The organism is Colwellia sp. BRX10-9, from assembly GCF_014077405.1.
In the GTDB taxonomy this organism is placed as follows: Bacteria; Pseudomonadota; Gammaproteobacteria; order Enterobacterales; family Alteromonadaceae; genus Colwellia_A.
In genome coordinates this window covers 1-54,398 of the sequence record NZ_JACGVV010000029.1, presented here as the reverse complement: position 1 = coordinate 54,398, position 54,398 = coordinate 1, and the positions used below count along the sequence as shown (strand labels likewise).

Sequence of the window (54,398 nt, the reverse complement as noted above, 5' to 3'; positions counted from 1 at the left end):
GCATTGAGCATTGAGGCTAAGGTAACAGTCGAGCAGACACGGTAGACATTTAATTATCCAAAAAATCCTTAGTAAGTTTATCGCGACAGTGTCAGAATATCACTCATAACACAGTGATTAAATAAAGTATCACTTTTCCATCGTCATCCTGAATGAATTTCAGTATCAATATGACGGCTTTAAGATCTCGGATCTATTTAAACAAGGACTAAAAATGAGTTTATTAATCACCGGCGGTACTGGATATATCGGTAGTCATACCGTGGTAGAGTTACTTAAATTAGATAAAGATATTGTTATCGTTGATAACTTATCAAATTCATCTACCTTAGTCCTTGATCGCGTTAAAGCGATTACCGGGAAAACAGTAACCTTTATTAAAGCTGATATTTGCGATGAAGCAGCGCTCGATGCTGTTTTTGAGCAATATAATATCGAAGCAGTTGTGCACTTTGCTGGCTTAAAAGCGGTTGGTGAATCAAACGAAATTCCACTGAGTTATTATCAAAATAATGTCTCAGGCTCTGTTACTTTATTTCAGGTGATGGCTAAACATGGCGTTAAAAATTTAGTTTTTAGCTCATCTGCAACTGTCTACGGTGAGAATAACCCATCACCATTAGATGAAACTATGCCAACTTCTGCGACTAACCCATATGGGCAAACTAAATTAATGGTTGAGCATGTGCTGTTTGATTTAGCGAAAAGTGATAGCGAATGGTCAATCGCATGTCTGCGTTATTTTAACCCGATTGGCGCACATGAATCAGGGACTATTGGTGAAAATCCTAATGGTATTCCTAATAATTTATTACCTTATGTTGCCCAAGTAGCTGTAGGACGTTTACCTCAACTACAAGTCTTTGGAGATGATTACGACACGCCAGACGGCACCGGTGTTCGTGATTACATTCATGTGGTAGATTTAGCGATTGGTCATGTTAAAGCGTTAGAGAGTTTAACAAAAATACAAGGCTGTAAAGCCATTAATATCGGTACGGGAAATGGTACATCGGTATTAGAAATAGTGAATACTTTTGAACAAATTAGTGGTCAAAACATCGCTTATAAAGTTGTACCGCGCCGCGCGGGTGATATTGGCACTGTTTACGCTAATGCATCATTAGCAAACAGCCTATTAGGCTGGCAAGCAACACGTAATTTAAATACTATGATTGTTGATACTTGGCGCTGGCAGTCACAAAACCCTAATGGGTTTGAGTAAGTTAATTTATTCAGTAAACCGCAATTTTAAGCATTGCACATTAAACTAAAAATCACTAAAGTAGCGGCCTTAATTGCCGCTATTTTTTTATGTTGGAATTGGTCTTAATTACACTTATGCACGCTGTACATAAACTTCATCATTATCGTATGAGTCTGAGCACGACGACTTACAAGTCTCGTGGGCAACGTGTTGTACGTTGTGACTTATGTCGTCTAGCAAAACCTCATTGTATTTGTTCATATTCGCCAAAATCTACCAGTAATGCCGGTTTTTTATTATTGATGTATGACACAGAAGTACTAAAACCAAGTAATACAGGCAAGTTAATTGCTGATGTCGTGCCAGATACCTTTGCATTTCTTTGGTCAAGAACTAAAGAAAATAAAGAAATGTTAGCCATTTTAAACGACGAGCAATGGCAACCTTATGTTGTTTTTCCTCAACAGTATGCACAGGCTGAACGTGAGGTTTTTTGTAATGAAATGACCATACCTTCAGGTAAAAGACCACTCTTTGTTATGTTGGATGGTTGCTGGCGTGAAGCGAAAAAAATGTTTCGTAAAAGTCCTTACTTGAACCAATTTCCCATTGCTGCTTTTGACCCACATTTACTTGACGAAGCGGCTAATACCTCTCGCTATCAAATACGCATTGCCGAAGAAAACTATCAATTTGCTACCGCAGAAGTCGCGGCAAAAATGTTAACAATGGCAAAAGAACCGGTCAATGGACAATTATTGGATCAATGGTTTGATATGTTTAGTTATCAATATCAAAAAAGTGTTTGCCAGAAAAATAAAGGTAACCCCAAAGCCTTAGAAGATTATCTTGATTTTACTAAGCAAAAGGGGATTAAATTAAAAGCAACACTATAGGGTAATACAACTAATGTCATTAACTGTTTCGGTATTCACTGTTTCGGTATATAATGCGACCGCGAATTTAATGAGGGTAAGTTATGAGAATATGTGGTGTTGAATTAAAAGGTAACGATGCAATTATTTGTATTATGTCACGTGAAAACGGTTTGTATGATATTCCGCAAACACGCGTGCAAAAAATATCTTTAGTAGATGCAGGTGATTCCGAAGCAGTACAACACTTCCAATTTACCTTTGCTAAATTGATGGAAGACTATCACGTTGATAAAGTTGTTATCCGTGGTCGTGCTTTAAAAGGTAAATTTTCTGGTGGACCGATCGGCTTTAAATTAGAAGCGTGTATTCAACTTATAAAAGAACTACAAGTAGAAATTATTGCGGGTAGTTTTGTTAAGAAAACCCTGGTAAGAAGTCAAATAGATATTGATTTTCGTGATACCGGCTTGAAGCAATATCAAGAACCTGCCTTTGATACCGTCTTTGCTTTTTTTGAAAGTGATCCTTACATGAAGTAAGTATTTCTTTTAGTTGAAGCTGATAAAAACCCCAGTAAGTTTGCACTTACTGGGGTTTTTACGTTTACGACGAACAGTAGGATGTGGTGCTAACCGCCTGATTAATATGCTTCAAATGTGCTAACAGATAAAATGATGAGAAACGTTATCAGTCACTTTTGTTAATAACCGTTAATAACGCCGCAATAAGCTCATGGGTGCTAGATTTAATATCGGCAGAATTTTTTTTCTTAATATTGGACTCTAAGCTCATTGCGACTCGTGTTATGTTGTTATAACCAAACATTTGTGCGGCTCCAGCTAGTTTATGTGCTTGCTTAGCAAGTGCATCATTATCATTCGTTTGGTTCAACAATATGAAGTTTTTATGTTCTGCAATTAAACCCACTTCAAATTTAGCAACCAAATCAGATATATCAATGTTGCTATTAGTTAGCGAGCTATTGTCTTCGTAGTTGGTTTTGATAGGCTGTTCAAAATACTTAGCGATGGTATTGATAAAGTTTTGTCGCTCAAAAGGCTTAGCTTGAAATCCATTAAACCCTAGCGCTAAATATTGTTCTAGATCTTTGGCTAAGGTATTTGCCGTTAATGCAATAATCGGTACTTCACAAGATCTAGCTCTTAGAATTTTTATCGCTTCTATACCATCCATTTTTGGCATCTGAATATCAAGTAAGATTAAATCAGGTTTATTTTTAAAGTAAGACGCTATTACTTCGTAGCCGTTTGTCGCAGTATAAACCTCAAAACCTAGTCCTGTCAGTAGCCTGCTCATTAAATGCCTATTATCATCATGGTCTTCAGCCAATAAAATAGCGCCACTGAAGGTCTTCTTTGTTACTTCGAATTCTTTTACAATCTCAGTTGAACTGGTGGGAGTGAACGGTAATATCAAGGTAAAAATACTGCCTTGACCTATCTCACTTTCAACATCGATTATTCCCCCCATGAAGTCTGCTAATTTTTCAGATAAATTTAACCCTAAACCTGAGCCACCAAAGCGCCGACTAATGCTGGTATCTGCTTGTGTAAAGGCGTCAAACACTCTTCTTAATTGTTCATCACTGATACCTATGCCTGTATCACGTATTTTGAAGGTTAATTCGTTGATATGATTATAATGTTGCGCGTATATTTCAATAGCAACATCCCCTTTTTCAGTAAACTTAATGGCATTTGAACAAAGGTTAATAAGAATTTGCTTTAAACGAAAGCCATCAATATTGATCATAAAAGGGGAGGGCAAAGTATGGTATATGGTAAAATTTAAGCCCTTAGATTTAGCTTGTTCTGAGAAAATATTTTTAATGTCGACAAGTATTTGTATCAGATCTAAGGCCGTTATTTCTAATTCAAATTTATTTGCCTCTATTTTGCTTAAATCTAGGGTGTCATTCAATAAGCTCAGTAAGTGCAAGCTATTATTATATATAACTTTTATGCTGTCAGCACTGTTATCAATATCACCATGTAATATCGCTTCAGTTTGGCCAATAATAGAGGTTAAAGGTGTTCTTATCTCATGGCTCATATTCGCTAAGAATTGAGATTTAACTTCATTCGCTTTAATTACCTTTTTCGATTCTTGTTTGATTGAAGCCGTTTGTGTGGAAACTTGATGCTCTAATTGCTTAATAAGGTCACGTTCAAAAATTGCTTTTTTTTGATGAGCCCTAATAAAAAAGACTAATATGAGCAAAGATGAGATGAAATATAAGGTATATGCCCACCAAGAGTTCCAGAACGGTGGTTGCACGGTTATTTTAAGTGAAACACCTTCTTCATTCCAAATACCATCAGGGTTGCTTGCTTTTACTCTTAGTAAGTATTCACCACCAGATAGATTTGTGTACGTTGCTCGGCGATTTTTATAATCGGTCATTATCCAATGGTCATCAAAACCTTCAAGCTTGTATGCATATTGATTTTTTTTGGGGGCAGAAAAATGTAAAGCACTAAACTCAAACGCCACTAAATTTTCTTTGTGGGTTAAAATGATTGCTGATGTTGCATGGATCCCTTGCTCCAAAAAAAATGTACCATCTTCAGGTTTTGCCTTATTTTTATCGTGTTCTTTATTGGCATCGATAGCGACTGATTGATTCAACAATAGCATTTCGGTGAAAACGACCACAGGTTTATTGTTATCCTGAATTAGCTTATTAGGAAAAAATCGATTAAAACCATTAATACCGCCAAAAAACAATTCGCCACTGTCACTCTTATAAGAAGCGCCAGCATTAAATTCATTACTTTGTAAGCCATCGGCAACATCATAATTTTTAAACGTTTTAGACTTGGGGTTAAATTGAGATAAGCCTTGATTGGTACTTATCCATAAATAACCTTGATCATCAATCTCTATTGCATAAATGGTGCTATCAGGTAATCCATCCTCTTCGGTAAAACGTACAAACTCCCCCGACTTCATATCCATAAGGTTTAAGCCATTCATGGTGCCTACCCAAAGGTTACCCTCGTCATCTAAAGCTATTGAGCTAATATAATTATGACTTAAACTGTTTGGTTGAGTCATATCATGACGATAATGAGTAAATACTTCAGTCTTAGGATTGAAATAATTAAGGCCCTCAACAGTAGCCACCCAAAGATTTTTTTGGTTATCTTCAGTTATTGCTAAAACATGGTTATGGCTCAAACTGTTTAAATTAACTTCACTATGCTGATAGGTCCTGAATTTTGCAGTTTTAGGGAGAAAATAATCTAGGCCATTAGCAGTACCTACCCAAAGGTTATTTTGGCTGTCTTCAGTTATCGCTTGGATACCTCTGCTACCTAAACTGTCTGAATCATCCAAGTTATGCCGATAAGTACTGAATACTTCCGTTTTGAGGGTGAATTTATTTAATGCACTCCTAGTGCTAAACCAAATGTTGCCTTGGTGATCTTTAGTTATTGCGTTAACCCAGTTATTACTTATATTTTCTGGGTTAGTTTTATTTATACTATAATGCTCAAACTGCTGAGTTTTTTTATTAAAGCGATTAATACCTTCTGAATCAACCCCCACCCAAAGATCGCCTTGCTGGTCTTCAACGATCGCAGCAACCCAGTTACTACTTAAGCTCCCGGGGGTAAAGGCATCTCGTCGGTAATGACCAAACTGCTCTATTTTTGGATTGAAGCGGCTAAGACCCGCTTTGTTAGTCCCTGACCAAATATTACCTTCTCTGTCCTCTAAAATAGCCATAACATTACCTGAGCCTAGGCTGTTTATATTAGCCTCTTCATGACGGTAATAGGTGAAAGCCTCAGTTTCAAGGTTCAGTCTATTCAATCCCATATTTGTCCCAATCCAAAGGTTGCCGTTTTTATCAGCTGCTAACGTTAAAACTACTCCATCACTTAAACTATTAGCATTATTAGCCTCATGGCGGTAATGAGTAAATTGCTCAGTCTGCAGACTAAATCGATTTAAGCCGTCTTCAGTAATCATCCAAAGATTATCTTGCTTATCGGTAATTATTGACCAAACTGTTCCTTGAGTTACGCTATTGGGGTCGTTAGCATTGTGAAAGTAATGAGTAAATTGCTCGGTTTTTGTATTAAAGCGACTAAGACCAGCATGAGTGCCAACCCAAATTTCGCCGTTATTATCCTCTAATATTGCCCAGACATTATTATGGCTTAAACTCTTTGGATTATTTATATTATGTTTATAATGAGTAAACTGCCCTGTTTTTGGATCAAAACGATTAAGTCCGCCCCGAGTACCAATCCAAATATTGCCTGAGCGGTCTTGAGTTATTGCATTGACAACATCATGGCTTAAGCTATTTGGATTATTAGCATTGTGACGAAAGTGACTAAACTGTTCAGTTCTCGGATTAAAGTGATTAAGTCCAACTTCTGTACCTATCCAGAGGTTAGCACTTTTATCTTCAAATATAGTTCGAATCACATTGCCTGTTAGTGAGTTCTGATTTTTACCACTATGTTTAAATACTTTAAACGTATAGCCGTCATAACGCGCTAACCCGTTGGAAGTCCCTACCCATATAAAGCCTTGTCTGTCTTGTAGTATTTGAGTTACATCACTTTGTGGTAGGCCATCTTCAATAGATAGACGCTCAAACCGAGTCGATTGCACTGCAGCGAATGAAACGGAGGAAGGGAAAAGTATCAGCAAAAATAAAAACAGCGAAGGCTTTATTTTACGGTTGTTGAAAATAATACTCATTTTTATAAAACCTTTCAATATGAGTAATACAGCAGATTTTAACTTCATAATTGGGGGTTAACTTTAGTGAGCTATATGGCGATGAAAGAATATTATTATTACATTATTAGGTTATAAACAATACAAATAAACTTTTATTAAAAATTTTTAAAGCTGGACGTTATTCCGCTGAAAAGGACTTTATTGGATATAAAATCAGCATGTAAATATAAGCACTTAGCTTTTTTAGCAACCATAAAGCGCTATGTCAGTTAATATCTTTTTCAGCTCTAAATCGTCATGCTGAGACTCATATAAATCTAGTATCAGCATGACGGAGTCTTAAATAACGGATATTAATAATATTAGGGTTAACGTTATTTAGTTGTCGTTAAACCACGACGGTCAAGCAAAGGTTGAACTTTAGGGTCTTGACCTCTAAAGCGACGGTACATTATAGTGGGATCTTCACTACCACCGGGCTCTAAGATATGCTTACGGTATAAATCTGCAGTTTTCTCATCGAATATGCCATTTTCTTTAAACGCTAACCAAGTATCTGCATCATAGATATTTGACCAAATGTAGCCGTAATAACCTGATGAATAACCGCCAGAGAATATATGAGAAAAGTAACCTGTTCTATAACGAGGTGATATCTCTTTGATTAAGCCAATTTCTGATAAGACCTTTTTCTCAAATACGGCAGCATCTTGCAGCTCTGCTGTTTCTAAAGAATGCCAACTCATGTCAAGTAAAGCTGCACCAAGGTATTCAGTGGTACCAAAACCTTGATTAAATTTACCTGAAGCTTGAATTTTATCAACTAATGCCATTGGAATAACTTCACCGGTTTTATAGTGCTTAGCAAAGTTTGCTAATACTTCTGGTTCAGTCATCCAATTTTCCATGACTTGTGAAGGATATTCAACATAGTCACGTGGTAAAGCAGTACCTGTTTGTGAGCGGTAATAACCGTTAGACAACAAGCCCTGAATTGCATGACCGAATTCATGAAATAAAGTTGACGCTTGATCAAAAGTTAATAATGTTGGCGTATCACCGACCGGGCGTGGATAATTTAATACGTTGTAGATAATAGGGGTAACTTCTTCACCATACATACGATGTTGTTTACGGAAGCTGCTCATCCAAGCACCACCACGTTTACTTTCGCGCACGTAATGGTCAGTCATATAAATACCAACATAGCTGCCGTCTTTATCAAAGACTTCAAAGGTACGTACATCTTCATGGTATTTAGGTAAGTCGTTGCGTTCTTTGAAGGTTACGCCCCATAATTTCTCTGCGGTGAAAAATATTCCCTGTAAAGTACCTTCTAGCGAGAAATATGGCTTAGTTTCTGCTGCATCTATATCGTAGCGAGCTTTACGAATTTTCTCAGCGTAGTACCACCAATCCCAGGCTTCTATTTCAATTTTAGTGCCTTGTGAGTTAGCCAGCTTTTGCATATCAGCTGACTCTTCTTTTGCTCTCGCTAAAGCAGCTGGCCATACTTGATTTAATAAACCAAATACGTTTTCAGGTGTTTTAGCCGTCGCATTTTCAAGGACAAAATGTGCGTGAGTTTTATAACCTAATAATTGTGCCTTTTGGTAACGTAAGCTGGCTGTTTCTGCAGCAATACTCTTGTTATCAAACTCATCATCATTGTTACCGCGCATGGTGTAACCTTTATATAAGGTTTCCCGTAATTTACGATTAGTTGCATAGGTTAGAAAGGGGTTTTTGCTAGGACGATGAGTGGTGAATACCCATTTACCCTCATGGCCTCTATCGCTTGCCGTAACAGCGGCGGCGGCAATAATATCATCAGGTAAACCGTTTAGATCAGCCTTGTTATCAATAACCATTTCAAAGCTGTTCGTTTCGTGTAATAAATTTTCGCCAAATTTTAAGCTTAATTCACTCAATTGCGTATTAAATTGGCGTAATTTTACTTTGTCAGCATCTGATAAATTAGCACCACCACGGACAAAACCTTTGTAGGTTTTCTCAAGTAAGGTTAATTCGTTTACTTGTAAATTCAGTTGATCTTTTTTGTCATAAACCGTTTTTACCCGAGCAAATAATTTTGCATTAAGATTAATGTCGTCATTTAGCGCTGATAATTGTGGTGATACTGCTTTGGCAATATTACGCATTTCTTCGTCAGACATTGAACCGGTTAAACCGTAAAATACATTACTGACGCGGTTAAGAAAGTCACCTGACTTTTCCATCGCTTCAATGGTATTTGCAAATGTTGCTGTGTTAGTGGCATTGGCAATAGTGGAAATTTCTATTTTATTTTCACTAATAGCTTGCTCAAATGCGGGTAAGTAATCACTTTTTTTAATTTGATCAAAAGGGGGGATGCCGTGTGGCGTAGTAAATGCACTGAACAATGGATTTATATGTTCAGCTTTTTTAATTTTTTGCTGACTTTCTTTGGTTTGATTCTTGTTATCGTCGTACGACTGACAACCGGCTAATGCGATAGCAATAGCAAGCGGGGCGAGTAAGCGCTTTTTCATAAATGACCTTTATTAAATGTTAGACAATTAAATGACTTTGTTAATATCGTATAGACAAAGCTAATGAATTTATTCTATGTTGCACTCGGCCAAGCTACAAGATGCAGCACGTTTAAAAACGGTGAGTAACCGGTTAAAAAAGCTGAATTGTTAAGTTGTCAGCTTTTACCTTGATTATTTTTGTAAAATACAGAATAAGATAAATAAGTAGGCTTTAGTGGAAATAAAAATCCCGTGCGAGCACGGGATTATATAAGTGCAATATGTAGCTGAGCTTAATCAGGAATATAATCAAGTACTAAGCTATTTGCAGTTGAATTGTAGTGAATAATTCGCTGGTAGTTTGGCGATATATAACTGTCAACAGAACCAGCTGTATATCCGACGGTAAATAAAGCTTGTTGGTTTTCATCATATTTACTAAGAATAAAAACGCCACTACTATCGAAACGATAGAAATAACTATTATTAGCCGAGTCAATGGCTACGTTAACCGTTCGTATACTCGCTCGTAAAACGCCTTGGTCAGTAAAACTTGTACCATCAAAAGTTGTCCACTCTGAAGTGGTGCTCGCTGTATAAAGGTCTGCACCACGACTACTGGTGACTATATTTGATAAAACGCCACTATAAGCGCTGTTAATATTTTCATCACTGGCAATTTGTTGAACACTTTCAGCAGTAAAGGCATTGTACGCTAAGGTATATTGTAGCAATGCTGAGGTGTTAGCGTTATAAGCAATAACATGATTGCTTGCAGGTACGTCATAGATAATGGGTGAGTTGAAAGTATTTTCTCTATCCCAGAACTGCACCGCTAAGGCTAAGTTTGCATATTCTAACGCTTGGCTGATAACAATGGCTTTACCGGCGACCATCGCGATAGTTTTAGGCCTAAATTGTAGATCTATGTCAGCAGCTGGCAGTAAGTTAATACTGAAATCGTTAAGGTTTATTTGATAATGATTAATACGCGTTTGTGGCTGCCCATTTTCATCGTTGTAGTTTTCACTATTTGAAGCTAACAAGAGTGAGCCATCTGGGTGAATAACCAAGTCGGTTAAATCAGCACCGCCAAGTGGTGAATTAATCGTTGTTATTGCAGCGCCAGTAATAATATTAAACACTTTTATCACATCACCTTGGCCGATATAAATATTAGGACGCAGTGGGTCTAATACGACAGCTGAGGTATTAGGTGTAATATCAGTGATAACAATTTCACTGATGCTTGTTGTGTCAAAATCGCCTTTTTCAAAGCTGACTTTTATTGTACCCTTGACGCTTTCAGAACTATTGACCGGTGCTAAGGTGATTTCGCCATAGTACAAACCATTAGTCGTTATTTTACTTGGATCGGCGTCGATCGCTAGGGTATTATTAACGGTATCAGCCGTTAACGTTAACCAATTAACATTACTTTGTGCTTGCCAAGCTACCGCACTGGATTTATTGGTGACAATATCTACCGTATGACTGAGCGTTGACTTGTCCGCTTGTGAAGTAAAGGTTAGTGCTGAAGCGTTACTGAATAACCTTATTTCATCAACCGCTAACTCAACCACTACTTGTACATTGATGCCCGTCTCTGGGTCGGTAAGAGTAATGATACCGGTAAATAACCCCCAACCGATGATCTCATTTGAATCAATGGAAATAACAAGCGTTTTACTCTCTTGCGTTGTTGTTTGAGTCAAAGATAACCATGAAACATCTGTTGTTGCTTGCCATGAATCACTCACGCCTGAAATAGTCAATTCCTGGCTAGCAACGCTGGCATTGCCTAAGGTAGTATTAAAGGACAACTGAGATGCCGACACATCAAACTGCGCTAAAGTTACCATTTCTATTTGAGTACTATTTACCGCGTTCACTAACAAGCGTTTATTATCAGATGAAATATCAATGCTGGTGGGCTGTTGTCCCTGAGTTTCAATGGTAGCAGTCAGTGCTGATGCTTGGTTGTAAACATTCACAACGAAGCCGCTAGCGGGAACAAAACGAAGATAATGGGCAAAATTGTTATTCGACTTTTCAACAAATAACGTCGTTGCACCGTCTGCTTGGTTGAGTAATCCCATATCGGTAAAAGCGTTGCCATCAAAGCTAATGTGTTCACTTGTTGGGCTAATAAGATAAAGCGCCGTTTCGTTATCATTAACGACAAAGCTTGAAATACTATCGGCTTCAGCTAACCGTTCTGGTTTATATTCATGGGTTAAGCTCGTAATGATTTTATCTTGACTGAAGTCATTAATTTTTGCGTTATAGCGATTTAAGGTTGCTGTTTGAAAGTCTAATGCATATAAAGCTTCTGTTTCACTGGCTTGGTCAATGGTTTCCGTGAAAAAGATATTTTCACGATCCCAAAATAAGCGTTGTAACTCTTCATTTGCGTATTCAAGTGTTTGCGTGACAAGAAAGTATCGGCCAGAAAATTGTACGTAACGGCTAGGTTCAAACTCTATGGTTGGTGATGAAATTTCAGTAAAACTATAATCGCTTAAATTGATATTATAACGATGAACAACTTCAGTGGTGGTCTCGTCTTCATTGATAACAACTTCAAGCGCTTTTGCTAGTAATTTACTACCGTCAGGATGAACAATAAATTGCTCAAGTAGGGTGTTATCAGGAGCGATAGCGATGGTTGCAATTAATTCACCACTATATTGTTGATAAACAAGTAAGTTGTTTTCTGAGCCAACATAAAAGTAGGGCATGTTAGGTGCTGCTATCACGGTATCGATATTTGCGGCTATGTCCGTGATGACTTTAGTTTCTGTTTGCTCAGTACTTTGAAATAATGATACCGGTAGAACATGCCCAATAACAACTTCATTTTCAATGGCATTGAGGGTTATTTCAGTTTGACTTATCGCCGCTACCGGCATGGCATTAACATCAACAGCAACTTTAAGAAAATCATTGTCGAGTTTTGTTAAGGTTAACCAGGTTGAGGCGGAACTTGCTTGCCAATTTATTTCAGCGCTGCTGTTGGTACTGACTTTGATGGTTTGCTCAAGCACTGAAATATTCGCGGTTGACGTAAAAGCCAAGCTGGCTTGGTTGGCATACAAATATTGATTATCTAAACCAACTTCTACAGGGATAAGCTTAGTATCACCCGTTGTTGTTTCGGTGAGTATAATATTTCCGCTTGCTAACTGCGCGGCAGTAAAACTGCTAATATTCGGGGTAACGGTGACCGTTGCATCACCTGAGCCCGAAGATATGTCAAAAGTTATCCAGTCAATATCACTGCTTAACTGCCAGTTATTACTCTCACTGGTGATAGCGATTGTTTGGCTAGGAATGCTGACATCACCAAAGGTGCCACGAAAACTGACCAGCTCAGTATCTATATTTGCTTGCCAAATAAGTAATGAAACGTTGATGTCATGATGCACTAAGGTTGCGCCATTATCAGAGAGTTCGCCCGTTGAAAAACGCAGCTTTGTGACGTATTCACCTAAATTAATTTGGTCTGCTTGGGTTAAATCAATATGAACAGTAGCAGAATTACTGGTTAGGTTTTCAGTTCTAAAGGCTAGCCAGCCCACGGGTTGGGAGTCAGGGGCATAACCCACTAATAAACCGTCGCCAGCAAAAGTAACATTAACGGTTATTGAATCGTCAAACTCAGTAATTATCTCATTGCTAAAGCTAATCGTTGAAACATCAGCGTTGATGGCGTAATTTTTTGATTTATCATTAGAACCACCACAGGCAGAAAGCAATAATGTTATACAAAAAATGGTGAACATTTGACTGAGGTTCTTAAAACATACCTTCATACAGATCCCTGTTTTATTTTGCTGTTTATCTGCAAACTTTACGCTTACTTTTATAACAACTTATTCTGCGTGATTATTCACTCAAAGTAAAAACTTATTATTTATCTAAAATTTAAATAATTGAACACTATAATTATCCGTTAATTTAAAGGTAAAATAAGCGGTAAAACGTCTTTAAAGGTGATGAATCATTGAACAAAGCTATCTTACATTGTTCGGTAGGTATCCTCTCTCGTCGCGAGCATTCTTATGAAGAGTTAATGCAAAAGCTCAAATTTCGTCAACACAGTGAAGATGAAATTACGCCAGTCCTTGAATTTCTAATTAAAAAAAACTATTTGAGTGACCAACGTTTTGCCGAATCTTTGTTTGGTAGCCGCCTTAATAAAGGTTATGGTTGGCTTTATATTAGCAATGAATTGGAACAAAAAGGTGTTTGCGATACTATTATAGTTGAACTGAGTAAAAATCAGCAAATTGATTGGTATCTTCAAGCCGAGCTTGCGTATAATAAACGCTTTGGCGAAAGTACAATTAAAGACCAAAAAGATAAATTAAAACGCATTCGATTTATGCAGTCTCGAGGTTTCTCTTCGGATGAAATCATGATATTGATTAAATATACTCATAGCGATTAAACGAATAAATTCAAGAATTAACTTTTCAGAGAGTGAACATTCCCATGATTAAAACTAGTGCACAATTACGACAGACTTTTTTAGACTTTTATGCTTCGAAGCAACATCAAATTGTTCCAAGTAGTTCATTAGTTCCAGGTAATGACGCGACGTTATTATTTACCAATGCTGGTATGGTTCCTTTTAAGGACGTTTTTTTAGGGGCAGAGAGCAGAAGTTATACCCGTGCAACCTCGTCGCAACGTTGTGTTCGTGCGGGTGGTAAACATAACGATCTAGAGAACGTTGGCTACACGGCGCGCCATCATACTTTCTTTGAAATGTTAGGTAACTTTAGTTTTGGTGATTACTTTAAAGAAGACGCTATACGTTTTGCCTGGGAATTTTTAACTGTCAAATTAGCCTTACCTAAAGAAAAGCTATTAGTGACTGTTTATGACAGTGACGAAGAAGCCTTCGCTTTTTGGCGTGACGAAATAGGTATTCCGGTAGATAAAATTATTCGTATCGGTGATAAGTCACCCAGTAAAAAGTACGAGTCAGACAACTTTTGGTCAATGGGTGATACGGGGCCATGTGGACCTTGTTCTGAAATATTCTATGATCATGGTGAAAATATTTTTGGTGGACCTCCAGGCTCACCAGATGAAGATGGTGATCGTTTTATTGAAATTTGGAACTTAGTCTTCATGCAGTACAACCGTCATGCTGACGGTACTATGGAAAACTTGCCAAAGCCTTCTGTTGATACAGGTATGGGCTTAGAACGTATTTCAGCGATAATGCAAGGCGTGCATAGCAATTATGAAATTGATATTTTTCAAGGATTAATTAAAGATACTGCTGAGTTATTACAGTGCAATGATTTAGAACATAAGTCTTTGCGTGTAATTGCCGATCATATTCGCTCATGTAGCTTCTTAATAGCAGATGGTGTTATGCCTTCAAACGAAGGTCGTGGCTATGTATTACGTCGTATTATTCGACGTGCCGTACGCCACGGTCATAAATTAGAAGCAAAATCACACTTCTTTCATCGACTAGTTGTTTCATTAGGTAAGCAAATGGGTGAAGCCTACCCTGAGCTTATTAGCCAACAAGCGGTTATTGAAAAAATATTACGTATCGAAGAAGAGCAATTTGGCCGCACCCTAGATCGTGGCATGATCTTACTTGAAGATATTTTAGCGAATCTTAAAGGCGACACTATTTCAGGTGACGATACCTTTAAACTTTATGACACCTATGGTTTTCCTGCCGATTTAACGGCAGATATTGCCCGAGAACGTCAATTAAAAGTCGACCACAATGGTTTTGACATTGCTATGGGACTTCAACGCGAACGTGCTCAGCAAGCAAGTCAGTTTGGTTCTAACTATAACGACCAGCTTAAATCTGATCACAACACGCAGTTTAAAGGTTATACCCGTAATGAATTCTCCGCAACTATTGTTGAATTATTCAATAACGAAGCGTCGGTTGCTGAATTAAAAGCAGGCGAGCAGGGCATTGTTATTTTGGACAAAACACCTTTTTATGCGGAGTCGGGTGGCCAAGCAGGAGACCAAGGCCTTCTTCATATTGATGACGGTATATTTGAAGTACATGACACCACTAAAATGGGTAACGCCTTTGCTCATAAAGGAATTGCTCGCGTAAATATTGGCTTAAATCGCCTAGTAAAAGCAGAAATAAATACTGAGCGACGCGCAGCTATCGTTAAAAACCACACGGCTACTCACCTTCTTCATGCCGCTTTACGTAGCGTCTTGGGTGAACATGTTACGCAAAAAGGTTCGTTATGTGATGCTGAAAAGTTACGCTTTGACTTCTCTCACTTTGAAGGGGTTACCGCGCAAGAGTTGCAAACTGTTGAACGTCTAGTTAACCAAGAAATACGTAATAACTTGTCTCGTGAAACCAACTTAATGCAGATAGACGAAGCTAAAGAAAAAGGCGCTATGGCTTTATTTGGTGAGAAATACGACGATGAAGTACGAGTGGTTACTTTAGGTGGTTTTTCTACCGAGCTTTGTGGTGGTGTTCATGTTGAGCGTACTGGCGATATTGGCTTTGTTAAAATAGTGTCAGAATCAGGTATAGCTGCAGGTGTTCGTCGTATAGAAGCTGTTTCCGGTGAGTGTGCACTTGCTTTTACTGAGCAGCAAGGTTCAAATCTAAGCTTAGTTGCCTCAATGGTTAAATCTGATGTGGCGAGTATGCCAGGAAAAGTTGAGCAATTAATTAGTCGTGGTAAGCAACTCGAAAAAGAAATTCAAATCCTAAAACAGCAAGTGGCGGCTCAAGCCGGTTCTGATTTAATCAGTGAGGCTGTAGATGTTAATGGTGTGAAAGTACTTATTGCAGATTTAGCAGGTACCGAGTCTAAAGCGCTTCGTGGCATGATGGATGAACTCAAGAATAAAATAGGCTCAGGGATCATTTTATTAGGCACAGCATCAGACGGAAAAGTAGGTTTGATCGCTGGTGTAACTAAAGATCTCACTGGACAGGTAAAAGCCGGTGATTTAGTTAATGCCGCAGCACAGCATGTCGGTGGCAAAGGAGGTGGGCGTCCAGATATGGCACAAGCTGGTGGCAACAAGCCAGAGAATTTACCTATGGCATTAGACACAGCGAAAGCATGGCTAATTGACCAGTTATCGTAATATTATAGTAAGCTAATATATTTCATTAAGGAGCGTTTTAGCTCCTTTTTTGTGGGTAAATCTTTTAAATAGTAAGTTAGGTTACTTAGCGGTTAATGCAGAGTTAACATACGTCAACTACAATATTAATAATAACAAATAGTTATAATTATTTCCAAAAAATAACTTTATTGCTTGAATAAGCTTGCTAGAATGCCAATATTGGTTATAAGTGCAAAGTTAATAACTGATTATCACTCGTGGTAATAAAATCTTTGTAAATAGTGGTAAAACTGGGTCTTAGTGAACTTAAGTAACTATTTTTTACAAAGTTTTTAATTTTTATTATGTACTTTTACCAAAATTAAACTAAATTTATTACTAGCTTATAATTTTTTAGTGGACTGGCTTTTAAACATAAAGGATATTTAGGATGTTAATTTTAACTCGTAGGGTTGGTGAAACGTTAATGATTGGTGACGAAGTTACCGTCACAGTTTTAGGTGTAAAGGGTAATCAGGTTCGTATTGGCGTAAATGCGCCAAAAGAAATATCTGTTCACCGTGAAGAAATTTACATGCGCATACAAGCAGAAAAAACAGGAAGTGACAGTAGCGAAGCCGAAACAGGTAATAAATTTTAGCTTTGTTGAACACCTTCATTAAAAAAAGTCGGCAATTGCCGACTTTTTTAATGACTAATATTAATTTTTTTCAGCATTAATTTAGTGACAATAATCTTTTTGAGCTTGAAAAATAGCCTTGTTGGTTGAAATCTCGGCAAACAGATTTAAAAGTACAGAAAAATAGAAAATATTGTTGACTTATTTTCTCGATCCATTAGTATTCGCACCCACTGGAGATGTGACCGATTGGTTGAAGACGCTCACCTGTTAAAGGAGTATCTGGCTACTAGCCTGATAGAGAGTTTTTTCTAAGATGTATTTCAAAGTACGTATTAGAACTCAACAGTAAAGAAGTAAAAATGGAGAGCTGTCCGAGTGGCCGAAGGAGCTCCCCTGCTAAGGGAGTAACGGCTTTAAATCCGTTCGAGAGTTCGAATCTCTCGCTCTCCGCCATTACTTTTATTAAAGGTAACTGCGGTAAAAGTAATAAATGCAAAGCAATTTGCTATCTTTAGACTAAGATATAAAAAATAGTTCATGTGAGGGCGCGTAGCTCAGCTGGATAGAGTACCTGGCTACGAACCAGGCGGTCGCAGGTTCGACTCCTGCCGCGCCCACCACTTTTCTTTATTGAAATGTGGACTAAGCAAATATCATCGCTTATAAAATTAATAGATATTATCTTCAAACGAGATATTAAATAAGGTTTAATGTGGGCGCGTAGCTCAGCTGGATAGAGTACCTGGCTACGAACCAGGCGGTCGCAGGTTCGACTCCTGCCGCGCCCACCACATTTGCTGTAAAGCTGGAATAAACCAATCTTCGGATTGGTTTTTTTTCTTCTGTAATATAGCAGTTAAAAACTCAAGTATCATCCTTAGGAGGTATTTTGAGTTGTTAAGCAAATACCAAGGCTTATAAAAATAATGGGTGTTATCTTTGAACAAGATAGTAAATAAAGTTTAATGTGGGCGCGTAGCTCAGCTGGATAGAGTACCTGGCTACGAACCAGGCGGTCGCAGGTTCGACTCCTGCCGCGCCCACCACATTTGCTGAAAAGCAGAAATAAACCAATCTTCGGATTGGTTTTTTTTCGTCTAAAGTAAAGTGATAGTGTATCGAACCTGCTGGAGAGACCGAGCATATAATAGCAGCTACGAAACTAACCGCTTCCGATCGCAGGTTCGATTCCTGCCGCGCCCACCACATTTGCTGAAAAGCAGAAATAAACCAACTTCGAGTTGGTTTTTTTTCGTCTAGATTTTACCTAGAATAAATATTATATAGAAGAGTCGCTACGAAACTAACCGCTTCCGATCGCAGGTTCGATTCCTGCCGCGCCCACCACATTTGCTGAAAAGCAGAAATAAACCAACTTTCGAGTTGGTTTTTTTTCGTCTAGATTTTGCCTAGAATAAATATTATATAGAAGAGTCGCTACGAAACTAACCGCTTCCGATCGCAGGTTCCACTCCTGCCGCGCCCACCACATTTGCTGAAAAGCAGAAATAAACCAACTTTCGAGTTGGTTTTATTTGCCTGGAATTTGGTTTGTTCCGTCTGTAAAAAGTTAAAGTCGCTTTGGAGGAAAGCTTGCTAGATAAACAGGGTTTTTTAATATAGCTATTTTAAACGGATCTATTTCTGCCTTGCTTTTTGGCTAAGTATAAATTTTCATCGGCTTGGCCAATAAGCTTTGTTATGAACGTTATACGTTCAGACCTATTTTTCAGGGGCTCTACAAGTGAATTTACTACGCCTACGCTAATGGTAATATTTGATGATACCGCAGAGTGTTCATGGTTTATGCCTAATGTATTAATGGATTTTATGCAAAGGTCGGCAAAATTTTTAGCTTGTTGTTGGTCAATTTCTGGTAATGCAATAATAAATTCTTCCCCGCCGTATCTAGCCAAAACGTCACCGCTACGGTGCAAGCAAGATAAAAGATTTTGTGCAACCAGCTTTAAGCATAAATCACCAGCTAAGTGACCATAATTATCGTTATACTGCTTAAAATAATCTATATCTATCATTAGAATACTAAAGTGATACTTATTTCGGCTGGCTCTTTTTATTTCTTCATCCACGAAATTTTGAAAGGCTCTACGGTTATTTATTCCAGTTAATTGATCTTTGTTTGACAGTAGCTCTAATGATAGATTCATCTCCTGCAGTTTTTGATTGGCAATTGACAAATCTGCCGTTCTTTTTTCGACAATCCTCTCTAGTTCTAAATGACTTTCATATAGTTTCCAAAAATTTTTGCGCTGTTTAATTTTTATGATACTGGTTGCTATGGCTTTTTTTATCCATGTTAAAAGCTTAAAAATAGTCCCTTTCCTGATCACTTTTATTAAAAGTAGTTTGATCTTTTGATTTGACTGGGCTAAACCGCACTTAACCTGAACTTCTAGTAAATATTCTCCAGAAGGAAGGGCTGAGTACATTATTGGTTCGTGTTTGGTTTTTCGCCAATTATCGTGAAATCCAACCAGTCGATAGTGATAACTAATGCTTTTTTCTTTCCACAACCAATAAGAACAAAGCATAATGTCGAGGTTCCAACTACCTTCTTCTATGGTTAATATATTGCCATCAAGCAGGAATTGGCTACTGCTCGAAACAGATTTTATCTCAGGTATTGGTGCTTGTACGGTATCAATTAATCTGGGTATTTCAATGACGTTTAAGCTTTCATTGAGACCACACCAGTAACTATCTTCACCTTTCCTCAATAGGCTACGGCTGGTTGTAAACTCCCAAAACTGACGTTCGGGAACATTATTAATAACGTACTTTGGTTGCCGACAATTGATGTTAAACAACTGCAGACCTTGCGAAGTACCAATGAGTATTTCATCTTTATTGTGCCATCGGCAGGTCCAGGCTGCGATAGAATCGCTAGACTCGAAAATTTCGGTGACTTGTGAGTCAATCATCAATAATAGTTTATTGTCAGCTGCTATCGCGTATGCACCCTCTTTATTAACGTTGATATCGTAGATGTTAAGGTATTTATTCTTTAATTCGACAGAAATGAGCGTGTTGTCATCGGTGTTATAGATCCACAGTCCTCGACCAAGTGTTGTAACAAAATAGTTATTTGTATCTTTCGGGACTATTGTGTAGATATAACTTAAGGTTTTTCCTAATGAATCATTGATAGGTTCAAACTTTTTACTGCTTGGATAAAATATGAATAAACCGTAAACACTGCCATATAGATAATTTTCTCCAATATTCTGAATACAACGTCCAGCACCAATGTTTTTGTCAGTAAAAAGTTGTACAGAAGAATTATCTGTCATTTCACAGATGGCTAGCCCTTCATTACAGGCAGCAAAGATTTTTAGCTGTTTGTCTTGATAAATATCCCAACAAGTTAAGTTTTTTAAGCTGCTTATTTCACTCTGTATCGCATCATTTTGCGATGAAAGTGAATAACTATGGCCTGTGCCTCCAATAAGAATGTCTTGTCCATTTTGAGCCAGTCGAAGCGTTAGTATTGATGTAGCTTTTTTAGGTACAAACGTTCGAATATAGTCATTCAAAGCTGGATACTTAATTAATCCACTGAAGTCGGTAGTAGCCCAAAGATTGTTGAATGAATCGTAACAAAGATCGGTGATTTTTGCGGTGGTAAATAGCGTCTTTCCTTTTTTCCAAATGTAATCGTGCTTTATTAGTTCGTATACACAGGTTTTCTCTGCAATGATCATATGATTTGAATGAGGAAACAATATACGGACAATCATTGACTCTATATCAGGGAGTTGGATATGCTCTTTAAGTTTTAAATCAAAATCTAAAATGATGATGCTCTTGTTATTAGCAATGAGAAAGCCTTGCGTCGATGCACTAATATGGTTCGCCGAGTTAAAGCTCTTGGTGTATTGATTAATAAGAGGTCGAATCATTTCATTTTGGTACACCCAAATGCCTGACTGTGACATTTGAATAAGAATAGTTTGATCTTTGCTTTTAACAATACTGAGTACGCCTTCGCCGGAAACGTCAAGGCTTACTTTGTTCAATTCATCTGACTTGCTATTCCATCGATATAGCCCTTTGGCGCATCCTAATAAATAGTCGTTGTTATCAATAGATATCGCGCATTGGCACCAACCAAGGCCAAGGTCAACTGTATTAAGATCAACGATGGATTGATGGGTTTCAGCGTTTATAATTGAAATGCCTAAATCTGAGCAGGCTAAAATAGTATCTCTATTTGAAGTAACTGAACGTTGACCGTGAGTTAAAAGTCCTGAATGTTGATTAAGAATTTCAACGTGTTCACCATCATATATAGCTAATCCATTAGGTGTGCTTAGCCAAAATTTTCGGTGAGAATAACACAGACTATGTATTTGTTGTGATGGCAGTCCTTCAAGGCGGGAGATATTCTCGATTATTAAAGAAGGCTTAAGGGGGTGACTATTCATAGAATGACCATAGTATATTTCAGATAAGCCTTATAACGTATTCTTTCAAAACCAGTAACAACGAAGTGAATCAACGAGTAATAAGATCAGTACCTGTAACAATAGTTTAAATTTTACTTTTTAGCATAGATAAGTTCATAAATTCAGTAGTTAAAGTAAATCAGTCAATTAATAATTACCTGATGGTTTGTGTATTTAAGATAAGTTTCAATTGAAATATGAATACCGCAGATATCGTTAATCAATACGCAAATGATTACGTAATAACATGTGTGTAAAAGATGTTTTTAAATAAAAGCCACGAGGCAGTGTTCGAAAGGGCTCGCCGTGTTTATTAAAGGCTTGTGTTTTAGCTTGGCTATTGGCCGCTTTGGGGCGAAGTTGTAACACTTGGCCATGTTTTCCTGAGATGTTTTCTACTTCACCTAATACAATCATATCGGTAAGCTCTTGCCAGTCTAGGGCGAGTAATTGTTCTTCTTCATAAGACGGGGACCAAATAAAAGGGGTGCCAACTATACGCTCGCCTATTGGTATATGTCGTTCAGAAATTACCGGTACCCATAAAACACGCGCCATTTTGTTGCGTATATGGCTGGTTTTCCAACTAGCCCCTACTAAGCCAGTCAAAGGTGCAACACATACAAATGTTGTCTCTAAAGGTTTGCCTTGCATGCTAATGGGTAACGATTTTAATTCAATACCTAAATGTGGAAAGTCAGGTTCAGGTTTTGACCCCGCACTAGCGCCAAGAACCTGCTCAAGTAAAAGACCTATCCAACCTTTTTCTCTCGTTAAATTCTCAGGGACTACTACGCCTGCTTGTTCAGCTATTTCAGCTAAATTAAGTCCAGCAAGCGCTTGCGCTCTTTTGAGTAAATCATCTTCGTTAGTAGGGATATTAATTTTAATGAGTAAACTCTTTAGTCGTGACTTTTCTTTACTCAGTATAAAGATTCATAACTTTTGACGCTATGGTCTAGATAAAATAAAAAATTAATTAATTGCCCGCAAGCCCATATTATGGAAGAATCAAGATATATTTTATGAAAGTTATTGGGAATTCCTTTGATAGATGCCGAAGGCTATAGAGCTAATGTCGGCATAGTCATAATCAATGATAGAGGACAAGTATTTTGGGCTAGGCGTTATGGTCAACACTCGTGGCAATATCCACAAGGGGGGGTTGATGAGGGAGAAACAGCAGAAGAAACCATGTACCGAGAATTACACGAAGAAGTGGGATTAAAACCGGAACATGTCAGTATTGTTGCTTCGACTAAACACTGGTTGAGATATAAATTACCAAAACGTTTAATTAGGCATGAAAGTAAACCTGTTTGTATTGGGCAAAAACAGAAATGGTTTTTACTTAAGCTAACTTCAGAAGAGTCTGCGGTTGATTTACTTCACTCTGATCATCCAGAGTTTGATGATTGGCGTTGGGTAAGTTACTGGTACCCAGTGCGTCAGGTAGTGTCTTTTAAACGTGAAGTTTACCGTAAAGTGATGAAGGAATTTGCTCAGGCGTCTATGCCTTCTTATCGCCATCAAAACCGTAAACGTCGTAGTTGATTATTATTATGTAGCAGTTTTATACGACAAAACAAAAATGTATAATATACCCGTATCACTTAAAGATGACCCTATATCTTAAAGTGAACGGGCATTTTTATTTAAGGAGCCGTATGTTAACTATCCTACGGAGAATTGTTCTAGAATTTAGCCAAAACGCTGAACTCGACAGTGCATTACATCGTATGGTGGAACAAATAAAAGAAACGATGAATACTGACTGTTGTTCAATTTATCTTGCTGACCACCTCAAACAACATTTTTTATTGGTTGCCTCTGACGGTTTGGCAGAAGGTTCATTAGGTCAAACAACCATCGGTTTTACTGAAGGCTTAGTCGGTTTAGTTGGCCAGCGAGAAGAACCACTTAACATTGCTAATGCGCAAAACCATCCTCAATTTATTCATGCCCCTGAAGTTGAGGAAGACGAATTAAATGCCTTTCTGGGGACCCCCATCATTCATCGACGAAAAGTGCTGGGCATACTGGCGATTCAACAAAAAGAGGCTAGGAATTTTACCGAAAATGAAGAAGCATTCTTAGTTACCTTATCAGCCCAATTAGCTACTTCATTGGCCAATGCTGAAGCTAATGTGTTAATCACAGAGCAAGATGCTAATAGTCATTGGACTAAAGCATTACAGGGTGTTGCTGGCTCCTCAGGGGTAATGATTGGTGAAATGTTTGTTGTGTATCCAGCGGTAAGTTTAGCTTCTGTTTCTTTACAACGAACTAAAACCCCAACGCTAGAGTTACAATTTTTTGAAGAAGCCGTGGCGAAAACACGCATAGATTTTGATTTCATGGCCAGTAAGTTACAAGGGATTATTGCGGAGAGTACTTTAGATATTTTCGATATGTATAAGCAATTATTAAATAATGCAAATATTACTAAAGAAGTTACCCAGAAAATAATATCAGGTTGGACTGCTGAAAGTGCTTTAAAACAAATCATTGATAGCTATATTATTCAGTTTGAAGCCTTAGATGACTGTTATTTGCGTGAAAGGGCCAGTGATATACGCGATTTAGGTAATCGATTATTACTTAACTTAAAAAAACTAAATATAAAAGAGCAACAACTTCCACGAGAATTTATACTAGTTGCTGAAGAAGTAACGGCAGCTATGCTTGCACAATACCAGCACCAAGGCTTAAAAGGTGTAGTCTCGCTTCAGGGCTCCAATAATTCTCATGCTGCTATTTTAGCAAGAGCACTAGGTGTGCCAGCGGTAATGGGTATTGAGAAAATTTCGCTTAGTCGATTACACCAGAAGAACTGTATTGTAGATGGCTTTAGTGGTGAGCTTTTTGTTCAGCCTAATGAAGCCTTACAACGTGAATATCAACACTTAATCACTCAAGAGATATTACTCGCCGATAAGGTTAAAAAAGTAGCGCAATTGCCTGCTATTACCAAAGATGGTCAAACCATTGAGTTGCAACTTAATGCTGGGCTTTCATCAGGGTTTGAATATTCAAAAAATTCAGGTGCTGTAGGGATCGGTTTGTATCGTACTGAAATTCCTTTTATGAACCGCAGCTGCTTTCCCTCTGAGTCAGAGCAAACTGAACTTTATCGTCAAGTATTAAGTGCTTTTCCTGATCAACCTGTAACTATGCGTACCTTAGATGTTGGTGGTGACAAGTCGTTACCCTATTTTCCGATAAATGAAGATAATCCATTTCTTGGTTGGCGTGGTATTCGCATTACACTTGACCATCCTGAAATTTTTCTCTTACAAGTACGAGCAATGTTGCGAGCGAATGTTGGCTTAAATAATTTAGAAATTATGTTGCCGATGATTTCAAGTACTTTAGAGGTAGACGAAGCAACTCGCTTAATCAATCAAGCTTATTATGAACTGTCTGGTGAACTTGATTTTATCGGTGAAGAAAAGCTCACTCGTCCAAAAGTTGGTATAATGATCGAGGTGCCAGGTATTATTTATCAATTGCCTGAATTAGCCAGTAAAGTTGATTTCTTTTCGGTGGGCAGTAATGATTTAACTCAATATTTATTAGCAGTTGACCGAAATAATGCCCGCGTATCAGCGTTATATAATTCATATCATCCAGCTGTTTTAAGAGCGCTTAACCATATTGCAGAACAATCAGCTCGCTCATTGGTACCCTTGAGCCTATGTGGCGAGCTAGCCAGTGAACCAGCAGGCGCTTTATTATTATTAGCGATGGGATATGACAAATTGAGTATGAACGCGCATAATATCGCAAAAATTAAATGGGTGATCCGCCATGTTGATTTTCATCAAGTAAAAATGATGTTGGCACATGTGTTAACCCTTTCAACATCCAAACAAGTACACAGTTATTTAAATGAACAACTTGAACAATTCGGTTTAAGTAGTTTCGTACGTGCCGGTAGGTAATGTATCCGGTTAATTTAACTTAAAAAGCAGTAAACAATGTTATTAAGTATATTTTTAATTTGCGTGTTACTCGGCTCAGTGGTCGGTTTCTCTGCTGGTCTTTTAGGCATAGGTGGCGGGTTGATAATTGTACCCGCTTTGGTGTATTTATTACCGCAGCTAGGGATTGAACCGAACTTAGTTATGCCAATGGCGCTTGCGACCTCGTTAGCCACTATTGTTGTTACTTCACTTTCCGCGGCATTAGCTCATCACCGTAATAGCAATATACCTTGGCCACTTGCTAAGCAACTCATGATGGCGATTGCATTAGGATCGTTACTTGGCGGATTTATTGCTGATATGCTTTCTGTTGTTGCACTAAAAAATACTTTTGCTATTGCTGTTTTTTTACTTTCGTCTTATATGTTTATTGCTATAAACCGAGCGAAGAAAAATAAATTAATTAATCACAACGATGATGAAAAACTACCCAAAAATATCATTGTTAAAGGTATTGGCTTTTTTACTGGTATTTTAGCAAGTCTAATGGGCATTGCTGGTGGTGCTATTCTAGTCCCGATATTAAGTTACTTTAAAGTTCCTTTACGCCAATGTATTGGTGTTGCCACGGTCAGTGGTATGGTTGTGGCCATATTCGGTGTTAGCGGCTATGTGATTGCTGGTTGGGGAGAAGAGAACTTACCCAAATATAGCTTAGGCTATGTTTATTTACCTGCCTTGCTTGGTATCATTATTACGTCTTCTCTTTTTGCTCCAATAGGTGTTAAAGCGGCGAGTAAGTTACCGGTCGGTACTATCAAGAAAGCATTTGCGATATTTTTGATGCTAGTAGCAGTTAAAATGATATTAAGTTAGTACAATAGCGTTTGTTTAAAATTAAAATTTTTTAGAGAAGGAAAGACAGTGAAAGAATATTTAGATCTCATGCGACATGTTCGTGATAACGGCGTACAAAAATCAGACCGCACAGGTACAGGCACCAAAAGTATTTTTGGTTATCAAATGCGTTTTGACTTAGCAAAAGGCTTTCCACTGGTCACCACTAAAAAATGTCATCTAAAATCAATTATTCATGAATTATTATGGTTTATTAAAGGTGAGTCTAATATTGCTTACTTAAGTGAGAATGGCGTTAAAATTTGGGATGCTTGGGCAACAGAGTCGGGCGAACTAGGGCCTGTATATGGAGTACAGTGGCGTAATTGGCCATCAGCCAATGGCGAAACAATTGATCAACTTACACAATTGATTGATGATTTAAAAAATAACCCAGATTCACGACGTCATATTATTACCGCTTGGAATCCTGCATTATTACCTGATACATCTATAAGCCCTGCAGAGAATGCTGCACAGGGCAAGCAAGCATTACCCCCGTGCCATACGCTTTTTCAATTCTATGTACTCAATGGCAAGCTGTCGTGTCAATTATATCAACGCAGTGCCGACATCTTTCTAGGTGTACCCTTTAATATTGCAAGTTATGCACTATTTACCATGATGATCGCCCAAGTCTGTGATTTAGAGCTAGGTGATTTTGTTCATACTTTCGGAGATGCTCATTTATACTCAAACCATATGGAACAAGTTGATGAACAACTAAGTCGCACTCCGCTACCTTTGCCAACTATGAAAATTAATCCTGAGATAAAAAGTATTTTTGATTTTACTTTTGAAGACTTTGAATTAGTGAATTATCAATGCCACGCTCATATAAAAGCCGCTATATCTGTCTAAATACAAACTTAATCGACTGAGCAATTGCACGTTATTGTTTCAGTCGTAGTAGGTGCTGTTAACCATGCATAGCGATAAATTTAGCTAATAACGTTTGCTCATTTTCATTATGCTTTGGATCTTTTTTGATACAATCAATAGGACAAACGCTAATACAAGTTGGCTTGTCATAATGGCCAACACATTCAGTACATTTATCCACGTCAATTTCATAAATCATGCTACCCAATGCAATGGCCTCATTAGGACATTCTAGATCACACATATCACAGTTAATACATGCATCTTCTATAATCAGTGCCATGGCCCTATTACGCTACTTGATTTTGTGTAAACGGTTGGCGTGTTGTGCCACCTTCATTAAGGTAGCGCATAATAATACCAAAAGTTAAATCGTGCTCAGTTACTAACGAAATTGATACTTTATGACCGGACCCTTTTGCGTCAATAATAACTTCACCTTTGGCGTTCTCCATATGAGATAAAACAAAAGATGTATTACCTAGCGGTGTCATTAACTCTAAACGGTCACCGACTAGAAATTTATTTTTTACTTCTATTTCTACTAAACCTGTTATTTCGTTGCGGCCTAATATTTCACCAACAAATTGCTGAGTATCACTTTTTGAATAACCGTAATCAGAATTTTGTGTGTCACTATGGCGGTGACGTTTTAAGAAACCTTGGGTATAACCTCGGTGAGCAAGATGTTCTAAATCGGTATTTAAATTTTGATTAAAAGGTTTATTACTTAAAGCATCAGAAATAGCTTGGCCATAAATTTGTGCTGTTCGAGCACAGTAATAAAATGATTTAGTTCGACCTTCAATTTTTAATGAATGCACGCCTATTTTTATTAAACGTTCTACATGTTCAACGGCACGTAAATCCTTTGAATTCATTATATAAGTACCGTGCTCATCTTCAAATGCTGGCATATATTCACCGGGTCGACCTTGCTCTTGCAATAAAATAATATCCTCAATTGGTTGTTGCTCTGGAATAATGATTTTAGCTGAATCAGGGATAAATAGTTCTGGTTTTACTTTAGTGTCTGGCTGTACCGCTATTATATCACCGGTTTCGTTTTCTTTTGCTTGGTGGCTATCATATTTCCAACGACAAGCATTTGTACATGTTCCTTGATTTGGGTCGCGTTTATTAATGTAACCAGACAACAAGCAACGACCAGAATATGCCATGCATAAAGCACCATGAACAAAAACTTCTAATTCCATTTCAGGGCATCGAAAACGAATCTCTTCAATTTCATCAAGCGATAATTCACGTGATAAAATAACGCGCTCAACACCTTGTTGATACCAAAACTTTACGGTTGCCCAATTAACCGCATTAGCTTGCACAGATAGATGAATTGGCATATCAGGGAATTTTTCCCGTACCATCATGATAAGGCCGGGATCAGACATGATCAGGGCATCGGGCTGCATTGCTATAACGGGCGTAATATCTTTAATAAACGTTGTTAATTTACTGTTATGTGCAGCAATATTATTGACTAAGTAAAACTTTTTACCTAGGGAATGAGCTTCATTAATACCAATTTTAAGATTCTCTAAATTGAATTCATTATTTCTCACCCGTAAAGAGTAACGGGGTTGCCCTGCGTACACAGCATCAGCTCCGTAAGCAAAAGCATAACGCATATTTTTTAAGGTTCCAGCAGGCGATAATAATTCAGGTTTTAGCATAATGAACAACATAGATGATTTATATTAGCTGTATTATAAAAACATCGTTTGTCATAGGTAAACAGCTTATCAGGCGGTTCTTTGATGAAAATCATATTAAGTGATTAAAAACTAGAATTTTAAATATTTGAGCATTTGTCTAATAAAGATACAGTATTGAAAAATTTACTAATATTTGACCTAAAATAATAATATAAGCAAAAAACTGTGCTACTTTTTAATGTAATACAATTGATAATTGACAAATGATAATAATAATTAAGGTGAGACTATGGGAACTGAAAATGCCCTTTATACAATTTTAGTAGAAAAAATTAAACAAGATGCGCTTGTACTTCCAACCTTGCCAGAAGTAGCACTGAAAGTGCGCCAAGCGGCGGATGATCCAAACATTAACTTAAAACAAATGAGTGATATTATCGGTCATGACCCTGCTTTATCTTTGGGTATGTTGAAAGTAGCGAATAGCGTTATTTTAGGACGTTCTGTTAAAGTTGAAACAGTCAACCAGGCTGTAACTCGCATTGGTTTGCGCCAAATCAAAAGTATCGCAACAGCGATGGCGTTAGAGCAAGTATTTGTTTCAAAAAATGAAATAGTTTCAATGTATTTGAAAAAGTCATGGAAAAAAACCGTCGATGTAGCCGCAGTTGCCATCAGTTTAATGACTTTTTATATCCAAGACCATAAACACACATCATTAACGTTAGACACCTTAACATTGGCGGCACTGGTTCATAATATAGGTGTTTTACCCATTTTAACTGAAGCTGAAAATCATCCTGATGTTTTCGCTAACCCGACTTTTTTACAGCAAGCTATTGCTAAGTTAGCTGCGGATATTGGTGGAGAAGTGACTAAAGCGTGGGGATTCTCAGATGAATTTGTCACCTTAGTAACCAGTTGGAGTGATTTAACGGTATTACCTTCTGAAACCCATTATTTGGACTTCATTCGTGCAGGTGCTATTCACAACGGTATTTTCAAGAATGTATCAACCTGTGAAGTGTTATTAAAAAGCTATGTGAATAAAGGTATTTTACCTGACGTGGACTTTATGAAAAGTGAAAAATTTCAACAGATGGTTACTGATGTAAAAACTATGTTTAGTTAATAACAATAAAGTTGTAGACAATAAAAAACCCTGAAATATCAGGGTTTTTTATATCTATAACTTTTAAACCTACAATTAATACTTCACAAAGGAAGTTTAATAAGCTTACTTAGCGGCACTTAACCCTTGATTGATGTTGATTAAGTCTTGCTCACTGATTGTACCTGCCGCACGTTTTAACGATAAAATTGATTGTACATAATTATAGCGCGTTGATGATAAGTTACGTTTTGCGTTATATAAATTACGCGTGCTATCTAACACATCAACAATAGTACGAGTTCCTACTTCAAAACCAGCTTCCGTTGCTTTTAATGCACTATCAGCACTAACAACAGATTGCTCAAGGGCTTTGATTGCCGAAACAGCAGCAATAACGGTGTTGTAAGCATTACGTGTATTACGAACAACATTACGATAAGTTAACTCTAAATCTTGGCTGGCAGCAACATAGTTGCTCTGTGCTTCGCGAACAGCACTTGACGTAGCGCCACCAGAATAAATAGGTACGTTTAACGTTATGCCGATAGACTGACTATCTAAAGCAGGGTTTTCAAAAGTGGCATTGTTTACTTCGTTATCTTGATCTCTAGCACCATAACTGCCCGATAAACTTAATGTTGGATAATGACCAGATCTTGCGATATTAATATTTTCTTTAGCAACATCAACCGCTATTTTTTGGCTAATTAAATCTAAATTTTTTGCTTCTGCTGTTTGTTGCCATTCATTTGCACTGTCAGGTATAGGGCGTGAGGTACTGAAACGTTCAGTGTTTAAAACACTTAAGTCTCTTGGATACACATTGGTAATTACCCTTAACGCTTCTTCTGCAGTGTAAACACTGTTTTCAGCGCGAATTTCAGAAGTAACGGCATTATCGTATTGCGACTGTGCTTCATGCACGTCTGTTACTGCTTTTAGACCAACAGAGTAACGTTGTTTTGTCTGTTCTAATTGACGCTCAATAGCCGCTTTCTCAGCTTTAGCAAAATCTAAATCGTCTTTAGCACTTAAAACATCAAAATAAGCGGTCGTTACTCTAACAATCAATTCTTGTTTTGCTGCTTGATAAGAAACATCACTGCGGTGCGCGGCTTTTTTGGCATTATCTAATCTTAACCATGTACTATGATTGTATAATGACATACTTAAACTTAAGCCATAGCGCAAAGTATCAGATTTATTGGTCAATGTTCTATTTGATGATTGCCCATCATCCGATGTTGGAATAAATTGATCTTTACTCATTGTGTAGCTAGCTGAAGCACTGATCTCTGGTAATAAAACAGCTCTGGCTTGATCTATGCCTTCTTTTGATGCGTTAAATAAAGCCTTTGATCTCAATACGGTAGGATCATTTTTTTGTGCTTGTTGATAAACGCCCAATAAATCTTCAGCGTTAACTAACGTAGTATTAGTTACACAAACCAAACCAATGATCAGTGCCGTAATTGTTTTTTTCATGAGTGAGCTATTCCTTTGAGTGTGCCATGTACGCTATATTATTATGATACTATCGTATCTTGATTTTTGAATTAGCTAAATAAAATAAGTGTTTGCGAATGCATTCTAGTGTAACAAAATGTTTTATGCTAGTGCTCGCTTTATTATAGTATCTTCATTTATTTTAAATTTTTATATGGGAAATAAAGCCACTCAATGCCTAACAAAAATACAAAACCATCAAAGTTTTCAAATAAAGACGTCACCATTTATCAACAAAAAACCTGCTACCAAGGTGTGTTTAAAATGGATGAGTATCAACTTAGTCATCGATTATTTGATGGTGGCGAAAGTAAAGTATTAACGCGCGAAGTTTTTGAACGTGGTCATGCGGTAGTCGTTATTCCTTACGATGCGACCTATGATCGTGTTGTGTTAATCGAACAATTTCGAGTTGGCGCTATTGGTCAAGGAGACACGCCATGGCTATTAGAGTTTGTCGCCGGTATGTTTGGTCAAGATGAATCGCCTATTGATGTTGCTATTCGAGAAGCTAAAGAAGAAGCCGACTTAACGTTAAATGCTAATCAACTCGATAAAGTGCTGGAGTATTTTTCAAGTCCTGGTGGTATGAGCGAAGTTATACATTTATATGTTGCTAATATAGATAGCAAAAATGTCTCAGGGGTGCACGGTTTAGAAACTGAAAGTGAAGATATTTTGTTGCATGTCATGTCAAGAGAACAAGCCATGTCGTTGTTAGAAAATGGAAAAATCACCAATGCAGCAACAATAATTGGGTTACAATGGCTACAGAATAACTTTCATCAACTACAGCAGAAATGGTCTTCGTAAATGATACAGCAAAGTAAAAAATATCAGCCAAGATTATCAACCTTAATGAATCTTTGTGAAGTTAACTATATGTTTTTAGTTCGCTTATTGGCCAGTCATAACGATGAAGAAGCGGTTGGTGATGAGCGGTGTTTTTTTATTTCTGATTTTTTATCTTACAAGATAACAATACTCGAAATTACTCGCTACACCAGCTTGGTGAGTATTCGCCAAGAACTGCCTAAGACAAAAGCAGTCGTTACTGGAGAAGATAACAATAATAAAACGGTGTTTGACCACATTTTACGTCCCAAAATGATTATCCGTTTATATCATGATGCTCGAATGGCTGAGGTGATCAGTAATCAAGACATTAAACAAGTTCAACCTCGTTACGATTACCCCAATAGTAAAATGCATTTACCTGATGAAAAAGAGCAAATTAATCAGTTTCTTAAAGAATGGCTGCAACTTTGTTTAAAGTTAGGCCAAGTCAACTTATCACTTTTTGAGTAATCCTTTTGTCTTCTATTTTTAAAATTGCGCAAATAAGCGACTGCCATTTGTTTTCTCAAACAGATGGTTTGCATCATGGTGCTAATGTTTACCATAATTTAGTCAGTGTTTTAGACGACATTAAAAATCAGCATTTAGTCGATGCTATTGTATTCACCGGTGATATAACTCAAGACCATAGTGAAAAGTCTTATCAACTTTTTGTGCAAGCTGTTGTTGAAAGTGACATAGCGATACCTTTTTATTATTTGGCGGGGAATCATGATGAACTCGAGTTATTGGATAAATATTTATCTGTTCCTCCTTTCAATCGTGAAAAAGTCTTTAATGATAAATATTGGCAAATTGTTTTACTTAACAGTAAAAGTGAAACACCGAAAGGTCTGGTAACACCAAGCGATTTATCTGCATTTGAGTCAATCGTTGATGATAAAAAACATCAATTAGTGATGATGCATCATCACCCATTAGATGTTGGTTATTTTATTGATCAACACGGTTTAGAAAATCAAGCAGAGTTTTGGCAAACGATTAATAAGTTTTCGAGTATCAAAGCTATTACCTGTGGTCATGTGCATCAAGCATTAACCTTGTATTCAGACCAATCACCAGCCATTCCCTTATTTACTTGTCCCGCTACATCGATTCAATTTGACACCAATAAAAGCGCTGGTGCTTCAAATGGACAAGGGCCAGGCTATCGTGTTTTTTCGCTATTTACTGATGGAAAAATAAAGTCAGACAGCTACTTTTTAACAAAGGAATAAAATGTCTAAACAGGTTAATATTTTATATCTACATGGTTTTAATTCATCACCACAATCGATGAAAGCACAACTGACAAAGCATTACTTTAATGAACATTTTCCCGAAGTCTCATTTTTTAGCCCTCAGTTAGCTTCGTCACCAACGGCTGTTATCGAACAATTAACGACACTAATAGACTCAAAAAGCGATAAAGAAAACATTTGGTATTTTATTGGTTCATCACTAGGTGGCTATTTTTCAACGTATTTATCAGAGAAATATCAAGGCAAAGCCGTATTAATTAATCCGGCAGTAAAGCCCTTTGAATTATTAGTTGATTATTTAGGTGAACAAACTAATCCTTACACACAGGAAGTTTATTACATTGAAAAGCATTTTATTGAGTCATTAAAAAGCCTTGAACAACAATTTATTTCGAAAAATAATTACTTGGTCATGGTACAAACAGGCGATGAAGTGTTAGATTATCAAAAAGCTGTCGATAAATATTGTGACTGCCAAATAATTGTCCAGCAAGGCGGGGATCACAGCTTTATTGATTACTCGAAAGTGTTACCTAAAATTGCGATGTTTTTTAATTTATACCCAACGAGTCAATAAAGTAGACCGATAGGTATTAAAACATTTTTTAATCATAATCATTATTAGAATAGTTAAATGAGCGAACAATATAATTCAGACTCCATTGAAGTCCTCAGTGGTTTAGACCCAGTACGACATCGTCCAGGTATGTACACAGATACTTCTCGCCCTAATCATTTAGGCCAAGAAGTTATTGATAACTCGGTTGATGAGGCTTTGGCTGGGCATGCGCAAAATATCACCGTTGTGCTCGATAAAGACCAATCACTGGAAATTATTGATGATGGTCGAGGCATGCCAACCGATATTCATCCCGAAGAAGGTGTCTCAGGTGTTGAGCTTATTTTCTGTAAACTTCATGCCGGTGGTAAATTTTCTAATAAAAATTATCAATTTTCTGGTGGTTTGCATGGTGTTGGCATTTCTGTGGTTAACGCACTTTCTACCCGAGTTGATGTTTCAGTTCGCCGTGACAGTAAAGTGTATGAAATGGCTTTTGAGCATGGTGAAAAAGTTGAAGAGTTACATGAAACCGGTACGGTTGGCCGAAGAAATACCGGTTCACGCGTAAAGTTTTGGCCTGATCCTAAATATTTTGACTCAGCAAATTTTTCAGTGCGTCGCTTAGTACATTTATTAAAAGCGAAAGCTGTTTTATGTCCAGGCTTGACCATCAAGTTTCATGACAAGAATGAAGATAAAAAATATCAATGGTATTACGAAGATGGTTTAGTCGACTACCTGAAAGATTCTCTTAAAAGCTGTATTTGTTTACCTGAAGACCCTTTTGTTGGGACTTTTTCTTCTTCGCATGAAGCCGCTGATTGGGCCGTAACTTGGCTCTCTGAAGGTGGAGAGGGCATTGGAGAGAGTTATGTCAATTTAATTCCAACCATCCAAGGTGGTACACACGTCAATGGTTTACGCCAAGGCTTATTGGAGTCAATGCGCGAATTTTGTGAATTTAGAAACCTCATTCCTCGCGGTGTAAAATTAACGCCAGATGATATATGGGACAAATGTTCATATATTTTATCGGTGAAAATGCAAGAACCACAATTTGCAGGACAAACTAAAGAACGTTTATCTTCTCGACAATGCGCCGCTTTCGTTACCGGTGTGGTAAAAGATTCTTTTAGTTTATGGTTAAATGAACACACTGAAATCGCAGAAAACCTTGCTGAATTTTGTATTTCAAATGCTCAGCGACGCTTGCGTGCCAGTAAAAAAATTATTCGTAAAAAAATTACTCAAGGACCTGCTTTACCCGGGAAATTAACTGATTGTGGCAGTCAAGATATTGCCCGAACAGAATTGTTTTTAGTGGAAGGAGACTCGGCGGGAGGTAGTGCTAAACAAGCGAGAGACCGTGAGTTTCAAGCAATTATGCCGCTTAGAGGTAAAATTTTAAATACCTGGGAAGTCGATTCCGGACAAATACTGGCTTCACAAGAGGTCCATGATATTTCAGTGGCATTAGGCATAGATCCAGATAGTGATGATTTATCAGAATTACGCTACGGTAAAATTTGTATTCTTGCCGATGCCGATTCCGATGGTCTTCATATCGCAACGTTATTATGTGCTTTATTCATGCAACACTTTTTACCTTTAGTGCAACGTGGCCATGTTTATGTGGCTATGCCACCACTTTATCGTATCGATGTCGGTAAAGAAGTTTTCTATGCCTTAGATGAAGCCGAAAAAGACGGTGTTTTAGATCGAATAGAAGCTGAGAAAAAACGTGGTAAAGTTAATGTACAACGTTTTAAAGGTCTGGGTGAAATGAACCCTCTGCAACTACGCGAAACGACTATGGATCCAAATACACGTCGTTTAGTGCAATTAACGGTAGATGAGCACTCTGAAACGATGGAGTTAATGGATATGCTACTGTCAAAAAAACGTAGCCCAGATAGAAAAACATGGCTGCAAAGTAAAGGTGACATGGTCGAAATTTAACCATATTTAGTTTCTTAACACCAAAGCATGAGTTAACTCATGCTTTTTTTTGCGCTTTTATCTAACAACTGTTTTTATTTAAAAAGGTTATTTGCATACTCTCTCAATATGAAATAACATATGTTTTTCCATATATATGAAAAAACATATGTTAAATGTGTATTGTTATTTTATGTATGTTCCAAATAAGCTTTCGAATTAATGCGGTGCCAGTTATGAATAATGATAGGGTGGTTCAATTTTTTAAAAATTTAGCTGATGATACTCGGCTAAAAATAATTTTACTTATACAAATGGAAAAGGAACTGTGTGTCTGTGAATTAACGGCCGCTTTGTCTTTATCTCAACCTAAAATATCACGTCATATTGCCCAACTTAAATTACATCATATTCTCAGTGAACGAAAAGTAGGACGCTGGGTTTTTTATAGTCTCGTTGATGCAATGCCATTTTGGCAAAAAGAAGTCATCGAGTTATCAAGTCTTAACAATCAAGCATATTTAACCGCATGTGTAACAAACCTTATTGATATGGGCAATCGTCCGAGCAGACAGCAAACATGTTGCGAATAACCTTAATAAATAGGAATAAATCATGACAATTAAAGTAGGAATTAATGGCTTTGGCCGCATCGGACGTTTAGTTTTACGTGCGGCATGGCAATGGCCAGAAATAGAGTTTATTCAAATTAATGATCCCGCAGGTGATGCTAAAACATTAGCACACTTACTGAATTTTGACTCTATTCATGGTCGTTGGAAATTTGATGCACAAGTCGACAATAACCAAATGATCGTCTGTGATGAAGATGGTGAACATCACATTAATATTAGTCATAATTTAACCATAGCTGAAACTGACTGGTCACAATGTGATGTTGTTGTAGAAGCTTCTGGAGTGATGAAAACGACCAAACTATTAAGCGCTTATTTAGCACAAGGTGTTAAACGGGTTATGGTTACAGCACCCGTAAAAGAAGAGGGCGCCTTAAATATTGTCATGGGCGTTAATCATCACCTTTATAACAAAGCACAGCATAAAATTGTCACTGCTGCTTCTTGTACCACTAATTGTTTAGCGCCAGTGGTTAAAGTTCTCCAAGACAGTGTTGGCATAAAACACGGCAGTATGACGACTATCCATGATATTACCAATACGCAAACTATCCTTGATGCGCCTCATAAAGATTTACGTCGAGCGCGAGCTTGTGGCCAAAGTTTAATTCCAACGACTACCGGGTCTGCAACCGCTATTACCCATATTTTTCCTGAGCTAAAGGGAAAATTAAATGGTCATGCCGTGCGAGTTCCGTTAGCGAATGCCTCAATTACTGACTGTGTATTTGAGCTAAATAGAGCCGTAACAGTTGAAGAAATTAATCAATTGATGTCTACGGCGGCACAAGGAGACCTAAAAGATATACTTGGCTATGAAGAGCGTCCTTTGGTCTCTGTTGATTATAAAACGGATCCACGTTCATGTATTGTTGATGCGCTATCAACCATGGTTGTTAATGACACCCAATTGAAAATGTATTTGTGGTATGACAACGAATGGGGTTATGCCAATCGAGCTGCAGAGTTAATGTTGTTAGTTGGACGATCTGATATTAAGGACTAGTCTTTGAGAATATCGACATAGACTGCGTTTTTAAACGAATAATATCTTGGCGTTACGCTAATGTTTAATACTCTTGATTATTTATTAGCATACGCCAACATCAATCGAAAATACCATCATTGGTACCTTTATGTTAAACAGAATAACTGCACTGCCTAGTGCGGTAAAACAGTACCTATTAATTACCGCTAACTATTGGTTTTTCACCTTAACCGATGGTGCTTTGCGTATGCTGGTATTATTACATTTTCATCATCTAGGTTATTCCCCGCTTGCCATTGCGATGTTATTTCTATTTTATGAAGTTTTTGGCGTGATAACCAACCTAGTTGGCGGGTGGTTAGGAGCAAAAATTGGTTTGAATAAAACCATGAATATTGGTCTGTTCAGTCAAGTTTTTGCTTTATTAATGCTAACAGTTCCTGAACAATACTTAACCGTTATCTGGGTTATGTTGGCACAAGCGCTGTCGGGTATAGCCAAAGATCTTAATAAGATGAGCGCTAAAAGCAGTATTAAAACGTTGGTACCAACGAGCAATAACAACCAAGATCACGCTGTTCTTTTCCGTTGGGTTGCTTATCTTACAGGATCAAAAAACGCCTTAAAGGGTATCGGTTTTTTCCTAGGTGCCTGGTTACTAAGTACCGTGGGATTTTCAGTAGCCATGCTAATAATGGCGAGTGTGCTAGCGATTGTTTTTGTGCTTAGTCTGTTATTATTGCAAGGTGATTTAGGTAAGGCAAAGCACAAAGTTAAATTTAAAGAGATATTCTCAAATCACTCATCATTAAATTATTTGGCGGGCGCGCGCTTATTTTTATTTGCTGCTAGGGATATTTGGTTTGTTGTCGGATTACCGATATATTTGGTCAGTAATTTAGGTTGGCAACATACTAATGTTGGGATATTTATGGCGTTATGGATTATCGCTTATGGTATTGTTCAAGGCTCAACACCTAAATTTTTTATTAAAAATAACCAACATAATATCAAGGGTCATTTGTTATTTACTTGGGGGATGATTTTATCCGGTGTTACCTTGTTGTTAGCACTGTTGATGTTTTATGCGACCAAGCTCAACATCAGTACTGAAATCATTATTATTGCAGGCTTATTTATTTTTGGGGCTGTTTTTGCTATTAATTCTGCGCTACATAGCTATGTGATTGTAGCCATGGCGAAAGAAGATGGCGTTTCTATGGATGTTGGCTTTTATTATATGGCTAATGCCCTGGGAAGGTTATTAGGGACTGTTATGTCAGGTGTTATTTATCAATTTACTAACTTAATTACCTGTTTAATCATTTCCGCTTTGTTTGCTGGACTTTCAGCCTTATTGATTAAACGTATTAGTCTGTCAAACGAATAAGGCGCAAAACAGTGACAATGTTAACGTTAACAGCATGCTGGTAACGTTAACATTCTATATAGCGATGAAGTTAGTAACGCACCGCTAAATCATTTAATTGGATGTTACCCAATAATTGCCCGTCAGTAGTCATTGCCTGTGCGCTTTGCTGAGACACTTGGGTTATTTTTACTGTGTAAGGGCTAACGTTAAAACCTGCATAGGTTTTTCCTGAGTCAGTAATGATATTATTTAAGTGTAACAGAGAAAACTCATCACCAACTTTTACGCCATGCCTTTTACCTAAATTAATCGTTAACGAATTACCAGCTATTTGCACTACCTTGCCACGAGTAGGTTGACACATCATATTTTCGTCGATATCAATGATCATATCCCCTAACACTTTTTCAATGGCCATTCCGTATTGGCTTTGCCAGAATACTTCGCTATGAACATCAACTTGCTGACGTTTGCCAAATTCCCATGGGGCAGAACTACGGTACTGCTTAGTGAAGACAGATTCACCATTAGTACCGTTGTAAATATATAGGCTGACACTAAACTGACGGTTAAAAACATCTTCTTGCCAGAACTGCCAACCGTTGGTTGAGGCTTGTGCAAAGCTAATGTCATTAATTTCAGAATACATGACATACTGAGTATCGCTGATATTAGCTAACGACATGGTGAGATTTTTTATTGCTTCAACTTGTAAGCTGTTATTTAATCTTGAGAACTGAGACTTCTCTTTTAATAACAATCGGGTGTCTAGATAAATACCTTGGTTGTTAATTTTATAAGCAAGTTTAGCCATCAATTTATTATCAAGAGCATAAATTTTACCGATACTCGCTTGCTCTCTATGCATTAAGTTACTACGGGTAATTAATAAAGACTTTCGATAATCAGAAGAGAAGCACTGTTTACTTTGTGGGAAGATGTCAGCACGAATGGTTACGGTGACCAAATTGCCCTCATAATTTTCATCAACCAGCTCAAAAGAGTTTACGGTACCGCTGGCGCGAATATTTATTTCATTTTGTGTCAATAATCCGTTAACCGTTTTTTGCACACTCGATACGGAAGCTCCGGCAACGAGTAAGGCTTTTTTTAATGCATTCTCTATGGCTAATGTTTTTGCTCGTTCGGCATTGCCCTGCATTATTACTGACTTTCCCTGAGCTTCATACCACTGGGCATCAGCAGAATGAGTGATAAAAAATAAAAGTAGAGCTGATATAAATAAGCGCATATGAAGTCCGTCAGTAAAAAAGGTTTAATATCTACTGTCGAATATGCAGTTTCTATGCCCACTTATTTTAATACGCAAGTAACTTTATAGATTGGCGCGATTTGTGCTTTATTTATATTAGAAACTATTTGATGTCGTTTATCGATATTACTGCAAAACTGATTATTCGCTTTCAGAGCGATCAAGGGGAGCTCAATGAAAAAGTGGCTTATTCCATTATTTATTCCAACGTTGATGTCGTGTTCATCAATGAATATGATGAGTGATGAAGATAATTTTTATAAATCAAAGCAAGAAGTACGAGGTGAAATTGACAGTTTCAATCTACCTCGACATGCGATAGCAGATGTTGTTAAAGGGCTTACTTATCAGATGCTTGAAAGCAGCTCTTTTGTAAACCCTAAAACACCTATCGCGGTAGCTTCTTTTGTCGAATTAGAAAACCTTGAGTCAACTAATTGGCTGGGTAATCAAATATCAGAGAACTTTGTTCATGAATTACAGCGCCATGGTTTAGTTGTTATTGATTTTAAAACGACGGGACATATTCGTGTCACTGCTCAAGGTGATTATGTTTTTAGTCGCGACTGGAAAGAGCTGCCAGAGCGGCAGATTATTGACTATGTTGTAACCGGTACCATGATGGAACAAGAAAATGGTGTGATGATTAATGCTCGGATGATTGGTATGCAATCACGTGTTGTTGTTGCCACGGCACAATCTTTTATTCCAAGCTGGGTAATTGGTGAACAGATTAATCAAGATGAAAGTGTTCGGATAAAAGATGGATTAATCATTCGAAACAGCGTTATGTTAGCAGAAGACGAACGTTCAATTAAAATTGTTAATTAGTTTTTTATATTGATGTAGGACTAACTTTTGGTATTTATGATGAAAAAAATTATTCTTAATATATTAACCGCTGGTAGTTTAGCTTTGTTACTTGCCAGCTGTTCTAGTGTTTATGACAAACACGTACAATGGCAAAGTGTTAAGCCTGAAACCTTCCCTGTGTTACATGCTATTGGCCAAGCGCCGATAAGTTTGCAAAACTCACAACATGAAACGCAGCGTATGTTGATGGCGATTAATGCCTCAAAGCTTGCCGCTTATGCAGAACTTGCAGAACAAGTTTATGGGCAAAAGATAAATGGTGAAATGACCATGTCACAACTGATAATGGGTAAAAATGAAGTGTCAGCGTCAGTTCAAGGTGTCATCCGCGCAGCTAAAGTGATTAAAAGCTATCCTGTTGGCGACAGTTACACCACAGAGTTAAGTTTAGACTTTGAAGATGTTTATAATATTTATTTAGCTTCTTCACCCAAACGTGAAATTAAAGCGGTTACCTATTATTAAGTGTTAACAGCACACCCTTAAAAATCATACTGCAGACTTGCATAAAAATATGCGCCGTTAAAACCGAAAGGAGCTGATCGGCGTGAATATTTGAATACACCTGTGCTATCAACAATGATATTACCTTGTTGATCTTCAATCGTGCCTCCTCGAGAGTTTCCTATACGATTTTTGTCAGGCATAACATCAAATAAATTATGACTACCCACAGTGACCGCAAGATTTTTTGACATTTGATGGCTAACGCTAATATCAGTTAATAGCTCTGCGCCATAAGTTTGTTTACCACCATCGGTTATCGTATATTTACCATAGTGATTGAACAATATATTGATGGTCCAGTGCTGGTTTTTATAAAGGGTGTTTACACTTATTTTATTGCGTGGTTGCCACTCTTCAATGATAGAAATATCTTGCTGTGAAAAAATTTCTTCAACGCTAATGGTATGCAGTGTGCTGTGATCAGGTGTAAATAACTTGGTTACCTCAGTATTGGTAAAGTTTGCCGCCAAGGTGAAGTTAATATCTCCAGCAAAAGCTTGAGTCTGCCAAGTAGCAACAATATCTGTGCCTTGAGTTGCGGTATCAGCGCCATTTAAGAAAAACTGTCCTTTGGTAACAGACTCCTCAGTAAAAGCTTGGTCGAGTAGAGGTGATATTCCCATACCCAATTTACTACTAATGACAATACGATTATCAATATCAATCTGATAAAAATCAAAGCTAATATCTACATTTTCAGTAGGGCTGTAGATAAAGCCAACACTGAGGTTGTCAGATTCTTCTTCTTTTAAAGAAGGCACCCCGAGTCGAGTGGTCAAAGTACTATCATTTCTGAATGTTTCCACTTCCTCACTCAACAATGAGCCACTTTCGTCAACAATAAACTGTGTACTGATATTATTGAAATACATTTGCTGCATAGAAGGTGCACGAAAACCTGTGCTATAGGCTCCGCGCAAAATAAGTTGCTGGTGTGCTTGCCAATGCACCGCAAGTTTTGTATTGGTGCTGTTACCAAATATATCATAATCATCATAACGAATGGCCGCACTGAGCTCGATAAAGTCATTGATTTGGGTCACAGACTCCGCAAAAAGTGAAACAACATCACGGTTCTCGTTAACCGCAAGTTCAGGTGCAACCCCCGGAAAACCTTGAATACCACCAGCGGCATCTTGGTCAAACAATGCTTGATTATTGTCGGTATCATAATCCTGAAAGCTGTAGGGGTTACCTGGTATTATTTGGTATATTTCTTGGCGAAACTCTGCGCCTAACGCGAGTGAGTAATTTTCATAGTCTTGGCTAAAAAGTAAATTTACTGTCTCAAGTGACAAGGATAGCCCGTAAGCAAAAGCAGACTTTGGTAATTGAGCACGTAATTCATCTACTGTTAAGTCACTGGTTTGTAATAGATAGTTAGCGTAAGAAGCATTAAGTGAATCTTTAGTCGTATAGTCTATTTGGTTCTTGCCATAGGTATATGAAATATCAATGGCGCTGTCATTATCGAAAGCCACTTTATAGCCAAAATTGTATGACATATCTTTTATATCTGAATCTATTTTGGGTAAATAACCCTGAGGAATAGTTGCTTGACCATCACTTAATAATGGGTTTTCATTGTTATTCGCGCTGTGACGAAAAAATGCGGCAGATTGGTTTTCTCGATGTGAATAGGTTAAAAAGCCATAAAGTTGCCCGTTATTCAGTTCAAATGTACTGTTTGCGGCAAAAGAAAGTTGTTGATACGAAGGGTCGCCAATACGAAATGTTGCTCGGTTAGCGGATAACTCTCGAGGATCATCGGTTTGCCAATGACCATTGTCCAATTGAGTGCACTGGCCAAATTGGCAGGCACCATGTAAACCTGAGCGGTTGGTACTTTGATGGTCGACTAAACTTAATGTGGCATTGATAAAGCCATCATCACCCAGCGGTAAACCTTGCGTATAAGATAGCTGAAAATCTTGACCATCACCTTGCTGATAAGCACCAGCTGATGTTATTAAGGTCGCTTGCTCATTACTATCGTTTAGCACAATATTAATAACACCCGCTATGGCATCCGAGCCATATTGTGCGGCTGCACCATCACGTAAAATTTCAATACGTTTAATGGCTCTTACTGGAATGGCGTTCATATCTGTACCAGCTGTACCTCGGCCAACAGAGCTATTAATATGAATTAAACTCGCTTGATGACGACGCTTACCATTTAATAAAATCAGTGTCTGATCCGGTCCTAAACCACGCAATGTTGCTGGCTGTAATACGTCACTGCCATCACTTATTGCTGAACGAGAAAAATTAAAAGAAGGTACTAGTGCTTGCAATATTTGACCAAGGTTAGTCTGGCCACTATTACGCAGAGTGTCCGCAGATATAATATCAACAGGAACAGGTAACTCTTTTACGGTTCTGCCATTAATATGACTACCAACAATAACTATTTTTTCAATGGCTTTGACTTTTTCTGTGGTCTTAATTTCTTGTTTAGATTTGCTCTGCGCTGTAACGTTATTTTTCTGCTTTATCGACCATTGGCCTTTATTATTTATTTCTGCATGAAGCCCCGTGTTTTTAAGGAGCTTCCTCAAAGCCAAAGAAACTGAGTAATAACCCTCTATGGCATTACTGTTAAAACTTCGGGTTAAATCATAAGAAAATATAATGGTCTGATCGGCCTGCTGGGCAAGTTTAATTAATGCTTGATCAACGGATTGAGCGGCGACAGTAAAGTGCGTTATATTGGGTGCAATAGCTTGTACTTTAGCTTGAGTGGTTAAACTAAAAGATAATGGAAAAATAATAAAGAATGAACAAAAAAAATGTGTCAATAGTTTTGTTAAAACGGCACGGTGTTGCTGTTTTTTTCTTTCTTTAAATAAATAGTTTAGCAAGGTGTCAACTAGTGCTTTGATTGTGATCGTTGAATACAGAAAGCTCACCTTCTATTTATAATTTTTATTCATTGTACTTATCTATAGCCTATTTGAGGCGTTGACCATTAAATTATGGCGTCAGTTGCTTTGGTGATAACTACAGTGTTGTGACTTGTCTTGGTATATTTTAGGTCGAAATTATAGCTAATTGAATCTAATAAAGTACCAACATCGTCTGACTTAAAATAACCGGACACTTTCATTTGGGCAAGCGCTTTATCTTTAATGGTAAATTTAACATCGGTATAGCGACTAATTTCATCAAGTGCAGTGGCCAGTGATTCACCATCAAAAATAAGTATGCCTTTTTTCCAGGAAAGTTCCTGAGATAAAGTGAGTGATGAAATTTTATTTGTCGGTGATTGAATTTTGTTGATTATAGTCGATTTTTCACCTGCAACTATAATGCTATTTTTTTGCGGAAATTGAACCGTACTGGCTATTTTTTTCGTTAATGCCGGTAATGCTTCATTCGAATCAGCGATTAATACTCGCCCTTCGGTAACAATTAACTCTAACTGATTATTATCGCTTTTTTGTACATTAAAAATGGTGCCTAAAGCGGTAAATGATTGTTGCCCAGACGTGACACTAAAGGGGCGTAATTTATCTTTTGCGACTTCAAAAGAGGCTTCGCCTTTGATCAAATTTAATTGACGATGTTCTTCACTGAAGCTAATAGTGAGTAAACTATCAGTGTTTAACTCGACATTTGAACCATCGGGTAAGGTCACTTTTTTATGCTCGCCTATTTTTGTTGAAAATTGATCATAAATAACTTCAGATGACGTTGATTGAAAAAACGAAAATATTGGTTTATTTAAAAAAAACTCACTGGTAATGATACCAAAGAAAATAACACTGGCAGCCATTGATAATTGCATGAATAATTTTTTAGAGTGAGGAGAATGTTTTTTTTCTAAAGGAAATAAACCATTAAACTCGGCAAGTAACTTAGAAATTTTGGTCGAAGGTGAGTACTTATGAAGGGCTAAGTGATGATTGTTTTCTTGATTAACCCAAGCAACAAAAGCTTGTCGCTCTTGTTGCGATAATCCTTGTTCAATGCGAGATAGCCAATACTTGGCCTGCACTTCTATTTCATTATTATATTGTATTTTAGCCATAATAAATATTTTGTCTTCATTCAATTCACGCAAACATCGATATATTTATTCGACCATGCCGTGCATCCTAGCGTAATAGCAAACGGTTTTTTATTATCAAGTAAAACTTACTTTACCTAACAAATCAATATGATAATCAGGGCTTTCAAAACTAGAAAACCCTCCTATATTTTCTACTCTACCTTTATTTCTTTTTGTTTGCACGTTTTGCTTGTTTTTTCGCCTTAGCTTTTTTCTGTGATTTACTAATTTTGATCTTAGGTTTTTTCAAGGCAACTTTAGACTCTTTATATTGTGGTTTTAAGCCTTCAATATTTCGACGTGATAAACGCTCGTCCATGTAACGTTCAATCTTGGCAATGACAGGCATATCGTGTGCTTCAACTAAAGAGATAGCCGTACCTTTATTACCCGCTCTGCCTGTACGACCAATACGATGTAAATAAATATCTGCTTTGCGTGGCATATCAAAGTTAATAACATGAGTAATGTCATCAATATCTAAACCACGAGCAGCAACATCAGTAGCAACCAATACTTTTACCATACCTGAGCGTAAACGGTTAATGGCATGATTACGTTTGTCTTGTGGCATTTTACCTTCAAGCCAAGCACAGGGGATTTCTTCAGCGTAGAGTTTTCCTGACAAATGCTGGACCGTTTCACGTTTGTTGGCAAAAACAACCGTGCGTTCAAAGCCTTCTTGTTTTAACAAGTTGATTAATAATTTAAATTTATGTTCTTTGTCATCTGCTAAATGAAGCCATTGGTGAATTTTGGCTTTTTCTTTTCGTGATGGGTGAGACTCTAAAAATACTGGCTCGTTAAGTACTTCTTTTGAAAAACGTAAAACACCCGCACCTTCGAGGGTTGCTGAGAAAAGCATGGTTTGCTTACGCCAGCGAGCTTCACCAACAATACGGTTAATCGCATCAGAGAAACCCATATCAAGCATACGGTCAGCTTCATCAAGTACAAGAATTTCAATGTCGCGGGCTTCAAATTGTTCTGATTCAAGATATTCAAGTAGACGGCCTGGCGTAGCAACTAGAATATCGGTGTTCTTAGTTAAGACATCTTTATGGCTGTCATAACTAACACCACCAGTGATCAACCCAGTTTTAATATCAGTTAATTCAGTTAATTGTGTACATTGCTCACTGGTTTGAATAGCAAGCTCGCGCGTTGGTGACAAAATAAGTACCCGAGGAAAACCTGGGCTTTTACGCGGGTAATCTAGCAGATGTTGAGCGATAGGTAATATAAAAGCAGCTGTTTTACCTGTGCCCGTTGGCGCTGAAGCTAAAACATCTTTACCTGTCATGGCGACAGGTAAAACCAACTCTTGAATAGATGTTGGTTTTTTATAGCCAGCATTTGTAATGCCGCCTAGTAGTGCTGAATCTAGGTCAAATTGCTCAAACATAAAGTATAATTTCGGTCAGGATAATATTGCCGTGAATTATAAAGCGAAACAGGCTATTTAGCTAAAGCTAAAGCTATTTATTTTTAGTTTTTATTCACTTTCAATAATCTCAGCTATTTCTCTTTGAATTTGTTGACACCACAATGCAATACGTTCATCACTTTGTTCGTATTGATTGTCTTCATCTAATGCCAAACCGACAAATTGACTATTATCTTCGGTGAGCGCTTTAGAGGCTTCAAACTCATAACCTTGGTTGGGCCAAAAACCAATAACAAAACCATCTTGGGCGATGACTTGTTCATGCAACATGCCCAGCGCATCTTGAAACCACTCGGTATAACCAATTTGGTCACCCATGCCATAAAGGGCGATAATTTTTCCTGATAAATCTAAAGTCGCGATATCATCCCAGTGGCCCTCCCAATCTTCTTGAATTTGACCATAATCCCAAGTAGAAATACCCATGATAACCAGATCGAAATCGTCAATCTTACTTAGTGGTGTCTCTTTGATATTAAACAATTCAACGTCGAACTCTGTCTTGAACTTTGCTTTGTCAGCAAAATATTGTTGAATTTTCTCCGCCGCCATTTCAGTATAACAAGTGGTAGAACCGTAAAATAAACCAATTTTCATGAGGTAGCCTTTAGCATCTTTTTTGAGCTTAGAAGTAAGATATTGACCGATTAACATTAGGGTCACTATTTTTGCGAGAGTTTAACAGATAGTTTATATCAAGGCAGTAAAATATATATATCGTTATAAAGTGGCTGTTTACACTTATTAATAGAGTGATATGACTAGGTTTATTGCATTTTATTTCAATTCCCTGTAATTTTACCGACTAAGAAACGGTCATGTTATATAGCTCAATTAATCTTGTGTAATCACTGAGATTACCGATTGTTAGTTCTACTTTTAGGAAGTCATTAATGTTTAAGAAAATTTCCCTTGCCCTTACGGCGGTTTGTATCGGTGTTGCTGGTTTAGTGTTTGCTGTAGAGCAGCCGACTGTGGTTGCAAGTAGCGCCTCAACCACCACATCTACCATGAATAATCCTACCCAATTCGATGCGGTTCAATTAAAAGCAAAGCTTAGTTTAATGTTAGGCCTAGAAATTGATGCCGTTAAACCATCAGCTATGCCTGGTTTAGTTGAACTTATCACTAACCAAGGTTTATTCTATGCGAGTGCCGATGGTCAATTTTTCATTCAAGGTAAACTTTATGGTTTAGGCGGCAAGGTTGTCAATTATTCAGAAGCAAGTTTAGCGCAAGTTCGACTTGATGGTCTGGACAAGTTTGCTGATGCGATGATTGTCTATCCAGCAAAAAATGAAAAGCATGTTGTGACCGTATTCACCGATATCACTTGTGGCTACTGCCGTAAGATGCATGAACAAATGGATGAATATAATGAAAAAGGTATTACGGTACGTTATTTAGCTTACCCTCGTTCAGGTGTGAAAGACCGTTCGGGTCAATATTCTCAAGGCTTTAAAGATTTACGCTCTATTTGGTGTCATGAAAATCCAGCAGATGCGTTAACAAAAGCTAAAATGGGTTCAAATGTTGCACAACGTATATGTGATAAACCCATTGAAGATGAGTTTGATTTTGGCCGTCAAGTTGGGGTTAGTGGCACACCGGCTGTTATTTTAGAAAACGGTATGATGTTACCTGGCTATCAAGAACCGGATGCGCTTGTTGCTATAATTGAACAGATGAAAGCGGCAGGATAAATTATAATCGTTTGTTAATGATTTAACCTAAGTGGCAGGCCAAATAGCCTGCCATTTTGCTCTCTTAACCTCTTTGAATTAATCATCAGAAACTCTCCTTATGCAAAAGCAAATAGTACGCCGTGTCAAAGTTGAAGATAACCATCTTCCCAATCATCTTCATCCACTTATTAAGCAGATATATGCCAGCCGCGGTATTGATAAGGCAATTGAACTCGAACTTAATGTCAGCCAACTCTGTGCCATTGAAAGTTTAAAAGGGATTAATCAAGGCTGTGAGGTTTTATATGAAGGCTTAGTCGCGAATAAAAACATTGCCATTATTGGGGATTTTGATGCAGATGGTGCGACTAGCACTGCATTAATGATGGAAGCTTTACGTTTGTTTGGCTGTGATAATTATCAATTCCTAGTACCTAATCGATTTATATATGGTTATGGTTTAACACCTGAAATTGTCGAAATAGCTGCTAAGCAAGGCGCTGAGCTATTAATAACCGTTGATAATGGTATTAGTTGTGTTGCCGGCGTCGCTAAAGCCAAGTCTTTAGGATTAGGTGTTATTGTTACCGACCATCACTTACCGGGCATGACACTACCTGATGCCGACGCTATTATTAATCCAAACCAAGTTGGCTGTGACTTCGCCAGTAAAGCGCTGGCGGGTGTTGGTGTTGCTTTTTATTTTATGATGGCAATGCGTAAATATTTACGTGAGAAGAACTGGTTCGTTGACAAAAAAATAGCAGAGCCTAATATTGCTCAACTCCTTGACTTAGTTGCCTTGGGGACCGTAGCCGATGTTGTTTCTCTTGACAACAATAATCGAATTTTGGTTGAACAAGGCTTGAAAAGAATTCGTGCGGGAGTTACGCGCCCAGGCATTCAAGCATTGCTCGAAATAGCCGGTAAAGATCAGAAAAAGATAGTTGCTAGTGATTTTGGTTTTGCTTTGGGTCCAAGAATAAATGCCGCAGGGCGTTTAGACGATATGTCTTACGGTATTAATTGTTTGCTTGCCAAAGACCTTGCTTCTGCTCGAGTAATGGCTGCTGATCTTGATGATTTAAATAAGTCGCGCCGAGAAATCGAGCAGGGCATGCAGCAAGAAGCAGAACAAGTGCTGAAAAGCTTAAATTTTTCTGATGATAACTTACCGCACGCGATTTCTTTGTTTCAAAAAGATTGGCATCAGGGGGTTATCGGTATTGTTGCTGGTCGTTTAAAAGAAAAGTATCACCGACCCAGTATTGTTTTTGCTGGCACGAGTGATGACCTTTCTCTTGAGAAAACAGGAAAAACCAGTGAAATTAAAGGTTCCGCACGCTCTATTCCTGGTTTACATATTAGAGATTTACTGGAACATATTGACACGCAGCACCCAAATATCATTATTAAATTTGGTGGTCACGCCATGGCAGCTGGCTTATCAATAGCAGAAGAAAACTTTGAAGAATTTCAGCGCTTATTAAATCAATATGCCGAGCTTTGGTTAAGCAGTGACGATCTCAAAGGTACGCTCGCCTCCGATGGCGAACTACCCACCAATGAAATGACCTTATCTTTTGCTCAGCTATTACGTGATTCTGGCCCTTGGGGACAAAACTTTATCGAACCTTTATTTGACGATAAATTTAAGTTGGTTCAGCAACGCATTGTCGGCCAGAAACATCTGAAACTGGTTGTTGAAAAAGCGGGGCAAGTTTTTGATGCTATCGCTTTTAATGTTGACTTAAGCCGTTGGCCTGACCATCAAACTCAACAAGTCCACCTTGCTTACCGTCTCGATATTAATGAATTTCGTGGCAAGCAAAGTGTGCAATTTATTGTGGAATACCTTGAATAAAAGCCTGGCGATTCATTGCTTTATTTTCAGCCAGTTTAGTCAGTTAAATCGTTTATTTAGCGATGAAATTACGCTATAATGCGCGACTATTTTATTTTATTCTTTCGGGCGTGCATCTTGACGCCAAATTTGCGATGTAAAATTATAAACTATGATTGAAGCTAACCCGGTATTAAACAAGATTAAAGACATCCGCGAGCGTACAGATATGCTTCGGGGGTATCTTTGACTACGACCAAAGATCAGAACGTTTGGTTGAAGTGGTGCGTGAATTAGAGTCACCTGAAGTTTGGAATGATCCTGAACGAGCACAAGCACTCGGTAAAGAGCGCTCTTCTCTTGAAGCCATCGTTGAAACCATTGATGAAATGGATCGAGGCTGTGAAGACGTTGAAGGTTTAGTTGAACTTGCTCTAGAAGAAGACGACGAAGAAACCTTTAACGATGCGAGCGATGAAATTCAAGCGCTAGAAAAAAGTTTAGAAAAATTAGAATTTCGCCGGATGTTTTCTGGTGAACATGACGAAAATAGCTGTTATTTAGATATTCAATCGGGCTCTGGTGGCACTGAAGCACAAGACTGGGCTGAAATGTTAATGCGTATGTATTTGCGTTGGGGTGAAGCACACGGTTATAAAACAGAAGCGATTGAAGTGACTGACGGTGATGTTGCCGGTATTAAAGGGTGTACGATTAAGTATACCGGTGAATACGCTTATGGCTGGTTACGTACAGAAACAGGTGTTCATCGCTTAGTAAGAAAATCACCATTTGATTCCAGTGGTCGTCGTCATACCTCATTTGCTTCGGCATTTATTTATCCTGAGATTGACGATAATATTGAAATCGATATTAATCCTGCTGATTTACGTATTGATACCTTTCGTGCCTCGGGCGCTGGTGGTCAACATGTTAATAAAACTGATTCAGCTATTCGTATTACCCATGTTCCAACGGGCGCTGTTGTCGCTTGTCAAGCTGACCGCTCTCAACATAAGAACCGTGCAACGGCGATGAAGTTGTTAAAAGCTAAGCTCTTTGAAATGGAAATGCAAAAGAAAAATGAAGGCAAGCAAGAATTAGAAGATGGTAAATCTGACATTGGCTGGGGTAGTCAAATACGCTCATACGTTTTAGACGACAGCCGAATTAAAGATTTACGCACAGGCGTTGAAAATCGAAATACCCAAGCAGTTTTAGATGGCGATTTAGACAAATTTTTAGAAGCCAGCCTAAAATCTGGTTTATAAAGTAGAAGAGCCTTGCGTGGCAAGGTTCGACAATCAAAACTTAAAAAGTTAACGAGAAAAAAAATGACCGACCAAGCACAAGTAAATCAGCAAGATGAAAACAAATTAATCGCCGAACGTCGCGGTAAATTAGCGAAAATTCGTGAAAACTGTCCGGCTAATGGCCACCCAAACAAGTTTGACCGAAAACACTACGCTGCTGATTTACAAGCTGAGCATGGTGAGAAAGATAAAGAAACACTTGAAGCTGAAACAGCAACCTATAGTATTGCTGGTCGAGTTATGGCTAAGCGTGGGCCATTTTTGGTACTACAAGATATGTCTGGTCGCATCCAAGCTTATGCACATAAAACAGTGCAAAAAGATATTAAAGAGCGTTGGGGCACTTTAGATATCGGCGATATTATCGGTGTTACCGGCACTATGCATATGTCTGGTAAAGGCGATTTATATGTCAATATGGACGAATATCAATTACTCACTAAGTCATTGCGCCCGTTACCTGAAAAATTCCACGGTTTATCTGATGTTGAAACTAAGTATCGTCAACGCTATGTTGATTTAATCATCAATGAAGAAACGCGTAATACTTTCCTTATTCGTTCAAAAATTGTTGAAGGTATTCGTCAGTTTTTAACTGTTCGTGGTTTCATGGAAGTTGAAACGCCAATGTTACAAACTATTCCTGGTGGCGCAACGGCTAAACCTTTTGAAACTTTTCATAATGCCTTAGACATTCAAATGTATATGCGTATTGCCCCTGAGCTTTATTTAAAGCGCTTAGTCGTTGGTGGTTTTGAAAAAGTATTCGAAATTAACCGTAACTTCCGTAACGAAGGCTTATCTTCACGTCATAACCCAGAATTCACTATGATTGAATTCTATCAAGCTTATGCAGATTACATTGATTTAATGAATATCACTGAGGATATGTTACGTACTCTTGCTGAAAACGTACTAGGTAGCTCTGTTATTCGTAACACAGTTAAAAATAGTGATGGCGAAGTCGTTGAAGAGAAATTTTATGACTTTGGAAAATCGTTTACGCGCTTATCTATGGTTGATGCTATTTTATTATACGGTAACGACCTAGACGAAAACATTTTACGTAACCCAGAAGCAAACTTCGACGCACTTAAAGCTATGGCCAAAACTGTTGGTGTTAAAGAAACAGAAGCATCAAAAGTATGGGGCCCAGGTAAATACATTTGTGAAATATTTGAAGAAGTTGCTGAGCATATGCTTGATCAACCTACTTTCATTACAGAGTACCCTTGGGAAGTTTCACCATTAGCACGTCGTAATGATGACAACCCATTTATTACTGACCGTTTTGAATTTTTCGTTGGTGGCCGTGAATTAGCGAATGGCTTCTCTGAGCTTAATGACGCAGAAGACCAAGCAGCACGTTTCCGCAACCAAGTTGAAGGCAAAGATGCTGGTGACGATGAAGCGATGCATTATGATGAAGACTATATTCAAGCGCTTGAATATGGTTTACCGCCAACTGCGGGTGAAGGTATTGGTATTGACCGTTTAGTGATGCTGTTTACTGACTCACCAACGATCAAAGATGTTATTTTGTTCCCTCATATGCGTCCTTTAGCTGAGTAACCTTTATAAAGAACGCTTTTAGAAGCGTTCATTTTATTTTATAAAAGCCGGATAAGTTAATTACTTATCCGGCTTTTCTGTGTAGAAAGAACGAAGGTGTTATCAAAATGACTGAGCCTTATCCCTTTATCGTCATGCTGAATTTATTTCAGTATCTGATTTTTGTGTTGTCAACGACGAGATCCTGAAACAAGTTCAGGATGACGGAGGTGGTATCAGGATGATGAAGTTAGTATCAAAATAATAGCCTGGGTTCAGACTAACAGTGTCTAGTTATCCCTTTACCGTCATGCTGAATTTATTTCAGTATCTGCTTTTTGTGTTGTTAACGACGAGATCCTGAAACAAGTTCAGGATGACGGATGTGGTATCAGGATGACGGAGGTGGTATCAGGATGATGAAGTTAGTATCAAAATAATAGCCTGGGTTCAGACTAACAGTGTCTAGTTATCCCTTTACCGTCATGCTGAATTTATTTCAGTATCTGCTTTATGTGTTGTTAACGACGAGATCCTGAAACAAGTTCAGGATGACGGAGGTGGTATCAGGATGACGACGGACGTGTTATCAGGATCAAGGAGGTGTTATCAGAATGACTGAGGCTTATCCCTTTACCGTCATACTGAATTTATTTCAGTATATGCTTTTGTGTTGTTAACGACGAGATCCTGAAACAAGTTCAGGATGACGGGTGTGGTATCAGGATGACGACGGATGTGG

At 37.8% G+C, this 54,398-nt stretch carries 38 protein-coding genes and 4 tRNA genes; 29 read left to right on the top strand and 13 right to left on the bottom strand.

Translation table 11 applies throughout. The features are described from left to right. Window positions 1-214: 214 nt before the first annotated feature. The 3 genes from galE (at window position 215) to H4J69_RS15275 (ending at window position 2,624) form a co-directional block, all read left to right on the top strand. On the top strand, window positions 215-1,225 hold the full coding sequence (galE, locus tag H4J69_RS15285) for a UDP-glucose 4-epimerase GalE (RefSeq protein WP_182230242.1): 1,011 nt from the start codon (window positions 215-217) through the stop codon (window positions 1,223-1,225). A gap of 116 nt (window positions 1,226-1,341) precedes the next feature. Next, window positions 1,342-2,103, top strand: a complete 762-nt coding sequence (locus tag H4J69_RS15280) for a tRNA-uridine aminocarboxypropyltransferase (RefSeq protein WP_182221828.1) — start codon at window positions 1,342-1,344, stop codon at window positions 2,101-2,103. A gap of 83 nt (window positions 2,104-2,186) precedes the next feature. Further along, the gene (locus tag H4J69_RS15275) at window positions 2,187-2,624 is read left to right on the top strand and encodes a DUF3010 family protein (protein ID WP_070375975.1); all 438 of its coding nucleotides are present in this window, start codon (window positions 2,187-2,189) and stop codon (window positions 2,622-2,624) included. 148 nt (window positions 2,625-2,772) lie between these two features. On the opposite strand, the gene H4J69_RS15270 is transcribed toward H4J69_RS15275, so the two are convergent. From H4J69_RS15270 to H4J69_RS15260, 3 genes are all read right to left on the bottom strand, one after another. After that, window positions 2,773-6,828: a hybrid sensor histidine kinase/response regulator gene (locus H4J69_RS15270; RefSeq protein ID WP_182230241.1), complete on the bottom strand. Its 4,056-nt coding sequence runs from the start codon at window positions 6,826-6,828 to the stop codon at window positions 2,773-2,775. Window positions 6,829-7,184: 356 nt separating this feature from the next. Further along, window positions 7,185-9,344 carry a M3 family metallopeptidase gene (locus H4J69_RS15265; protein ID WP_182221826.1) on the bottom strand — a complete coding sequence of 720 codons (2,160 nt, stop codon included), beginning with the start codon at window positions 9,342-9,344 and terminating at the stop codon, window positions 7,185-7,187. A gap of 275 nt (window positions 9,345-9,619) precedes the next feature. After that, the gene (locus H4J69_RS15260) at window positions 9,620-13,141 is read right to left on the bottom strand and encodes a BACON domain-containing protein (protein WP_182230240.1); all 3,522 of its coding nucleotides are present in this window, start codon (window positions 13,139-13,141) and stop codon (window positions 9,620-9,622) included. A 191-nt stretch (window positions 13,142-13,332) separates the two neighbouring features. Between H4J69_RS15260 and H4J69_RS15255 the strand changes: the two genes are divergently transcribed. From H4J69_RS15255 to H4J69_RS15225, 7 genes are all read left to right on the top strand, one after another. Continuing rightward, window positions 13,333-13,779 (top strand): regulatory protein RecX, encoded by a 447-nt coding sequence (locus H4J69_RS15255; RefSeq protein WP_182221824.1) that lies wholly within the window; start codon window positions 13,333-13,335, stop codon window positions 13,777-13,779. Between the two features lie 44 nt (window positions 13,780-13,823). After that, complete coding sequence (alaS, locus tag H4J69_RS15250) at window positions 13,824-16,448, top strand: alanine--tRNA ligase (RefSeq protein WP_182221823.1); 2,625 nt, start codon at window positions 13,824-13,826, stop codon at window positions 16,446-16,448. Between the two features lie 412 nt (window positions 16,449-16,860). Then, the gene (csrA, locus tag H4J69_RS15245) at window positions 16,861-17,070 is read left to right on the top strand and encodes a carbon storage regulator CsrA (protein WP_070375981.1); all 210 of its coding nucleotides are present in this window, start codon (window positions 16,861-16,863) and stop codon (window positions 17,068-17,070) included. A 343-nt stretch (window positions 17,071-17,413) separates the two neighbouring features. Then, window positions 17,414-17,505: transfer RNA gene (locus H4J69_RS15240), tRNA-Ser, on the top strand. 90 nt (window positions 17,506-17,595) lie between these two features. Then, a tRNA-Arg gene (locus H4J69_RS15235) sits at window positions 17,596-17,672 on the top strand. A 94-nt stretch (window positions 17,673-17,766) separates the two neighbouring features. After that, window positions 17,767-17,843, top strand: a tRNA-Arg gene (locus H4J69_RS15230). Window positions 17,844-18,021: 178 nt separating this feature from the next. Continuing rightward, window positions 18,022-18,098, top strand: a tRNA-Arg gene (locus tag H4J69_RS15225). Window positions 18,099-18,680: 582 nt separating this feature from the next. Here the strand turns inward: H4J69_RS15225 and H4J69_RS15220 are convergent. Continuing rightward, window positions 18,681-21,497: a diguanylate cyclase domain-containing protein gene (locus tag H4J69_RS15220; protein WP_182244728.1), complete on the bottom strand. Its 2,817-nt coding sequence runs from the start codon at window positions 21,495-21,497 to the stop codon at window positions 18,681-18,683. Window positions 21,498-21,734: 237 nt separating this feature from the next. Further along, window positions 21,735-22,403 carry a DNA mismatch repair endonuclease MutH gene (gene mutH / locus H4J69_RS15215; RefSeq protein WP_310733524.1) on the bottom strand — a complete coding sequence of 223 codons (669 nt, stop codon included), beginning with the start codon at window positions 22,401-22,403 and terminating at the stop codon, window positions 21,735-21,737. A 162-nt stretch (window positions 22,404-22,565) separates the two neighbouring features. Here mutH and rppH point away from each other — a divergent pair, with 162 nt between their 5' ends. The 4 genes from rppH (at window position 22,566) to H4J69_RS15195 (ending at window position 27,202) form a co-directional block, all read left to right on the top strand. Next, complete coding sequence (rppH, locus tag H4J69_RS15210; protein WP_182216909.1) at window positions 22,566-23,072, top strand: RNA pyrophosphohydrolase; 507 nt, start codon at window positions 22,566-22,568, stop codon at window positions 23,070-23,072. Between the two features lie 113 nt (window positions 23,073-23,185). Beyond that, window positions 23,186-25,462 (top strand): phosphoenolpyruvate--protein phosphotransferase, encoded by a 2,277-nt coding sequence (ptsP, locus tag H4J69_RS15205; RefSeq protein ID WP_182244730.1) that lies wholly within the window; start codon window positions 23,186-23,188, stop codon window positions 25,460-25,462. 36 nt (window positions 25,463-25,498) lie between these two features. Further along, window positions 25,499-26,320, top strand: coding sequence for a sulfite exporter TauE/SafE family protein (locus H4J69_RS15200; RefSeq protein ID WP_070375985.1), 822 nt, complete (start codon window positions 25,499-25,501; stop codon window positions 26,318-26,320). A gap of 48 nt (window positions 26,321-26,368) precedes the next feature. Then, on the top strand, window positions 26,369-27,202 hold the full coding sequence (locus tag H4J69_RS15195) for a thymidylate synthase (RefSeq protein WP_182216905.1): 834 nt from the start codon (window positions 26,369-26,371) through the stop codon (window positions 27,200-27,202). A 58-nt stretch (window positions 27,203-27,260) separates the two neighbouring features. Here H4J69_RS15195 and H4J69_RS15190 read toward each other — a convergent pair whose 3' ends face one another. Together H4J69_RS15190 and yegQ are read right to left on the bottom strand one after the other, a co-directional pair. Then, window positions 27,261-27,506 (bottom strand): YfhL family 4Fe-4S dicluster ferredoxin, encoded by a 246-nt coding sequence (locus H4J69_RS15190; RefSeq protein ID WP_182216903.1) that lies wholly within the window; start codon window positions 27,504-27,506, stop codon window positions 27,261-27,263. Between the two features lie 7 nt (window positions 27,507-27,513). Further along, the gene (gene yegQ, locus H4J69_RS15185; protein WP_182230238.1) at window positions 27,514-28,914 is read right to left on the bottom strand and encodes a tRNA 5-hydroxyuridine modification protein YegQ; all 1,401 of its coding nucleotides are present in this window, start codon (window positions 28,912-28,914) and stop codon (window positions 27,514-27,516) included. Window positions 28,915-29,185: 271 nt separating this feature from the next. On the opposite strand from yegQ, the gene H4J69_RS15180 reads away from it, so the two are divergent. Then, a complete protein-coding gene (locus H4J69_RS15180; protein ID WP_182230237.1) occupies window positions 29,186-30,028 on the top strand; it encodes an HDOD domain-containing protein in 843 nt (280 codons plus the stop codon). Between the two features lie 105 nt (window positions 30,029-30,133). Here the strand turns inward: H4J69_RS15180 and tolC are convergent, their stop codons facing one another. After that, a complete protein-coding gene (tolC, locus tag H4J69_RS15175) occupies window positions 30,134-31,495 on the bottom strand; it encodes an outer membrane channel protein TolC (RefSeq protein WP_182216898.1) in 1,362 nt (453 codons plus the stop codon). Window positions 31,496-31,690: 195 nt separating this feature from the next. Between tolC and H4J69_RS15170 the strand changes: the two genes are divergently transcribed. The 8 genes from H4J69_RS15170 to arsJ all read left to right on the top strand — a co-directional run bounded on the left by H4J69_RS15170 (window position 31,691) and on the right by arsJ (window position 39,128). Next, a complete protein-coding gene (locus H4J69_RS15170) occupies window positions 31,691-32,329 on the top strand; it encodes an NUDIX domain-containing protein (RefSeq protein ID WP_182216896.1) in 639 nt (212 codons plus the stop codon). Then, window positions 32,330-32,824: a DUF1249 domain-containing protein gene (locus H4J69_RS15165; RefSeq protein WP_182221820.1), complete on the top strand. Its 495-nt coding sequence runs from the start codon at window positions 32,330-32,332 to the stop codon at window positions 32,822-32,824. It abuts the gene before it with no gap. Window positions 32,825-32,829: 5 nt separating this feature from the next. Continuing rightward, window positions 32,830-33,591, top strand: coding sequence for a metallophosphoesterase (locus H4J69_RS15160; RefSeq protein WP_220465937.1), 762 nt, complete (start codon window positions 32,830-32,832; stop codon window positions 33,589-33,591). 1 nt (window position 33,592) lies between these two features. Continuing rightward, window positions 33,593-34,192: a YqiA/YcfP family alpha/beta fold hydrolase gene (locus tag H4J69_RS15155; RefSeq protein WP_182216893.1), complete on the top strand. Its 600-nt coding sequence runs from the start codon at window positions 33,593-33,595 to the stop codon at window positions 34,190-34,192. A 57-nt stretch (window positions 34,193-34,249) separates the two neighbouring features. Continuing rightward, the gene (gene parE / locus H4J69_RS15150) at window positions 34,250-36,136 is read left to right on the top strand and encodes a DNA topoisomerase IV subunit B (protein WP_182175801.1); all 1,887 of its coding nucleotides are present in this window, start codon (window positions 34,250-34,252) and stop codon (window positions 36,134-36,136) included. A 215-nt stretch (window positions 36,137-36,351) separates the two neighbouring features. Continuing rightward, window positions 36,352-36,708 carry a metalloregulator ArsR/SmtB family transcription factor gene (locus H4J69_RS15145; protein WP_182216891.1) on the top strand — a complete coding sequence of 119 codons (357 nt, stop codon included), beginning with the start codon at window positions 36,352-36,354 and terminating at the stop codon, window positions 36,706-36,708. Between the two features lie 22 nt (window positions 36,709-36,730). Further along, window positions 36,731-37,756 carry an ArsJ-associated glyceraldehyde-3-phosphate dehydrogenase gene (locus tag H4J69_RS15140; protein WP_182216890.1) on the top strand — a complete coding sequence of 342 codons (1,026 nt, stop codon included), beginning with the start codon at window positions 36,731-36,733 and terminating at the stop codon, window positions 37,754-37,756. 130 nt (window positions 37,757-37,886) lie between these two features. Then, window positions 37,887-39,128, top strand: coding sequence for an organoarsenical effux MFS transporter ArsJ (arsJ, locus tag H4J69_RS15135; protein WP_182216888.1), 1,242 nt, complete (start codon window positions 37,887-37,889; stop codon window positions 39,126-39,128). 70 nt (window positions 39,129-39,198) lie between these two features. Here arsJ and H4J69_RS15130 read toward each other — a convergent pair whose 3' ends face one another. Then, window positions 39,199-40,362 carry a flagella assembly protein FlgT gene (locus H4J69_RS15130; RefSeq protein WP_182216887.1) on the bottom strand — a complete coding sequence of 388 codons (1,164 nt, stop codon included), beginning with the start codon at window positions 40,360-40,362 and terminating at the stop codon, window positions 39,199-39,201. A gap of 195 nt (window positions 40,363-40,557) precedes the next feature. Here H4J69_RS15130 and H4J69_RS15125 point away from each other — a divergent pair, with 195 nt between their 5' ends. Both H4J69_RS15125 and H4J69_RS15120 read left to right on the top strand, forming a co-directional pair. Next, a complete protein-coding gene (locus tag H4J69_RS15125) occupies window positions 40,558-41,214 on the top strand; it encodes a FlgO family outer membrane protein (RefSeq protein ID WP_070375998.1) in 657 nt (218 codons plus the stop codon). A gap of 39 nt (window positions 41,215-41,253) precedes the next feature. Continuing rightward, the gene (locus tag H4J69_RS15120) at window positions 41,254-41,721 is read left to right on the top strand and encodes an LPP20 family lipoprotein (protein ID WP_070375999.1); all 468 of its coding nucleotides are present in this window, start codon (window positions 41,254-41,256) and stop codon (window positions 41,719-41,721) included. Window positions 41,722-41,738: 17 nt separating this feature from the next. On the opposite strand, the gene H4J69_RS15115 is transcribed toward H4J69_RS15120, so the two are convergent. From H4J69_RS15115 to fldB, 4 genes are all read right to left on the bottom strand, one after another. Further along, window positions 41,739-44,627 carry a TonB-dependent receptor gene (locus H4J69_RS15115; protein ID WP_259364959.1) on the bottom strand — a complete coding sequence of 963 codons (2,889 nt, stop codon included), beginning with the start codon at window positions 44,625-44,627 and terminating at the stop codon, window positions 41,739-41,741. A 107-nt stretch (window positions 44,628-44,734) separates the two neighbouring features. Further along, on the bottom strand, window positions 44,735-45,796 hold the full coding sequence (locus H4J69_RS15110; protein WP_182216884.1) for a FecR family protein: 1,062 nt from the start codon (window positions 45,794-45,796) through the stop codon (window positions 44,735-44,737). 184 nt (window positions 45,797-45,980) lie between these two features. Then, entirely contained in the window at window positions 45,981-47,222 is a 1,242-nt protein-coding gene (srmB, locus tag H4J69_RS15105; RefSeq protein WP_070376001.1) for an ATP-dependent RNA helicase SrmB, read from the bottom strand. A gap of 90 nt (window positions 47,223-47,312) precedes the next feature. After that, window positions 47,313-47,861 (bottom strand): flavodoxin FldB, encoded by a 549-nt coding sequence (fldB, locus tag H4J69_RS15100; protein ID WP_182216882.1) that lies wholly within the window; start codon window positions 47,859-47,861, stop codon window positions 47,313-47,315. Between the two features lie 296 nt (window positions 47,862-48,157). Here fldB and dsbC point away from each other — a divergent pair, with 296 nt between their 5' ends. The 4 genes from dsbC to lysS all read left to right on the top strand — a co-directional run bounded on the left by dsbC (window position 48,158) and on the right by lysS (window position 53,677). Then, window positions 48,158-48,967 (top strand): bifunctional protein-disulfide isomerase/oxidoreductase DsbC, encoded by an 810-nt coding sequence (gene dsbC / locus H4J69_RS15095; protein WP_259364958.1) that lies wholly within the window; start codon window positions 48,158-48,160, stop codon window positions 48,965-48,967. A gap of 100 nt (window positions 48,968-49,067) precedes the next feature. Then, on the top strand, window positions 49,068-50,813 hold the full coding sequence (gene recJ, locus H4J69_RS15090; RefSeq protein ID WP_182216881.1) for a single-stranded-DNA-specific exonuclease RecJ: 1,746 nt from the start codon (window positions 49,068-49,070) through the stop codon (window positions 50,811-50,813). A gap of 151 nt (window positions 50,814-50,964) precedes the next feature. Next, window positions 50,965-52,063, top strand: a protein-coding gene (prfB, locus tag H4J69_RS15085) for a peptide chain release factor 2 (protein ID WP_182216879.1) whose coding sequence is annotated in 2 segments (ribosomal slippage) — window positions 50,965-51,039 and window positions 51,041-52,063 — 1,098 coding nt in all. Because the reading frame shifts where the segments join, the coding sequence is not laid out codon by codon here. A 63-nt stretch (window positions 52,064-52,126) separates the two neighbouring features. Next, window positions 52,127-53,677: a lysine--tRNA ligase gene (lysS, locus tag H4J69_RS15080; RefSeq protein ID WP_070377186.1), complete on the top strand. Its 1,551-nt coding sequence runs from the start codon at window positions 52,127-52,129 to the stop codon at window positions 53,675-53,677. Window positions 53,678-54,398: the final 721 nt, after the last annotated feature.

What these genes read in the sequence shown, in the direction of transcription:
- H4J69_RS15170 (WP_182216896.1), top strand. Translation starts at nt 31,691, where the DNA reads ATGCCTAACAAAAATACAAAACCATCAAAGTTTTCAAATAAAGACGTC.
- H4J69_RS15200 (WP_070375985.1), top strand. Translation starts at nt 25,499, where the DNA reads ATGTTATTAAGTATATTTTTAATTTGCGTGTTACTCGGCTCAGTGGTC.
- H4J69_RS15110 (WP_182216884.1), bottom strand. Translation starts at nt 45,796, where the DNA reads ATGGCTAAAATACAATATAATAATGAAATAGAAGTGCAGGCCAAGTAT.
- ptsP (WP_182244730.1), top strand. Translation starts at nt 23,186, where the DNA reads ATGTTAACTATCCTACGGAGAATTGTTCTAGAATTTAGCCAAAACGCT.
- parE (WP_182175801.1), top strand. Translation starts at nt 34,250, where the DNA reads ATGAGCGAACAATATAATTCAGACTCCATTGAAGTCCTCAGTGGTTTA.
- H4J69_RS15140 (WP_182216890.1), top strand. Translation starts at nt 36,731, where the DNA reads ATGACAATTAAAGTAGGAATTAATGGCTTTGGCCGCATCGGACGTTTA.
- H4J69_RS15275 (WP_070375975.1), top strand. Translation starts at nt 2,187, where the DNA reads ATGAGAATATGTGGTGTTGAATTAAAAGGTAACGATGCAATTATTTGT.
- H4J69_RS15180 (WP_182230237.1), top strand. Translation starts at nt 29,186, where the DNA reads ATGGGAACTGAAAATGCCCTTTATACAATTTTAGTAGAAAAAATTAAA.
- tolC (WP_182216898.1), bottom strand. Translation starts at nt 31,495, where the DNA reads ATGAAAAAAACAATTACGGCACTGATCATTGGTTTGGTTTGTGTAACT.
- srmB (WP_070376001.1), bottom strand. Translation starts at nt 47,222, where the DNA reads ATGTTTGAGCAATTTGACCTAGATTCAGCACTACTAGGCGGCATTACA.
- H4J69_RS15120 (WP_070375999.1), top strand. Translation starts at nt 41,254, where the DNA reads ATGAAAAAAATTATTCTTAATATATTAACCGCTGGTAGTTTAGCTTTG.
- arsJ (WP_182216888.1), top strand. Translation starts at nt 37,887, where the DNA reads ATGTTAAACAGAATAACTGCACTGCCTAGTGCGGTAAAACAGTACCTA.
- H4J69_RS15270 (WP_182230241.1), bottom strand. Translation starts at nt 6,828, where the DNA reads ATGAGTATTATTTTCAACAACCGTAAAATAAAGCCTTCGCTGTTTTTA.
- recJ (WP_182216881.1), top strand. Translation starts at nt 49,068, where the DNA reads ATGCAAAAGCAAATAGTACGCCGTGTCAAAGTTGAAGATAACCATCTT.
- H4J69_RS15260 (WP_182230240.1), bottom strand. Translation starts at nt 13,141, where the DNA reads ATGAAGGTATGTTTTAAGAACCTCAGTCAAATGTTCACCATTTTTTGT.
- fldB (WP_182216882.1), bottom strand. Translation starts at nt 47,861, where the DNA reads ATGAAAATTGGTTTATTTTACGGTTCTACCACTTGTTATACTGAAATG.
- yegQ (WP_182230238.1), bottom strand. Translation starts at nt 28,914, where the DNA reads ATGCTAAAACCTGAATTATTATCGCCTGCTGGAACCTTAAAAAATATG.
- H4J69_RS15125 (WP_070375998.1), top strand. Translation starts at nt 40,558, where the DNA reads ATGAAAAAGTGGCTTATTCCATTATTTATTCCAACGTTGATGTCGTGT.
- H4J69_RS15220 (WP_182244728.1), bottom strand. Translation starts at nt 21,497, where the DNA reads ATGAATAGTCACCCCCTTAAGCCTTCTTTAATAATCGAGAATATCTCC.
- galE (WP_182230242.1), top strand. Translation starts at nt 215, where the DNA reads ATGAGTTTATTAATCACCGGCGGTACTGGATATATCGGTAGTCATACC.
- H4J69_RS15145 (WP_182216891.1), top strand. Translation starts at nt 36,352, where the DNA reads ATGAATAATGATAGGGTGGTTCAATTTTTTAAAAATTTAGCTGATGAT.
- lysS (WP_070377186.1), top strand. Translation starts at nt 52,127, where the DNA reads ATGACCGACCAAGCACAAGTAAATCAGCAAGATGAAAACAAATTAATC.
- H4J69_RS15165 (WP_182221820.1), top strand. Translation starts at nt 32,330, where the DNA reads ATGATACAGCAAAGTAAAAAATATCAGCCAAGATTATCAACCTTAATG.
- H4J69_RS15265 (WP_182221826.1), bottom strand. Translation starts at nt 9,344, where the DNA reads ATGAAAAAGCGCTTACTCGCCCCGCTTGCTATTGCTATCGCATTAGCC.
- dsbC (WP_259364958.1), top strand. Translation starts at nt 48,158, where the DNA reads ATGTTTAAGAAAATTTCCCTTGCCCTTACGGCGGTTTGTATCGGTGTT.
- H4J69_RS15155 (WP_182216893.1), top strand. Translation starts at nt 33,593, where the DNA reads ATGTCTAAACAGGTTAATATTTTATATCTACATGGTTTTAATTCATCA.
- H4J69_RS15130 (WP_182216887.1), bottom strand. Translation starts at nt 40,362, where the DNA reads ATGCGCTTATTTATATCAGCTCTACTTTTATTTTTTATCACTCATTCT.
- alaS (WP_182221823.1), top strand. Translation starts at nt 13,824, where the DNA reads ATGATTAAAACTAGTGCACAATTACGACAGACTTTTTTAGACTTTTAT.
- H4J69_RS15280 (WP_182221828.1), top strand. Translation starts at nt 1,342, where the DNA reads ATGCACGCTGTACATAAACTTCATCATTATCGTATGAGTCTGAGCACG.
- H4J69_RS15190 (WP_182216903.1), bottom strand. Translation starts at nt 27,506, where the DNA reads ATGGCACTGATTATAGAAGATGCATGTATTAACTGTGATATGTGTGAT.
- csrA (WP_070375981.1), top strand. Translation starts at nt 16,861, where the DNA reads ATGTTAATTTTAACTCGTAGGGTTGGTGAAACGTTAATGATTGGTGAC.